This window comes from Pseudomonas leptonychotis, assembly GCF_004920405.1.
Classification (GTDB): Bacteria; Pseudomonadota; Gammaproteobacteria; order Pseudomonadales; family Pseudomonadaceae; genus Aquipseudomonas; species Aquipseudomonas leptonychotis.
In genome coordinates this window covers 1432997-1489907 of record NZ_RFLV01000001.1, presented here as the reverse complement: position 1 = coordinate 1489907, position 56911 = coordinate 1432997, and the positions used below count along the sequence as shown (strand labels likewise).

Sequence of the window (56911 nt, the reverse complement as noted above, 5' to 3'; positions counted from 1 at the left end):
CTGGCAAGCCGCGCAGCGCAGTGATCTGCTCGGCATTACGCTCTGGCAGGCTGTCGATGGGCAGCCACAGCAGGGTGCGGGCCAAGCGCAGGGCGCGCAGGTCGCTGGCCTTCTGTTTCAGCCAATAGGCACACAACGGGCGGGCCTGGTCTTGCAGGCTGCGCAGGCTCTTGTGCGCCTCCTTTTCACTTTCCACCGGTGCGCCAGGGGTCAGCATCTGGCTGGCGGCCTGCTTGACCTGGGCAATCGCGGCGCCCACAGAGCCGGGTTCGGGCTGACCCTGGCTGGCACGTTTTACCAGCTCATCCAGGCGCCGGCACAGCGGCAACAGCAGCGGCGCATCTTCACCCAGGTGCTCGGCTAAACAGGTTTCCAGGGCACGTAATTGTTCGGCCAGGCTGCGGAACAGAGCCAGTTGCTCGCCAATCGGGACGTGTTCAGCCAGCGCCTGTTCCAAACGAGGGATCAGCCAACTGATGGCGGCGGCACGGGTGCGTGCCTTACGCGGGTGTAGCTCGGCCCAGTGATTGAGGCACAGGTAGTGCAGCAGGCTGAAACCGGCCTGCAGGCCGGGGAAGGATTCGCGCTGATAAAGCCCCCAGATCAGCCAGGCGGCGACGCGTAAATCCTTGGAATGGGCGCTGAGCAGTATCTCGCTGTTTTCGCGGACTTTTTGCCAATCAATGGCGGCCGTTTCATGCAGCGCCGTGGCTTTGCCCAGTTCATTCTCAAGGACTTCATATTCCGTTGAGTAACGGACATCAGTGCCGGCAAAGTTACCCTCGTTAATAGGGTTTTTGGCCAGCTCTAAATAATGAGCAGTGAGCTTGTTTGAATAGGTCATCCATGACTCGATTATTGATGCGCGTAACTTTTAAGAAGCCATTACGACGTCTTTAATATCGCCTGCTTACGCTGGCGGTGCGCAACTTGTTGCGCACTTATATGTGCAACAAGTTGCGCATGTCCTTGTGAGGTGGGCATCCTAGACCTATGGCGACTGTCGGACAACCGTAAAAAGTGTGAAATATGTATCAGTGGGCGATATTGAGTGATTAATTAGTGGAACCATAGTTCCTAAAAAATATGCGGGGCGCATCACAATAAGGCGAGTTAGAAAAGTTATGTAGGGATATAGCTATCTATATGTAAGTAATGGCTTACTGGCAAAGTAGTGGCGCGTCACAGAAGTTATGCCTTTGCGATAACTTAGTGTGATGCAGTGCAGGGTTTTCTGGGTTGGAATGTGGCGTGGGGCGTGCAGCCGAGCGTGAGGCGGCTCGGCGAGGTGGGGCGACAAGCCGTCTGTCGGTTAATTGCTCAAGGGTTCAGACCAGAGGCTCAATGCGAGCTGATGGTGCTCGCCCGCCGCCAGTGTGCGGATGTCGTCGAGCACGTTGGCGTGTTCGATACACAGCATGCCGGGCCAGGCATCCGCTGCGAACTGTGAGAGGCGCTGGGCTTTGTCGGTCCAGGGGTTCCACAACACGGCCGAGTTCGAGCCGCTGCTGTGTAGCCGGATGCGCCGCTGCCAGGCAGGGTCGAGGATGCTTAGTTGCGCCGGGGTGTCGAGGTAGATGCGGTCGGTCTCGCCGCTGAACTGCAGCAGACCGTCTTGCTGGCGTTGCTGCCAGTCTTCCAAGGTTTCGATATAGCGGCAGCCGTGCAGGCCTTCGACGCTAACCTGGTGAATATCGCTGACGGCAAAATAGCTGTGCAGCGCCTGGCTGATCGGCAGTGGTGAAGCGCCTAGGTTATGGCTGTGCAGGGCGATGTGCAGGCGCCCGTCCAGGCGAATGGACAGGCGCAGTTCGGCGGCGTGCGGCCAGTGAGGCAGTGGCTGGGTCGCGGTGTTGTAAGCGAACTCTAGGTGCACACCCGCATCGCCGCTTTCAATGCCCAGCAGTTGCCAGTCGAGATTGCGCACCAAACCGTGGGCAGGCGCCGCAGCCGGGTCATCGTGCAGGGCTTGTACGGCTTGTGGGTTGCGCTGCAGGCTACCGAACCAAGGCCAGCATACGGGCACACCGCCACGTACACCCTGGCCGCGTGCGTAAGCCGCTTGTTCGCTGAGCCAGATCAACGGCGGCTGATCATCCTCTCGGTAGCTAAGAATCTGCGCGCCTTGCTGGCTGATCAAAAGCTCGCCGGTGCCATAGCGCACCCGCCAGCAGGTCAGCTCATCGCGCTCAATACGTTCTACATGGGACTTGGCCATTGGCATGTTCACCGTAGCGTTAAAAAGCTATTGGAGCGCACCTTAGCCGGAGAATGCAAAACGCCCGTCAGTGACGGGCGTTGTGTGCTTTGCGCAAGGCCTACTTGCCGTAGACCTGTTCCGGCAACCAGGTGATCAGTCCTGGGAATTGATAGGCAATCACTAACAGGAATATTTGGATCAAGATAAACGGCAGCACGCCCTTATAGATGGTGCTGGTGGGCACTGATGCCGGGGTGACGCCGCGCAGGTAAAACAGCGCGAAGCCAAATGGCGGGGTGAGGAAGGAGGTCTGCAGGTTCAGCGCGATCATCACGCCCAGCCACACCGGATCCAGACCCATGGCCAGCAATACCGGGCCGACAATCGGCACCACCACAAAGGTGATCTCGATAAAGTCGAGAATAAAACCGAGCAGGAAGATCACCACCATCACTAGGAAGAACGCACCGAGTACGCCGCCGGGTAATTGCGCGAACACGTCTTCGATCATCGCCTCGCCGCCGAAGCCGCGGAACACCAGGGAGAACAGCGACGCACCGATCAGGATCATAAAGACCATGGCGCTGATTTCGGTGGTGCCATAGGCCACTTCACGCAGTTGGCCGAAATTCAGCTTGCCCTTGCAGAAGGCCAGTAGCATCGCGCCCAGTGCGCCGAGCGCCGCGGCTTCGGTCGGTGTTGCATAACCCGCGAGGATCGAGCCGAGCACTGCGCCAATTAGCAGCAGCGGCGGGACCAGAGCGTTGATCAGTTTGCCCCATTCAATCGGCCCGAGTTCTTCCTGCGGCAGGGCAGGTAGCTTCTTCGGCTGGAAGATCGCCACGCCAATGATGTAAAGGATGTACATGCCGACCAGCAGCAACCCAGGGATCAGCGCACCAACGAACAGGTCGCCGACCGAGACGGTTTTCGGCGAGAAGATGCCCATCTTCAATTGCGCCTGGGAGTAGGCACTGGACATCACGTCACCCAGCAGTACCAGCACAATCGATGGCGGGATGATCTGCCCGAGGGTGCCTGTAGCGGCCAAGGTGCCGGTGGCAATCGCCGGGTCGTAACCTCTGCGCAGCATGGTTGGCAGGGCCAGTAGACCCATGGTCACCACGGTGGCGCCGACGATGCCGGTGCTGGCGGCGAGCAGCGCACCGACCACGCATACGGAAATCGCCAGACCGCCGCGCAAGGTGCCGAACAGCCGTGACATGGATTCCAGAAGGTCCTCGGCAACCCTAGACTTCTCCAGCATCACCCCCATAAACACGAAGAGCGGCACCGCCAGCATGGTCTGGTTGTTCATGATGCCGAACAGGCGGTTGGGCAGGGCGCTTAGGTAGCCGCCATCGAAGGTGCCGGTGAGAATGCCGATGCCGGCAAACAGCAGCGATACACCACCCAGGGTGAAGGCCACCGGGAAGCCGCCCATCAGGGCCGCACAGATGCTGATAAACAGCAGAATGGCCATCAACTCAGCCATGGGTCACCTCCACGGCGGGCAGGCGACCGCTGAGGATATTGGCGAATTTGATCAAGTCGGAGATTCCTTGTAAGACCAGGCTGATCACCAGCACCAAGATGATGCTCTTCTGCAGGTAGACGAATTTCAGACCGCCGGATTCGCTTGAACCCTCCAGCGTTGCCCAGGAGTTGCTGACGTAGTCCCAGCTGGCCCAGCCAAGGAACAGGCATACCGGCAGGAGGAAAAGCAGCGTGCCGAGGCTATCGACCAGCGCTTTACGTCGTGGGCTGAATGCCTGGTAGAAGATGTCGACCCGCACATGGCCGTTGCGCTGCAGCACCCAGGCCGCGGCGCCCATGAATACCAGCGCGTGGCCGTACAGCACGGCTTCTTGCAGGGCGGTTGCGCCGATGCCGAAACCGTAACGCAGAATCACTACGATGGCGGTGCCGAGGACCAGAAACAGTGTCAGCCAGGCGCAGGCTTTACCGAAGTTGGCGTTGAATGAGTCGATCAGATGAGCAAGACCGAGCAGAAACGGGGGCTTGTCGGACATCGTGAGTCCTTCTTATGGTTATGGGCTTTGTAGGCAGGCCGGCGATTCTAGGCAGGCCTTCTCGCGTGCGGCAATGGCACTACAACTTTAGTCGTATCCGCTAGGCTTGAGAGTCACTTACCCCTATGTTACTCAGGCGCGGTGGGTCCGCAGCGATCCTGTGGTCAGACCACTACAACAATAAAGGAGCATTGCATGAAACGTCGTCAAATTCTCGCAGCAGCAGGTGTGGGCCTTGCAGCCACGGCTTTGGCCGGTTGCAAACAAGAGGCTGAAACCGCTGGTAAGCCCCAAGAGGGCGCGAGCGGCCAAACCTTCAACTGGAAAATGGTCACCTCCTGGCCGAAGAACTTCCCCGGCGTAGGTGTGGGTGCCGAGCGGTTCGCCAAGCTGGTTGAAGAAATGAGCAATGGCCGTTTGAAGGTCAAGATTTATGCCGCTGGCGAGCTGGTGCCGGCGCTGGAAGTATTCGATGCCGTGAGCCGCGGTACGGCGGAAATGGGCCACGGAGCACCGTACTACTGGAAAGGTAAAGTACCGGCTGCGCAGTTCTTCTGTGCCCTGCCATTTGGCCCGAATGCCCAGGAAATGAACGCCTGGCTGCATAAAGGCGGCGGCATGCAGCTGTGGGAAGAAACCTACAAACCCTTTGGCGTGCTTCCGATCGCTTGCGGCGCGACGGGCGTGCAGACCGCAGGTTGGTTCAACAAGGAAATCAACAGCGTTGACGACTTCAAGGGCCTGAAAATGCGCACCCCAGGCCTGGGCGGCGAAGTGCTGACCAAAATGGGCGGCACCGTGGTCAACATGCCAGCGGGTGAGATTTTCACCGCGCTGCAAACCGGCGCCATCGATGCCACCGAGTGGATCGGCCCATATAACGACCAAGCGTTGGGACTGCATAAAGCGGCTAAGTACTACTACACACCCGGCTGGCAAGAGCCGAACGTGACCTTTGAGTTGGATATCAACATCAAGGCCTGGGATACCCTGCCGGCTGACCTGCAGGCCATCGTTCGCGCCGCCGCCCGCGATGTAAACGCCGATATGCTCGACGATTACAACGCCAAGAACATGGAAGCGCTGGAGCAGCTCAAATCCGAAGGCGTGGAAGTGCGTCGCCTGCCGGATGAAGTGCTGGCCAAGCTCAAGGGTGTGGCAGCCGAAGTGGTTGATGCCAGTGCGGCGGCTGATCCTGTCGCGAGCAAAGTGTGGGCCCAGCAGAAAGCTTATCTGCAGCGCCTGTATGACTACGCTGAGTTGAACGAGAAGGATATCTACAACATCCGCGGCTAACGTCTGGTACACAGCAAAATGCCGGCCCTAGGGCCGGCATTTTCGTTTCGGTAGCGGCGGTTAGCGGCGTGCCGGAACGGAGCGAGTACGGCCACTGCCATCAATGGCGACGAAGACGAATACGGCCTCGGTGACCTTGCGCCATTCGCTGGACAGCGGGTCATCGCTCCACACTTCGACCAGCATCTGGATTGAGCTGCGGCCTATTTCCACGGTTTGCGTGTAAAAGGACAACTGCGCGCCCACCGCCACCGGTACGAGGAAGGCCATGCGGTCGATGGCCACGGTGGCGACGCGCCCGCCCGCCACCTTGCTGGCCATGGCGGTGCCGGCCAGGTCCATTTGCGATACCAGCCAGCCGCCGTAAATATCGCCAAACCCGTTGGTTTCACGCGGCAGTGCGGTGATCTGCAAAGCCAGGTCGCCTTGCGGTATGGGGTCTTCCTGTTCGAAATCGTGCATCGGTCTAGGCTCGCGGCGCGGTTGTTTTTATTGGCGCGGTGTGGGGCGAGGCGGTGGCGGCGAGCCAGGCTCTACAGCTATCGCGGGTGCACCCAGCAGGCCCGCAGGAGTACGGGCGCTGCGAGTATAGCGACTCGGCAGTCGCAGGGCGACCATGGCACCTGGCCTGCAGCGATAAGCCGAGAGTTTGGCAATAAGTGTGGCGGTCATCTAACTGTCACATTGATTACATACAGTCGTCATGCGGCCTACAGATACTTGGCCCCGTTCAATCCAACACTAGTTTTCCAGGAGTAAGGCATGAAACTTAAGCGTTTGATGGCGGCCATGACTTTTGTCGCCGCTGGTGTGGCTACTGCCACTGCGGTTGCTGCTGTCGATCCGGCTTTGCCGAGCTACACCAAGACTTCCGGCGTGTCGGGCAACCTGTCCAGTGTGGGCTCCGACTCCCTGGCTAACCTGATGACTCTGTGGGCTGAAGAGTTCAAAAAGGAATACCCGAACGTCAATATCCAGATTCAAGCCGCCGGTTCCTCTACTGCTCCACCAGCGCTGACTGAAGGCACCGCCAGCATGGGCCCGATGAGCCGTGAAATGAAGGATGCGGAGATCCAGGCGTTTGAAGAAAAGTATGGCTACAAGCCAACTAAAGTGCCGGTGGCGATCGACGCCCTGGCGGTATTTGTGCACAAAGATAACCCGATCAAAAGCCTGGACATGGCTCAGGTTGACGCCATCTTCTCCAGCACTCGTCTGTGCGGCGGCGCGACCGACATCAAAACTTGGGGCGACCTGGGTATGACGGGCGAGTGGGCGGCCAAGCCGATCCAGTTGTTCGGTCGTAACTCGGTATCCGGTACTTACGGCTACTTCAAAGAAGCCGCCCTGTGCAAAGGCGACTTCAAGGCCAACGTCAACGAGCAGCCGGGTTCGGCTTCCGTGGTGCAGTCGATCTCCAGCACCATCAATGCCATCGGCTACTCGGGCATCGGTTACAAGACTTCAAGCGTGAAGACTGTGCCATTGTCGAAAAAAGGCGGCGAAGCCTATGACGCTAACGAAGAAAACGCCCTGGCTGGTAAGTTTCCAATGGCCCGTTTCTTCTACGTCTACGTCAACAAAGCGCCTAACAAGCCGCTGAGCCCGCTGGACGCTGAGTTCATCAAGCTGGTGCTGTCCAAGCAAGGCCAGGAAGTTGTAGTGAAAGACGGCTACATTCCGCTGCCAAGCAAAGTGGCGGCCAAAACCCTGAAGGATCTGGGGCTGTAATAACCCGGACACTGGCAAGGACGCCTCCGTAAGTCGCACGCCCGCCTTCGTTTACGACAGGTGGGCGTTGCTTTGTCAAAGCGCTGTAACTTTTCTGTCATAAAGTGTGGTTAGAGTTAGCCGCTCAGATAGCGACAGAACTCACTATGGCGCGCTCATGGCTGCGCAGAGACGCTCTTACCTATGAATGACTTGGCTAGTGAAACCATGACCGCCACATCCAAATCTCTCGGGCTGGACTTCAACACCCCCGCCCTGCAGCGCAAGCGTCGTCTGCGTGCACTGAAAGACAGGATTGCCCGCTGGGCGATTTCCTTCGGTGGCATGGCAGTGCTGGGCGCTATTACCCTGATCTTTTTCTATCTGGCCTATGTAGTCCTGCCGATGTTCCAAGGCGCAAGCCTGGACAGCCGCGAGCCGGTACAGGTCGCCTGGTTAAATGAAGCCGCTGCGCCGCTGCTGCTGACTCTAGAAGAACAGAACCAGGTGGCTATGCGCCTGGATCAGAGCGGCCAGGTGCAGTTCTTCGATGCGAAGAAAATGCAGCCGCTGAGCAGCGTTCAGCTGCCGATCCCGGCGGATGCGCGGATTACCTCGCTCGGCCAGGACCAGCCGGGCAGCAATCGCGTTGCCCTAGGCCTGTCCAATGGCCAGGTGCTGGTGTTCCAGCATGTCTACAAGCTCAGTTACCCGAATGATGTGCAAACCGTCACGCCGAAGATTGAGTTCCCGTTCGGCGACGCGCCAATCGAGCTCGACGTCCAGGGCCGTGAGCTTGATCACCTCGGTCTAAGCCTGAACGGCGGCACCCTGATGCTGGCGGGTTCCACCGGTGCGCAGCTGCACGTGCTCAGCCTGGGCCGTGAAGAAAACATGATGACCGGCGAGGTGGCCCTCACTGAGGAGCGTATCGTTCTGCCGCAGATCGCGGAGCCGATCAAGGAGCTGATCATCGACCCACGGCACATGTGGATGTACGTGATCAACGGTCGGGCCACGGCAGATGTCTTCGACATGCGCAGTAATACGCTGAATGGTCGCTACAAGCTGCTGGCGGATGCCAAGCTGGAAGTCAGCAATGCCACGCCGCTGCTCGGTGGCATCTCGCTGCTGATCGGTGATAGCGCTGGCGGTATTGGTCAGTGGTTTATGGTGCGCGAAGACGATGGCAAGGCATCGCTGACGTCGATTCGCAATTTCCAGTTGGCCGACAGCCCGATCATCCAGATTATTCCTGAGGAGCGTCGCAAGGGTTTCTTCGCCTTGGATGCCAAAGGCAACCTGGGCATTTTCCACAGCACCGCGCACCGCACCCTGCTGGTCGAGCCGGTCGCCGAGGGTCAGGCCCTGATAGCCCTGTCGCCGCGTGCCAACCGCGTACTGGTCGAGAGCGAAGGCCAGTTGCAACGCCTGATTATCGACAACCCACACCCGGAAATTTCCTGGAGTTCACTGTGGGGCAAGGTCTGGTATGAGAACTATGACGCACCCGGTTACGTCTGGCAGTCGACCTCTGCCAGCACCGATAACGAACCCAAGCTGAGCCTGGCACCGCTGGCCTTTGGTACCCTGAAAGCGGCCTTTTACGCCATGCTTCTGGCAACGCCACTGGCCATTGCTGCCGCGCTGTACACCGCCTACTTCATGGCCCCGGTGCTCCGTCGCAAGATCAAACCGGTGATTGAACTGATGGAGGCGCTGCCGACGGTGATTCTCGGTTTCTTCGCCGGCCTGTTCCTCGCACCCTATTTGGAAGGCCACCTGCCGGGCATCTTCAGCCTGCTGATTTTTACTCCAATTGGCATCTTGCTCGCCGGTTACCTGTGGAGTCGTTTGCCCGAATCAATCCGTTTGAATGTGCCAGATGGCTGGGAGTCGGTGCTGTTGATCCCGATAGTCCTGGCGGTTGGCTATGTCTCGCTGGCCATGAGTGGGCATCTGGAAAACTGGCTGTTCGACGGCAATATGCGCCTGTGGCTGAGCAATGACTTGGGCATCGCCTTCGATCAGCGCAATGCACTGGTGGTTGGCCTGGCCATGGGCTTTGCGGTGATTCCGACCATCTTCTCGATTGCTGAGGATGCGGTGTTCAGCGTGCCCAAGAGCCTGACCTTTGGCTCACTGGCACTCGGTGCCACGCCATGGCAGACCCTGACTCGGGTGGTGATTCTCACCGCCAGCCCGGGCATCTTCTCGGCCGTGATGATCGGCATGGGCCGCGCCGTCGGCGAAACCATGATCGTGCTGATGGCCACCGGCAACACCGCAATCATGGACATGAACATCTTTGAAGGCTTGCGCACTCTGGCGGCCAACGTGGCGGTGGAAATGCCTGAGTCGGAGGTCGGGGGTACTCACTACCGCGTACTTTTCCTCTCGGCACTGGTGCTGCTGGGCTTCACCTTTTTCATGAACACCCTGGCAGAAGTAGTGCGCCAGCGTCTGCGCGTCAAGTACGCCTCGCTCTAAGGTCTGGGAAGGTATATGTCCGTGAAACAGAACAACCTAAATACCTGGTTCAAGAGCGGTACGCCGTGGATCTGGATGAACGCCGGCGCGGTGACAATCGCGGTGATCATGACTCTTGGCCTGATGATGGTGATCGCCGTGCGCGGCCTCGGCCACTTCTGGCCGGCGGATATCGTCGAAGTTGACTACCAAGTCCCTGGTCAGGCAGCCAAGGTGATGGCCGGTGAAATTACGCGGGTCGAAGAGGTGCCTCGCGCCCGTTTGGCCGCTTCTGGTTTGCCGGTCGACGTCAAGGGTGGCGAGTTTATGACCCGCGAATTGCTCAAGGTGGGTAACCGCGATCTCTACGGCGCGGACTTCACCTGGGTGGTTGGCGAATGGCTGAGCAACCTGCGCACGCCAGAAAACCTCACGGCGCTGGAGCGCCGCGAGTGGGGCAACTTCTATGGCTATCTGGTCAGCGTCAAACAAGCCGGCGAGCTGGTGGCTGAAGGGGATGCCAGCTGGCCAGCGCTGCAGGAGCGCATTGAGCGCGTCGAGCAGCTGCATAAAAAGCTGGTGCGTTTGGAGAAGAAGGACATCGGTCGAATCAACGCCGGGCTTGAGCGCATCCGTTTGAAAACCCGCAAGCTGGAGCTGCAAGGCAAGCTGACCGAAGTGGCCCAAGCTGAGATGGCTGCCGAGCGCGCGCAGTGGGATGCCGAGTACAAGGTGCTGGAAACCGAGCTGATTGCCCTCCATGAGGCGTTTAACCGCGACAGCGTCACACTCAAGACAGTCGATGGTCGTGAGCTAACGTTGAGCCTGGGCAAAGTGGTGCGGGCCTTTCAGCCCAATGCGATGTCCAATCTGGACAAGCTGGGCTTCTACTTCGCCAAACTGTGGGAGTTTGTCAGCGACGACCCGCGTGAGGCCAATACCGAAGGCGGCATCTTCCCGGCCATCTTCGGCACCGTGATGATGACCCTGATCATGGCCGTGATCGTTACCCCGTTTGGTGTGGTCGCGGCGATTTACCTGCGCGAATATGCCAAGCAGGGGCCGTTGACGCGGGTGATCCGCATTGCCGTAAACAACCTTGCGGGCGTACCGGCGATTGTCTACGGCGTGTTTGGCTTAGGCTTTTTCGTCTATGTGCTGGGCGGTTCGCTCGATAGCATGTTCTTCCCCGAATCGGCACCGGCGCCGACCTTTGGTACGCCGGGCTTGATGTGGGCGTCGTTAACGCTGGCGATCCTGACCTTGCCAGTGGTGATTGTCGCTACTGAAGAAGGCCTCGCACGGATTCCGCGCGCCGTTCGCGAAGGCTCCCTGGCCCTCGGTGCCACCAAGATCGAAACGCTGTGGCGCGTGGTGCTACCGATGGCCAGCCCGGCGATGATGACCGGTCTGATTCTCGCCGTAGCGCGCGCTGCCGGTGAAGTGGCGCCGCTGATGCTGGTGGGCGTGGTTAAGCTGGCGCCTTCGCTGCCGCTGGACGGCAATTATCCTTACTTGCACCTGGATCAGAAGATCATGCACCTGGGCTTCCACATCTACGACGTCGGCTTCCAGAGCCCCAACGTCGAGGCCGCGCGGCCGCTGGTGTACGCCACCGCGTTGCTGCTGGTGCTGGTCATCGTGGTGCTGAACATGGCGGCGGTCTATATCCGCAACCACCTGCGTGAGAAGTACAAGGCGCTGGATCATTAATCATCACGCCGCGGCCTGTTCGCCGCGGCGGATCAACGAATTTGTTGGCGTAGGGAGCATCCCATGCAGCACGAAGCACATACACACGGTATCGACATGGCGGCCTTGGGCCGTGAGCGCCAGGGCCTGAGCATGGCCAGCGAGCGCGTAACCATCGACGTGCCCGGCTTGAACCTGTACTACGGCGAAAAGCAGGCTTTGTTCGACGTCAAAATGACCATCCCCAACCAGCGTGTGACGGCGTTTATTGGCCCGTCCGGTTGCGGTAAGTCGACCCTGCTGCGCACCTTCAACCGGATGAATGATCTGGTTGACGGTTGCCGCGTAGAAGGCGAAATCAACCTCGACGGCAAGAACATCTACCGCAAGGGCGAAGACGTAGCCGAACTGCGTCGTCGCGTCGGCATGGTGTTCCAGAAGCCTAACCCGTTCCCCAAAAGCATCTACGAGAACGTGGTGTATGGCCTGCGCATTCAAGGCATTAACCAGAAGCGCGTGCTCGACGAAGCGGTGGAATGGGCACTGAAAAGTGCGGCGCTGTGGGATGAGGTCAAGGACCGTCTGCACGAGTCAGCGCTCGGCCTGTCCGGTGGTCAGCAACAGCGTCTGGTGATCGCCCGTACCGTAGCGGTGCAGCCGGAAGTGTTGCTGCTCGATGAACCCTGCTCGGCGCTGGACCCGATCTCCACGCTGAAGGTCGAAGAACTGATTTACGAGCTGAAATCCAAGTACACCATCGTCATCGTGACCCACAACATGCAGCAGGCGGCGCGGGTGTCGGATTACACGGCGTTTATGTACATGGGCAAACTGATCGAGTTCGGTGATACCGATACGCTGTTCACCAACCCGGCGAAGAAGCAGACAGAAGACTACATCACCGGTCGTTACGGCTGATGGGCATGACAGAGTGCGCTGGGCTGCGTCGGCGGAACTTGCCGTACTACTTGTACTATCTGCATTCCGCCTCCTTGCCCAGCACCCTCTGCCAAAGCCCATCCTAAGCAGAGACGTTATTCGGTTAATTCAAGGGTTTGCACATGATCAACAAAGAAAACCTTACCCAGCATATCTCCCAGCAGTTCAACGTCGAGTTGGAAGAGGTGCGCAGCCACCTGTTGGCCATGGGCGGCCTGGTTGAGAAGCAGGTGAATGATGCGGTGATCGCGCTGATCGACGCCGACTCGGGCCTGGCTCAGCAGGTGCGTGAGATCGACGACCAGATCAACCAGATGGAGCGCAACATCGACGAAGAGTGCGTGCGCATTCTTGCCCGTCGTCAGCCGGCGGCTTCCGACCTGCGCTTGATCATCAGCATTTCTAAATCGGTGATCGACCTCGAGCGTATTGGCGACGAAGCCACCAAGATCGCCAAGCGCGCGATCCTGTTGTGTGAAGAAGGCGAAGCGCCGCGTGGTTATGTTGAGGTGCGGCACATCGGTGACCAGGTGCGCAAGATGGTGCAGGATGCTCTCGATGCGTTTGCGCGTTTTGACGCCGACTTGGCATTGTCCGTGGCGCAATACGACAAAGTGGTCGATCGCGAATACAAGACCGCTCTGCGCGAGCTGGTGACTTTTATGATGGAAGACCCACGCTCGATCTCGCGCGTGCTCAACATCATCTGGGCCTTGCGTTCGTTGGAGCGCATCGGTGACCACGCGCGCAATATCGCCGAGCTGGTGATCTATCTCGTTCGTGGTACCGACGTAAAACACCTCGGCCTGACCCGTATGCAGGAAGAAGTACAGGGCAGCAAAAAGAACAGCTGAATGTGGCTGTTCTCGACGGCACTACGCGCTGGCCGGAGCGGAAAATACGCGTGATCGCGACATCGCGTGTATTTCGGTTGGCCTTTGGCCAGCAGCCGTGACTATGCTTAAGGCCATCAGAACGGGAGTGGCCGATGAGCAAAGTCAGTGTGCTGGTAGTGGACGACGCAACCTTTATCCGCGATTTGGTGAAAAAGGGACTGCGCGATCACTTTCCAGGCATCCAAATCGAGGAAGCCGTCAACGGACGTAAAGCTCAGCAGATGCTGACGCGTCAGCCCGTCGATTTGATTCTGTGTGACTGGGAAATGCCGGAAATGTCCGGGCTTGAGCTGCTCAGTTGGTGCCGTGAGCAGGAAACCCTGAAGATCGTGCCGTTCATCATGGTCACCAGCCGGGGTGACAAAGAGAACGTGGTGCAGGCGATCCAGGCGGGCGTTTCCGACTTTATCGGTAAGCCGTTCTCCAATGAACAGTTGGTGACCAAGGTGAAGAAGGCCTTGAGTCGCGCCGGCAAACTCCAGGCGCTAGCCGCTAGCGCGCCACCGAAGATGCTCAGTACCGGCGGTTTCGCCAATGACTCACTGTCGGCCCTCACCGGCGGTAAAGCCGCCGTGGCCAAACCGGCTGCGCCAGCTGTAGCGGCGGCAGCGTTCGCTGGTAAACCCGCCGCGGCTAAAGCCTCGGCCGCCAGTGCGCCGAGTGGGCGTGGCCAGGGCCAATTACGCTTGCCTGGCGGTGCCATCCTGTCTTGCGTAATCAAAGCCCTGAGCCTCAAGGAAGCCCTGCTGGTGGTTAAGCGCACCGAGGTGTTGCCGCAGGTGCTGGAAAGCGCAGTGCTCGATCTGGAGCAGGGTGAGGCGGCAGAAACTGCACGGCTTAACGGCTACCTGCATGCGGTGGCCGCTTTCGAGCCCAAGCCAGACAGCGAATGGCTGCAGCTGACATTCAAGTTCGTTGATCGCGACCCGCAGAAACTCGATTACATTTCGCGCTTGATTGCCCGCGGCACCGTGCAGAAGCACTTCAGTCCCGGTGCTTAACAGCGCCAGCCGCGAATCAGGCGTGCGAGATCGTTCACAGGCTCGACGCGCCGGTTCGCATCGCACGGGGTCGCCTGCTAGTCTCATTACCCCGGACATACAAATCATAAGATCCGAGTCGTTATGCTAGGGCGTCTGATACTTCTCTGCAGTTTGTTGACCCTTGCCAGCCAGGCAATGGCGTTGACCATTTATAAGTACACCGATGCCAATGGTGTGGTCACTTATACCGACCAAGCTGCGCCCGGTGCGCAAGTGTTCGTGTTTCGCGACCGTATGGTCGAGCGCCTGGATAACCAAGTAAAACTGGAAACCAAGAAGCACGAAGCGGGTGAGACCCTGATGGTACGCAACGATTTGTACGCGCCAGTGCAGATTGAGCTGCGTTTTGAGCGGGTCGACAACGCCTCTGGCGTGCCGGACAAACCGATCAGCTGGGTGCTGCCACCGCGCAGCCACATTCGCCTGGCCACCCTGGCCCCGCGTGATGCCAGTAAACCCATGCGCTACACCCCCAAGCTGCGTTACGCCATGGGCGACCCCCGCCTGCTGCCAACCCAGAAGAACTATCCGTTGCCGTGGCGTGGCGGCCCGTTCCGCCTGACCCAGGGCGCTAACGGCCAATACAGCCACTTCACCCCGAAAGGCCGCTACGCCATGGACATCGCCATGCCCGAAGGCACGCCGATTGTCGCGGCGCGCAGTGGTGTGGTGGTCAAAACCGAGAATCAACAAAGCGGCCGGGGTAATAACCCTTCCGGCAACTATGTGCGCATCCTGCATGATGACGGCACCATGGGTGTTTACCTGCACCTGATGAAGGGCTCGGTGGCCGTCAGCGAAGGCAGTCGGATTCGCGCCGGCAGCCTACTTGCGCGCTCCGGCAATACCGGTAATAGCACCGGCCCGCACCTGCACTTCGTGGTGCAGCGCAACGTTGGCTTGGCGCTGGAGTCGATTCCGTTCAACTTTGCCCAGCCGGTCAACAGCCTGCCGAATTTTGCGGTCGGCGGCGATTAACGGCAGCGCTGCACAATCCCATCCCCCAAGTATTGATTGGCCCTTGTCGCACGCATGTCTAGGTGAGGGCTTTGTGCGCCGCGCTTTTTCCAGTTACTACCTGATCGCTGGTGCCCTGAGGCCCTACGCTTATTGGCTAGCGGAAGGCCAGGTCACGCAGGAACAGGGTTATCGGTGGAAACATGATCAGCAGCACCGACATCAGTAGCAGGATCAGAAAGAACGGAAAGCTGCCGCGGATCACATCAATGTAGGGCCTGCGGAACACTGCGATGGCAGTGAAAATGTCACAACCGAAGGGCGGCGTGGCTGAGCCAATGGCGGCTTGCAGGGTGACAATAGTGCCTACCAGCACAGGGTCGAGGCCCGACAGGCGCACGGCTGGAGCAAAGATCGGCACCAGAATCAGCATAACTACGATGGGGTCGACGAACATGCAGCCGATAAAGAAGGCGATCGAAATGATGATCAGCAGTTCGGTCGGCGAGGCCTGCAGCAGGCCGATACCGCTGAGAATCTGCTGTGGGATTTGAGCGAAGGAAATGACCCAGGAAAATGCTGAGCCGGCTGCCACGAGGATGAATACCACGGCGGTGATCATGCCGGTCGACAGCGCAATGCTGGACAGGTCGCTGAGTTTGACCCGGCGGAAGATCAGCACTTCCAGGATCAGGGCATAAAGCACTGACACGGCGGCGGCTTCGGTCGGGCTAAACACTCCGGTGTAGATGCCGCCTATGGTCATCACCGGCAGCAACAGCGGCAAAATGGCGCGACGACAGGTGCGCAGGCGCTGGCGCCAGCTGTATTTATCGCCCAGGGGAATGCCCTGTATTCGCGCATAGACGTAGCAGTAGCCGGCCAGTAGCAGCATCAGCAGCAGGCCGGGACCGATGCCAGCGATGAACAGTTCTGCCACCGAGGTTCCTGAGACCACGCCGTAGATGATCATGCCGATGCTCGGCGGGATTAGCAGGGCGATATCCGAGGCGTTGATGATCAGCGCCATGGTGAAGCTGTCCTTGTATCCCTGTTGCAGCATTTTCGGCCGCATGATGCTGCCCACGCCAACCACGGTCGCTTGGGTCGATCCCGATAACGCGCCAAACATCGCACAGCTCAATGCGGTGGTTACGGCCATGCCGCCGCGCACGTGACCGACAAAGGCCATGGCCACATCCAGCAGACGGTTTGCGGTGGCGCCGCGGGTGATGATGTCAGCGGCGAGAATGAACATCGGCACCGCCACCAGAGCAGAGGGGCGAATGCCGGCAATCATCTGCTGGATGATGAACTCAGGGCCCATCTGAAAGAAGAATAAGAAACCGGCAGCAGCAGCGGCCAGCAGCGTGGTCATCATTGGGAAACCTGCCAGCAGCAGAACCAGCATGATGAGCAGAAGGGCGGTGGTCATATCCATGTGGCGCGAACTCAGGCTTGTGGCGGGAGGGGAGCGTCGATATGCCGTGGTGGTGCCTCACGGTAGCCGAGCAATACCAGCAGTTGGATGAAGGCGTGACGCAGAAACTGCAGGCCGCTCATGCCCAGCCCGAGTGGAATTAGCAGGTAGATATAGTGCAGTGGCACCTGTAGCGCAGACGAGGCGCGGCCGATTTGTGCGGCCGACTGCACGTAGCCGATCGCCGCCCAGGTCAACCAGAGCAACAGCGTTGCGGTTAGCAAGTTGATCAGTGCCAGGCTGGCGGCGGCAGGCTTGCCAGTCAGTTGTTCGACGAAGGCGCTCATGCTGATGTGGCGGTTGTGCCGCGCCGCATAGCTGCAGCCGATGAAGGTGACGAAGATGATCAGGAACTGATTGAGCTCTTCGGAGAAATACAGGCTCTGGTTGAACAGGTAGCGACCGAAGACGTTGCTCACCGAGTTCAGTGCCATCAGTAGGATCGAGCTGGAGAGGATGAATGCCTCGAGCTTCTCCAGAAGCCAGTCCAGCTTACGCAACCAAGCCATTGCCGCCTCCAGTCTGCTGCCGTAGCAACAGGCATTTTTATTGTTGTGGAGGCTAGACCTTATCCCTGGCAAAAAATCATGTCAATTTATTATTTGGATCAGTACAAGTGTTCTATTTCTGTGCAAATGTACTGCTATACGCCCCCTTTTAGAACACGAAGTGCATGGGCGCCGGTGTTTCGCTCAGCAATCCATTGAGGGTGACCAGGCCGCTGTGTAGGCGTGAACGGCTCTGTTCTGCGCCTAGGCTGATGCGCACGTGTTGATTACTGCGATCGGCAGTCGCGAGGAAAGGTTCGGCCGGGAAGATCATCACCCCTTCTTGGCGGGCTCGGCGGGCAAACTTCTCTGGTTGCCAGTGGGCGGGCAGCTCGGCCCAGATGTGCATGCCGTTGGGGTGGGCCTTGTAACGGCAGTCGGTTAACAGTTCGCGGGCCATTAGCTGGCGCGCAGCGAATTCCTGCTGCTGGAAGGCGATCATGCGTTCCAGGGTGCCGTCTTGCATCCACCAACTGGCGATCTCGAACGGCATCAATGTAGCCATCCAGGTGGTACTGCGCAGCCTGCCGATAGCCTGCTGTACCAAGTGCGGCGGGGTGACCAGATACCCTGCGCGCATGCCGGGTAGGGTCACTTTGGTCAGGCTAGTGGCGTAGAAGCTGCGCTCCGGGATTAACGCCGACAGTGGCGGTGCGCGATCTGGCTGTAGCGCCCCGTAGACATCGTCTTCGACCACGGTCAGGTCATGGCGTCGGGCCAGTTCGGCGATGGCCTGGCGTCGCTCGAGGCTCATGGTGTCGCTGGTCGGGTTGTTCATCGTGGGGGTGCAGAACAGCACCTTGGCGCCACCCTGTAAGCAGGCCGCCTCCAGCGCCTCGGGCAGTAAGCCCTGTTCGTCGGTGGCCAGACCCTTGAGGTTGAAATGCAGCGTCTGCGCCAGGGCCAGCAAGAGCATGCAGGTTTCCTGTTCGCAGAGCACCGTATCGCCGGGCTTGACTACCGTGGCCATGGCAATGGTCAGGGCATGGGCGGTGCCGTTGCAGAACAGAATGTGGTCAGGGTTGGCCGGCATTTTCTGCTGTGCCAGCCAAGCGCAGACCACCTCGCGGTGTTGGGTCAACCCTTGGGTCGGGTGGAATGAGGTGATGAAGTCGTCACGGCCTTCTCGGGCCAGGCGCTCCAGGCCCTCGCGGTACAGCTTGACGTGTCGCGCCGTGCACACCGGGTGAGCGGTGGACAGGTCGATGCCGCGACTAGGGTCCTCATGCTCGTCGGTGGACAGGTAGTCCGACTCGTGGCTGACGTGGCGGCTACGGACGAAGGTGCCGCTGCCAACCTGGGCATAAATGGCACCCTGTTTCTCGGCGTGGGCATAGGCGCTGCTCACCGTTTGTACGCTGACGCCAAGAGTTTCAGCCAGTTCGCGATGGGTCGGCAGCTTACTGCCAGGCTGGAGCGCGCCGGCGTTGATCGCCTCGTTGAGAGCGTTGCCGATGGCCAGGTATTTGGGTTGGCCGGAGCGGATGAACGGTTTCAAGTCAATTGTCATGGGACAATAAATCTCTTGACGGTAATTGTAATGATAATAGTATGAGGCTGAAACGAGATTGACCTGCACTTGTTGCGGTCACGTTAGCATATTTCAGTACAATTATCTGCGTGCGGCACCACTGCCGTATGCACGGTTCCCGAGCTCTGGGAGGGCGCATGCAGCAACTGTCCTCGTGTCGGTGTTGCCTCAATAACTGGGCTGGAATCTCACTGCTTTCATTTTCGAGAGGCTGTCATGAGTGAAGTTGCGTTGAATTTCAGCCGTGCCGAGTACGCCCAGCGTTTGGCCAAGGTGCGTGACGCCATGGCCGAGCGTGGGGTCGCAACCCTGATCGTGCATGACCCGTCTAACATGGCCTGGCTCACTGGTTATGACGGCTGGTCATTTTATACACCGCAATGCGTCGTGGTCGGTCAGCACGGCGAGCCGCTGTGGTTCGGCCGTGGCATTGATGCCAATGGCGCGCGCCTGACTGTCTATTTGGCTGAGGAGAATATCGCCTCCTACAGCGACCGTTACGTGATGAACCCGCCGCACCATGCCCTCGATTACCTGTGCCAAGAAGTGCTGTCAGCACGTGGCTGGGATGGTGGGGTGATTGGCGTGGAGATGGATAACTATTACTACAGCGCGACCTCGCACCAGACTCTGTTGCGCGGTCTGCCCCAGGCGCAATTGGTAGATGCCACCGGCTTGGTCAACTGGTGCCGGGCGATCAAGTCGTCTCGGGAAATCGAGTACATGCGGGTTGCGGCCCGGATCGTCGAGAACATGCACCGGGCGATTATCGAGATGGTCGAGCCGGGTTTGCCGAAAAACGTATTGGTGGGTGAGATTTATCGCGTCGCCTGTGTTGGCCATGACGGCAAGTTCGGCGATTACCCAGCCATCGTGCCCATGCTGCCCTCGGGCAAGGATGCGTCTGCTCCGCACTTAACCTGGGACGACCGGCCGTTCAAGAAAGGTGAGGGTACCTTCTTTGAGATCGCCGGCTGCCACAAGCGCTACCACTGCCCATTGTCGCGCACGCTCTTTCTGGGCGAACCGTCGGCCGCTTTTCGCAAGGCCGAGGAGGCTATCAACGCCGGCCTTGAAGCGGGTCTGGCGCTGGCCAAACCCGGCAATACCTGTGGTGACATCGCCCGCGCGCTGAACAGCACCTTGCGCCGCTATGGCTATGACCGCGGCGACAACCGCTGCGGCTACCCGATCGGACTGAGTTATCCGCCTGACTGGGGCGAGCGCACCATGAGCTTGCGTGAGAGCGACACTACGGTGTTGCAACCCGGCATGACCTTCCATTTCATGCCGGGTCTGTGGTTGGACGATTGGGGGCTAGAGACAACCGAAAGCATCCTGATCACCGAGAGTGGAGTGGAAACCCTTTGCGATTTCCCTCGACAGTTGTTCGTCAAAGCCTGAGATGAGTAGCGCAGCCATGAATATTTCATCCGACGCGGAGCTGCAGGCAAGAACGCCTGCGAGCACTGCTGAGACTCGCGCCACTACCCTTAGCGTCACCGTCGACTTCGACCGTGACGGGGTGCAGCACGGCTTTCTAAAGCTGCCGTATTCCCACGACCAGTCGGCGTGGGGATGCATCATGATCCCCATCAGCGTGGTGAAGAACGGCGCAGGCCCTACCGCGCTGCTCACGGGTGGTAATCACGGCGACGAGTACGAAGGCATCACCAGCCTGCTCAAGCTGGCCAATGAGTTGTGTGCACAAGAGGTCAGTGGTCGGGTAATCATCGTGCCGGCGATGAACTACCCAGCGGTGCAGAACGGCAGCCGTACCTCGCCGATCGACAAGGGCAACATGAACCGCTCGTTCCCCGGCAGCCCCAATGGCAGCATGACCGAGCGTATTGCCGACTACTTTCAGCGCTACCTCATCCCGATGTGCGACTACGCCCTGGACATTCACTCCGGAGGCAAAACCCTAGATATCTTGCCGTTCGCCGCCGCTCACCGCTTACCCGACCCGCAGCAGGAAGCAAAATGCATCGAAGGCGCGCGTTTGTTCGGCACCGCCGCCAGCATGATTCTCTTCGAGCTGGACGCAGCCTCACTCTACGACACGGCGGTGGAGGCCCAGGGCAAGGTGTTCGTCACCACCGAGTTGCGTGGTGGCGGTACCAGCACCCCGCAGACCATGGCCATAGCCGACCGTGGCGTGCGCAACTTTCTCAAATTTGCCGGGATCCTCGACGGTCAACCGGAGTTGGCGCAAGAGCCGCTGCTGCAACTGGATATGCCGGATGCCAGTTGCTACGTGCAGAGCACCCATCGCGGCATTCTCGAACTTACACGTAGCCTGGGCGACCGGTTGCAGCGCGGCGATCTGGTGGCGCGGGTGCATGCATTTGAGCGCACCGGTAGGCCGGCCGTGGAGTATCGCGCGGAACGTGACGGGCTGCTGGTCGCCCGGCGTTTTCCTGCGCTGGTGGACATCGGCGACACCCTGGCGGTGATCGCCGACATCGTCGAAGGTTAAGGCCGGCAGACGCGGTCGCAATTTCATGACAATAACAGCAAGCGGAGACCTCACTATGAGCACACTAAGCAAACTGAAGAAAGCGGCCCTGGCTGCGGCGATAGGCTTGACCCTGAGCAGTCATGCCGGCCTGACGGTCGCTGCAGAAGAATGGAAATTCGCCCTGGAAGAAATCAGTGGCAGCGTCCAAGACGCTTATGCGCAAAAGTTCAAGCAGCTGGTGGAAGAGAAAAGCGCGGGTGATATCAACGTCACCGTTTATCCCTACGGTGCTCTAGGTGAGTCGGAAGATCTCACCGAACTGGTGGCTAACGGCGTCCTGCAGTTCACCCATGGTTCGACCGGCATTCTCGGTTCAACTGCACCGGGTATGCAGGTGTTCTCAGTGCCCTATCTGCTGTCCCAGGACAACCAGGTCAACCTCAAGCTGCTCACCGAGAGCCCGACCATTTATGGCCCCATCGCCGACAAGCTGAAGACCCGCAACCTGCGTCTGCTGAGCATGTATCCAGAAGGCGCTATGGTGTGGACCACCAACAAGGTGGTGCGCAAGCCGGCCGATTTCGACAACGTGAAGATGCGTGTGATGGCCTCGCCGATGCTCGTCGAAACCTACAAGTCGTTCGGCGCAGTGCCGACGCCGCTGCCTTATTCCGAGGTGTATGGCGCTCTGCAGCTGAAGATGATCGATGGCCAGGAGAACCCGGTTTTCGCCATCGAAGAAATGAAGTTCTATGAGGTCAATGACGTCATGACCTGGTCGGGTCATCAGCAGTTCACTGTCGCGGTGCTGTCCAGTGAGTCCTGGTACCAAGGCCTGCCGGCTGAGCAACGGAAGATCATCGACGAGACCGTTGACGAGTTAGCGCCTTATATCTTCGAGACCCAGGCCACGTACAACAACGAGCGCCTGGAAAAGATCAAGAAGGCCAAGCCAAGCATTCAGTTGGTGCACCTGAATGAGGCAGAGCAAGCTGCTTTCCGCAAGGCCAGCCAGCCGATGCGTGACAAGTTGGTGGATCTTGCAGGTCCAGAAGCGGGTGCCGTACTCAAGGCGCTGGAGCAGGAAATCAGCGTATTGGAACAGCAGTAAGCCCTGCTGCCGGCGGCTCATCCCGCCGGTGGTTTAGCTATATTTCTGTTATGCCGCGCGCCTCATTGCGCCTGCCGGGTGCAGTGCGCCCTCGCGGGTCGCTGGCGGCGGCATCGTCTTTTTCGCCGTGGAGCGGTTTATGCGTCTGGACAGTTACGACCTGAAGATTTTGCGCATCCTGCAGAGCAACGGGCGAATCACCAAATCCAGCCTGGCCGAAGCCATCAGTTTGTCGATCAGCCCCTGCTGGGAGCGGGTCAAACGCCTGGAAGAAGCCGGCATCATTTGCGGTTATGGCGCTCAGTTGAACACAGAAATCTTGTTCAAACGTGCCGCAGTAATGGTCGAAATCAGCCTCAAGCAGCACAGCCGCGAAGCCTTTCAGCGCTTCGAGAGGGCCATGCTGGACTGCCCCGAAGTCACCGAGTGCTACGCCACCGGCGGCGGTATCGACTACATCGTCAAAGTCATGGCGCGTGACATTGACCAGTATCAGCGCCTGATCGACCGCTGGCTGATGGCCGACCTCGGTATCGAGCGCTACTTCACCTACATCGTCACCAAAACCATCAAACGCAGCGAGCCGCCGTTGCTGCTCGACGGTGAAGAAGACTAACCGAGCGCCTCTAAACTCCCCGCGACAGCCCGTCCATTTCTCGCCGCGCCCCAGCACAGAAAAAACCTTCGGCAATCCACCGGCAAAGAAAAAAAACCCAGCTCAACCATGCCCTGAAGAGAAAAAGCCGCAGCCCGACAAGCCCTAAAGTGGAAGCCATACACACGCACCACGCTCTGGCCGCGAACACGTCGCGACCAGACCAGCAAAGGGGAGGCTGTCCATGCACATGCTTAAAGATCCGCGCCTGGTTCGCCAGTTGGCCTACGTCAACGGTAAATGGGTCGCCGGCAATGACGGCCAAGACGAAGCCGTTATCGATCCGGCGAGTGAAGACACCATCGGCCGTTGCGCGCAGCTCGACTCCCAGCAGATTGAGCAGGCCATCGATGCGGCGCACGCCGCGTTCCCGGCTTGGCGCGCGCTGTCGCTGGATGCCCGCAGCGTGATCCTCAACACGTGGCACGATCTGTTGCTGGAGAACAAGGAAGACCTGGCCCGGCTGATGACCCTGGAGCAGGGCAAGCCTCTGGATGAGTCGCGTGGCGAGATCGACTACGCCGCCTCCTTTATTCGCTGGTTTGCCGAGGAGGCGCGGCGCGCCTACGGCGATACCATCCCCAGTCATATCGCCAATGCCCAGCTGGGCAGCGTGCGCGAGCCGATCGGCGTCGCTGCGCTGATTACGCCGTGGAATTTCCCCTGCGCGATGATCACCCGCAAGGCGGCTGCCGCGTTGGCGGCCGGTTGCACCGTATTGGTCAAACCTGCAGGCGAGACGCCGTTTTCCGCCCTGGCCCTGGCCGAGTTGGCTGAGCGTGCCGGCTTCCCCTCCGGGGTGTTCAACGTCATTACGGGTGAGCCGCAGATGGTCTCCCAGGTGCTCTGCGCCAGTGACAAGGTCAAGGCACTGTCCTTCACCGGTTCGACCCGGGTCGGTCGCCTGCTGCTGCAACAGGCGGCCACCACGGTGAAGAAGTGTTCGATGGAACTGGGTGGTAATGCACCTTTTATCGTGCTGCCGGACATGGATGTAGAGCAGGCCGCCCAGGCCGCAATCGATGCCAAGTTCCAGACCACTGGCCAGGACTGCCTGGCGGCTAATCGGATCTTCGTTCATCGCTCATTGTATGAACCCTTCTTGGCGGCTTTCGCCCGGCGCATGGGCGAACTGACGGTTGGCAGCGGCTTGGTTCGCGGGGTCAATCAGGGCCCGCTGATCAACGCTAAAGCGGTGGCCAAGGCCCAGGAATTGGTGGACGACGCCGTGACCCAGGGCGCGCGCCTGTTGGTGGGTGATCAGGCGCAGGCACCGGGGCGCAACTTCTATATGCCGACCCTGCTGGCCGATGTGACCGCCGACATGCGCGTCTACCGCGAGGAAAACTTTGCTCCGGTAGCCGGCGTACTGGCTTGGGACGACCTGGAGCAGCTGATTAGCCAGGCCAACGATACCGAGTACGGCTTGGCGGCCTACGTCTATGGCTACGACATGCGCCAGGTATGGCGCCTGCTACGCGGCCTGGAGTTCGGCATGGTTAGCGTCAACTCGGTGAAGATGACCGGCCCGCCCGTGCCGTTTGGTGGGGTCAAGCAGTCCGGCCTCGGCCGCGAGGGCTCGCGCCACGGCCTCGATGAATACAGCCAGATCAAATACTACTGCCTGGGCAACCTGCCCAGTGCCAGCGGTAGCTGAACACTCATGAACGCGCGGTCTTCGCCTGAAGTCCGCAGCAACACCATTCGCGAATAACCTGAGGGCATTGCCATGACTATCGACACCCAGAAGATCATCGAGATCGATCGCCAGAACGTCTTTCACGCCTCCACTCATCTCAAGCAGCACGCCCACGGCGAGAGCCCGGCGCGGATTATCACTGGCGCCAAGGGCATCCGTATCCAGGATTCGCTGGGTAACGAATTCATCGATGGCTTCGCTGGCTTGTACTGCGTGAACATCGGCTACGGCCGCACCGAGATGGCCGAGGCGATCTACGAGCAGGCCAAGCAGCTGGCGTATTACCACACCTATGTCGGCCACACGACCGAGGGCATGGCCAGCCTGTCCGAGCGCATCGTCAAGCTCGCCGGCCAGGGCATGAGCAAGGTCTACTACGGCATGTCCGGCTCGGACGCCAACGAGACCCAGCTCAAGCTGGTCTGGTACTACAACAACATTCTTGGTCGTAAGGAGAAGAAGAAGGTTATCTCCCGCGACCGTGGCTACCACGGTTCGAGCATCGCGTCCGGTTCGATGACCGGCTTGGCGGTGTTCCACGCCCACTTCGATCTGCCACTGGAGCGCATCAAACACACCGTTGCTCCGGTCTACTATCGTCGCCCTGACGACGCCATGAGCGAGTTGGACTTCTCGCGCTACTGCGCGCAGAAGCTGGAGGAGATGATCCTCGCTGAAGGGCCAGACACCGTTGCCGCGATGATCGGCGAGCCGGTGCTCGGCACCGGCGGTATCGTGCCGCCACCGCAGGGTTATTGGGGAGAGATCCGCAAGGTGCTGGATAAGTACGACATCCTCTTGATTGCGGACGAAGTGGTCTGCGGCTTCGGACGTTTGGGTGTGGATTTCGGCTCGCAGTACTACGAGATGCAGCCGGACCTGATCACCGTAGCCAAAGGTCTGACCTCGGCCTACCAGCCGTTGTCCGGGGTGATTGTCGGCGAGCGTGTATGGCAGGTGCTGGAGCAAGGCACCGACACCTATGGCGCTATCGGCCATGGCTACACCTACTCTGGGCACCCAATGGGCATCGCCGCGGCCATTGCCAACCTGGACATCATCGAGCGCGAGAACCTTACCGGCAACGCTCGCGATACCGGCGCCTATCTGCAACAGCGCATGCAGGAAACCTTCGCTGAGCATCCGCTGGTTGGCGAAGCGCGTGGTATCGGCTTGCTGGCGGCTCTGGAGTTTTCCAGTGACCGTAGCAAGCGCCAGCACTTCGATCCTAGCCTCAAGGTTGGCCCGATGATCTCTGCTGCCTGTATGGAGGAAGGTCTGATTGCCCGCGCCATGCCGCACGGCGACATCCTCGGGTTTGCGCCGCCGCTGGTGGTCACCCGTGGCGAGATCGATGACATCGTCGCCCGTGCCGAGCGCGCGGTGAACAAGGTCACCGACAAGCTGATCACCAGCGGTGCCTGGCAGGCCAAGTAAGACGCCCAAGGCCATGTGGCCGGGGACTCGTTGGAGTCTCCGGTCGTTTTAGGTTTCACCGGTTTCCTGGGGATTAGCATGCAACGCGAACTGACCCTGCAAGACATTTACCGGGCGCGCCAACGCATTGCTGGCCTGACCCTGCGTACGCCATTGGTGCGCTCCGAATCACTGTCGCGGCGCTGGAAATGCGAGGCCTGGCTGAAACTCGACTGCCTGCAGCCCACCGGTGCCTTCAAACTGCGCGGCGCTGTCAACGCGCTGCTTGGCCTGGATGCCGCGCAGCGCCAGCGCGGCGTGGTGACCATGTCCACCGGTAACTTCGGCCGCGCCCTGGCCTATGCCGGCCAGCACCTGGGTATTCCGGTCAAGGTGTGCATCTCGCGGCTAGTGCCGGAGAACAAGGTCGAAGCCCTGCGCCAGAGCGGTGCCGAGTTGGTTATCCACGGTGAAGCCCAGGACGAGGCAGACGTCGAAGCCCGGCGTCTGCGTGATGAGCACGGTTTGGCTTACGTATCGCCGTTCGACGACCCGCTGGTAATCGCCGGCCAGGGCACCTGTGGCCTGGAGATCATGGAGGAGCAACCGGACACTGACGTGGTGTTCGCCGGATTGTCTGGCGGCGGCCTGATCGCCGGCATCGGCTTGGCGGTCAAGACCATCAATCCGAGCGCCGAGGTAATCGGCGTGAGCATGAATGAAGGCGCAGCGATGCTTGACAGCTTGGCCGCCGGCCATCCGCTGCAGGTGCCTGAGGTGGCGTCGCTGGCCGACAGTTTGGGCGGAGGCATTGGCCTGGATAACGCCTGGAGCTTCGCCATGACCCAGCGCTACATGGATCGCGGCTACAAGATCGATGAGGTGCAGATCGCCCGCGCCATGCTGCATTTTTTGCGTGAAGAAAAACTCCTGGTCGAGGGCGCTGCCGCCGTTGGTGTCGCCGCCGTCGAGCAGCACCAACTGGACCTGAGCGGGCGCCGCGTGGTGTTCGTGGTCAGCGGCCAGAACCTGTCCACCGCCACCTTTGCCGAAGCCTGTCGCTTGGCCGGAGAGCGCCCCTATGCACATCTATAAGCGTGAGCAGATCGCCGCCAAGGTCAAGCTCGACTCAGCCGCCCTGGAGGCGGTGGAGGCCGGCTTTGCCGCCCTCGGTCGTGATGAAGTGGCGATGCCGCCGATCCTCAGCATGAACATCGCCGAGAGCAACGGCGAGGTGGATGTGAAAACCGCGCATATTCGCGGCTGGCTGCGTTTCGCGGTGAAGATCAGCCCTGGTTTCTTCGACAACCCCGCGCTTGGCTTGCCCAGCCTCAACGGCTTGATGCTGCTGTTCTCGGCCAAGACTGGGGTGGTTGATGCGGTGTTGTTCGACGAGGGTTACCTGACCGATATCCGCACCGCGCTGGCTGGCGCCATTGCCGCCAAGCACCTGGCCCGCGAGGACGCCCAGCGCGTCGCGGTGATCGGTGCGGGTGTGCAGGCCGAGTTGCAAGTGGCAGCCCTGCGCCTGGTGCGCGATATCCGCGAGGTGCATGTACACAGCCGCGATGCCAGCAAGGCTGAGGCCTATGCCGTGCATATGCGTAACCAGTACGGTTTGACGGTGACGGTACACAACAGCGCGGCGGCGGCCTGTGCCGAGGCCGATATCGTGGTCACCACCACCCCTTCGCGTGAGCCGGTGCTGCGCTGGAGCGATCTGCCTAAGGGCGTGCACGTTACCGCCATGGGCTCGGACAACCCGCACAAGAACGAGCTGGAGCCAACCATTCTGGCCAGCGCCGATGTGCTGGTGGTCGATCGCCTCAGCCAGTCTCGCGCCCTCGGCGAGCTGCACCATGCCCCGGCGCTGCAGCGCGAGGTGTTTGAGCTGGGCAGCCTGATTGCCGAGGGCCGCAAGGCCCGTAGCAGCGCTGAGCAGATCACCGTGTGCGACCTGACCGGTACTGGCGTACAGGACACTGCCATCGCTAACTATGCCGCGCGCCTGCTTGAGGAGGTTTGAAATGATCGAGTCCTTTGCCGAGTTCCAAGCCCTGCAGCAGACCTTCGAGCACGTGCGCACCCGCGAGGATGGCCGTGTGCGCATCGGCCTGGTGCAATTGGCCAGCGATTTCACCCTGGAGAACGAGTGGCGTCAGCTGCTCGGCGAGCGGGTTGAACTGTACAGCACCCGCACGCCCTGCAGCCCGACGGTTACCCCGGACGGGCTGCGCGGCATGGCCCAGGGCTTGAGCCAGTCCAGCGCGCTGCTGGTGCCGGGTATGGCGCTGGATGTGTTGGCCTTTGGCTGCACCTCAGGGAGCATGCTGATCGGCGAGCAGGAGGTCACCCGGTTGATTAACCAGGCGCACCCTGGCGTGCCCGTGACCAACCCTTGGAGTGCGGTCAAGGCAGCCCTGCGCGGCTTGGATGCGCGACGTATCGCCGTGCTTACGCCTTACATCGGCGAGGTGAATTACCCGATCTACCAGGGTCTACAGCAAGCCGGTCACGAGGTGGTGGCCTTCGGCACCTTCGGCGTGCTGGCCGATGCCGAAATCCCGCGGATTCCCGAGCAGGCCATCGAGCAAGCAGCGCGTGAGCTGCTGCTGGGGCAGCAGGTCGATGCGCTGTTCCTCTCCTGCACCAACCTGCGCACCTTGGGCATGCTCGGCGAGCTGGAGCAAAGCCTCGGCTTGCCAGTGATCTCCAGTAACCAGGCGATGTTTTGGCATGCTCTGCAACTGGCCGGTTGTGTGCATCGACCGCGAGGTTTCGGTAGTCTGCTAACCGACAGCTACACCTTGGCGTGACGCGCCACCTTAGGGTTAGGTCTGGTTGGGTGCGTCAGTCCAGGCGCAATACCTTGGCCAGCACGATCTTCGGGCCTTTCATCTTCTTGACGATGATGCGCAGGCCGTCGACTTCCAGCACTTCCTCTTCCTCGGGCATGCGCTTGAGGGTTTCGTAGATCAGTCCGGCCAGGGTTTCTGCTTCGACGTGATCGAGGTCGACACCAAGCAGGCGTTCGACCTTGGCCAGTGGCGTGTCGCCGCGCACCAGCAGCTTGCCTGGCTGATAGGCGAGGATGCCGCGCTCGGCCTTGCGGTGCTCGTCCTGAATATCGCCGACCAGGGCTTCCAGTACGTCTTCCATGGTCAGATAGCCGATCACCTTGCCGTCAGCTTCTTCAACCAGCGCAAAGTGCGAGCCGCCCTGGCGGAATTGCTCCAGCAGGCTAGACAACGGCATATGCCGGTTAACCCGCTCGACCGGGTGCATCAGTTCGCTCACCTTCAATGCTGAGGGCAGCATCTCCAGCAGGGACAGGTGCAGCAGCAGGTCCTTGATGTGCAGCACGCCGACAAATTCGCCGCTGTTGTCATCAAGGATGGGGTAGCGGCTGTACTTGTGCCGGCGGAATACGCTGAACACTTCATCGAGGGCTGCATTGAGCGGCAGAGAGACCAGGTCCTCGCGAGAGTTGGCCCAGTCCACCACCTCCAATTCGCCCAGCTCCACGGCTGAGGCCAGCACGCGCATGTCTTGATCACTCGGGTCGCTGGCCCGGCTGGAGTGCAGGATCAGCTTGAGTTCGTCGCGGCTGTAATGGTGCTCATGGTGCGGCCCGGGCTCGCCCTGGCCGGCCACACGGAGAATGGCGTTGGCACTGGCGTTAAGCAGGAAAATCGCCGGGTACATGGCCCAATAGAACATATACAGCGGCGCGGCCGTCCACAGCGATAGCAGCTCGGGTTTGCGAATGGCCCACGACTTGGGCGCCAGCTCGCCGACCACGATATGCAGGTAGGAAATAATAAAGAACGCGGTGAAGAAGGCGATGCCATGCACCAGCTTCGGCGACTCGATGCCGATGGCGGACAGTAGCGGTTCGAGCAGATGAGCAAATGCCGGCTCACCGACCCAGCCCAGGCCTAGGGAGGCCAGGGTGATGCCCAGCTGACAGGCCGAGAGGTAAGCATCAAGCTGGTTGTGCACGGTACGCAGGATATGTCCGCGCCAGCCGTTTTTCTCGGCCAGGGCGTCGACTTTGGTGGCGCGCAATTTAACGATGGCAAACTCAGCGGCAACGAAAAAGCCGTTGAGCAGTACCAGAAACAGGGCGAAGAGAACGAGGCCGAAATCGGCGAAATAACTGCTGGCGATGTAACTCGTGGAGGGGTCCATACAGGGTTCAGGTAGTGAATGACCGCTAAAGGGTGGGGGCTGCCAGCAGGCTTTGCAAGTGGGGCGATTACTGGCCGCGTCGCACAACCTGTTGAGTTGGGAAGTTGCAGGTGAACGCGCTGCCTTGGCCAAGCGTGCTGGAGATGTCCAGGCGTGCGCGATGGCGCAGCAGTACGTGTTTGACGATGGCCAGACCTAAACCCGTACCGCCGGTGTTACTGGCACGGCTGGAGTCGACCCGGTAGAAGCGCTCGGTCAGACGCGGCAGGTGCTTGGCCTCGATGCCCAGGCCGCTGTCTTGCACACTCAGGTGCGCCCCCTGTTCGTCGCCCCACCAGCGCACATGAATGTCGCCTTCATTCGGGGTGTACTTCACCGCGTTAAACACCAGGTTGGAAAAAGCGCTGCGCAACTCTGTCTCGCTGCCCTTGAGCTTAAGGTGCGGATCGGCTTCCAGGCTGATGCGATGTCCGCGCTCGCCAGACAACGCCTGGGCATCGTTCTTGATGCTCAGCAGCAGCAGATCAACCGCTACGGGTTGATTGTCCGAGGGGTAGTCGGTGGCTTCCAGCTTGGCCAATAACAGCAAGTCATTGAGCAGGTTTTGCATGCGCCCACCTTGCTGCTGCATTTGTTGCAGGGCGCGTAGCCAGCGCGGATTCACGTCTTCGACGTTATCCAGCAGGGTTTCCAAGTAGCCGGAAATTACCGTCAGAGGGGTGCGCAGTTCGTGGGAGACGTTGGCGACGAAGTCTTTACGCATCTGCTCCAGCTGGTGCAGGCGGGTGATGTTGCGCACCAGCATCAGGTGTTCGCGGTTGCCGTATTGGGTGATGTGGAACTGCAGGCGCAAGCGGTCACTGACCGGTGAGGGCAGCTCCAGCGGTTCGTTGTAATTGTGGTTCTCGAAATACTCGATAAAGCGTGGGTCGCGCACCAAGTTGGTGATTTGCTGGCCGCTGTCTTGTGGGGTTTTCAGGCCCAGAAGTTTTTCGGCGGCAATGTTCCACCATTCCAGGTTGCCGTCGCGATCGAGCATGATCACCGCATCCTTGAGTGCGGCGGTGGATTCTTGCACGCGATCAATCACCGCTTGCAGGCGGCCACGGACTTTCTGGTCGCGGCGTTGCAGGTGGTAGATGCTGTCGAACACTTCGCCCCATAGGCCGTAGCCATCGGGCGGCGCTTCATCAGCCTGGCGGGTGCGCAGCCACTTGTGCAGACGCAGCAGCTGTTGCAGGTGCCAGCCGAGGTAGCCGGCCAGCCCGAGCACCAGGGCCCAGGCGTATTCGCCGCTGATCAGTCCGAGCAGTAGGCAGACACTGATCAGCAGCAGCAAGCGACGTATCAGGGGGCCGCGCCAGTTTTGATTCAATTCGACCTCATCTGCCAATCAATCCGTGTTTGCCGGGCATTATGCAGATGCGCGACCTAGCTCTTGGTGGAGAAACGGTAACCCGTACCGCGCACGGTCTGCACAAGATTCTCGTAAACCTCACCGAGGGCTTTGCGCAGGCGGCGGATATGCACGTCGACGGTGCGCTCTTCAACATACACGTTACCGCCCCAGACCTGATCGAGCAGTTGGCCGCGGGTGTAGGCGCGCTCCTGGTGGGTCATGAAAAATTGCAACAGACGGTATTCAGTGGGGCCCATCTCGGCCGGTTTGCCGTCAATGGTGACGCGGTGGCTGATCGGGTCGAGTAGCAGACCGCCGACCTCGATTGGCCCTTCGCTGTCGATTGGGCCGGCGCGGCGTAGCACGGCCTTCAGGCGCGCCACCAGTTCACGCGGGGAGAACGGCTTGGTGATGTAGTCGTCGGCGCCGACCTCCAGGCCCTGGATCTTGTTGTCCTCTTCGCCTTTGGCGGTGAGCATGATGATCGGGATGTCGCCGGTCAGCTCGTCGCGTTTGAGGCGGCGCGCCAGTTCGATGCCGCTGGTGCCGGGCAACATCCAGTCGAGCAGAATAAGATCGGGTTTGCGGTCGACGATGATGGCGTGCGCCTGTTGGGTGTTCTCCGCTTCCAGGCACTCGTAGCCAGCCATTTCCAGGGCCACGGCGATCATTTCACGGATCGGTGCTTCGTCATCGACGATCAGGATGTTCTTGCCAACCATGGGTCAAGCCTCGGGTCTTCTCGCTGTAATGGGCTGCATTAGATAACGGAATTATTGCAGCCATATGACAGGCGCGCGGCAACGCTTCTTTCTAGCCGCGTAAGGCGTAGTCAAACACCAGGCCGATAAAGATCGCCAAGCCTGCCCAGTGGTTATGCAGAAAGGCATTGAAGCACGCCATCGGCTTGCGGTTGCGGGTCTTGTGAAACTCCCAGGCAAAGCAGCCGGCGGCCACCAGCAGGCCGAGGTGGAAGTACAGGCCGAGCTCGAAGCGTGCCGCGGCCAGCAACAGGCATAGCAGCGCGAGGCCCTGGAGGATGACGATAATCAAGCGGTCGGCATCGCCAAACAGGATGGCGGTGGAGCGCACCCCAATCTTCAGGTCGTCTTCACGGTCGGCCATGGCGTAATAGGTGTCGTAGGCCACCGTCCACAGTAGGTTGGCGATATACAGCAGCCAGGCCTCGGGTGGCAGGCTGCCAGTTTCGGCGGTGAAGGCCATCGGCATGCCCCAGGAAAATGCTGCACCCAACACCACTTGTGGGTAGAAGGTGTAGCGCTTCATAAAGGGGTAGCAGGCGGCTAGAGCCAGGCCGCCGAACGACAGCCAGAGGGTGCTGGCGTTGGTGAACAGCACCAGTGCAAAACTGAGCGCCACTAATACGGCGAACAGGATCAACGCTTCGCGCGGCTGCACTTTACCGCTGGCCAGAGGGCGGGCCTTGGTGCGGCTGACGTGACCGTCGAAGTGGCGGTCTGCGTAATCGTTGATCACGCAGCCGGCTGCACGCATCAGAAACACACCCATCACGAAGATAAACAGATTTTTCGCGCTCGGTACGCCCTCAGCCGCTACCCACAGCGCCCACAGCGTCGGCCACAGCAACAGGTAAATGCCGATGGGTTTGTCCAGGCGCATCAGCTGGACAAAGTCCCAGGCGCGCGGGTGCAGGCGGTTGAGTGAATGCAGCAGGCGGGTATACATCGAGCGCGTCTCCATGCGAGTTGCGGCTGATTATACGGGCGATGGCGAGATAGGGTGGGTGGGCTGCAAGAGAAGAGTGGTGGGCGGGGCTTTAGCCGCGACCGTCGCCGCTAAAGCCGGGTAGGGGGGATGGCGCTTTTTCACCTGCCTAAGGGCGCAACGGTGGATGGGTGAAGCGTCATCCATCCTACGGCGTGTCGGTCTCGGCGGCTTGCCAGAATGCGGGCAAAAACACCTCGGCCACCAATACGCCCAAAGCGCCACGGCTAAAACACGAGCGTCGCGCCCACAGGCGCTCGCTGTAAGCCTCAGGCGGCAGCCATTGCGCCGGGTAGCGACATACCTGCAGTTCGCCGCGGTCGAAGGCGCGGTCGCTGAACAGCAGTTCGCCCAATGAGCGGCTGCCCAGTTGATCCAGCGCCAGACCGGAGCCTTCCAGGGCGCTACGCGCCGCCACGCTGCGAGCGAACACCCAAGGCTGGCCGTGGCCGCGCAAGTACACTTCACGTACCCAGCCCTGGCTGCCGCTGGCCACGCCCAGCGCGCTGCATTCATCGCTGCGTAGGTGCTGCCATCCTTCCTGCAATGGAGTGACGCTGAAGCCATCGGCTGACAAGGCGGTCAGCCGGCGCGTTAACGAATCTTCATTGAATAGCCAATCGCGCACCGCAGCTGTAGGTGCAGGGTGCAGTTGGCTGGCAGTCAGCCAGTGCGGCGGGTGGGCGAGGGTGGCGTGGGGCACGAGCAGGTTTCACCGTAGGCAGAGGCGCGCGAGTCTAGGGTCTGTTGCCGTTTCGTCGCAAGCCGCGTTGCCGCGAAAAATCTCGCCAGGCTAGGCGGAGGACGCAGGTAATGGTTGTTCCCTTGCCAAGACCTCCAACACTGCTTGGCGAAATTTTTCGCGCAACCCGAAGGGCCGAGCCTGTTTTAGCGCGATACTGCGTTTCTCGACACTCATTTGGAACAACCAAACTTCGTGTCTCGTGCCTTGCCTCGCGCTAAAACAGGCTTCGGCGCGGCCGCGAACGAAATGGCAACAGACCCTCGCATGGCCCTTGCGCCCGGGCAGACGGCGCCGGGCGCGGCGATTGGCCGCTACGCTGGGCAGAGCCCGACTTTGGTTGGCCTCACCGGCACGCTATTCATCGCCCGGCGGCTTGGCGCACCCGCACATATACGGTAGTTTCCCCGGCGCAATAGCCGTGTGATCCACCTGAGGTAGTTATGAAGAAGTGGCAATGTGTGGTCTGTGGACTGATTTACGACGAGAGCCAAGGCTGGCCTGATGAAGGCATCGCCGCCGGCACGCTCTGGCAGGACGTCCCGGAAGACTGGCTGTGCCCCGACTGTGGCGTGGGTAAGCTTGATTTCGAAATGATCGAAATCGGCTAAGAACCTGCCAAAGGCTGCTGCGCTTCGGCCCTGCGGCGTTAAAAACCGGCTCGGAAGGCTCATGTACAAAAGTACACTCCGCTTCCTCGCCTGTTTTTGCCTTGCAGGACTATAGCTCGCAAGCCTTTGAGCACATTCTGCAAGCTTTCTACGGCGATCATGAGGTCGCCGTTTTGTTTAGTGAGTGCCCATACTGAATAACCCGAACAAGCTGAATTAAGCGGTGAGGTGGTTATGCGTAAGTGGCAGTGTGTGGTGTGCGGTTTTATCTATGACGAAGCCCTCGGCCTGCCCGATGAAGGCATTGCCCCTGGCACGGCCTGGGAGGATGTTCCTGCCGATTGGTTGTGCCCCGATTGCGGCGTCGGCAAGCTTGATTTTGAGATGATCGAAATCGCCTGAGCGCCATCGTCAGCCCCGAATTTTTCAGCGCGTTGAACCGCGCTCTGTGTGAGGAATGCAGCATGAGTGCTCCTGTCGTCATCATCGGCACCGGCCTGGCCGGTTACAACCTGGCCCGTGAGTTTCGCAAGCTCGACAGCGAAACCCCGCTGTTGCTGATTACCGCTGACGATGGGCGCTCCTATTCCAAGCCGATGCTCTCCACCGGCTTTGCCAAGAACAAGGATGCCGACGGGTTGAGCATGGCGGAGCCAGGCGCCATGGCCGAGCAGCTCAAAGCGGAAATTCGTACCCACACGCGGATCAGCGGCATTGACCCCGGCCACCAGCAGCTATGGATCGGCGAAGAGGCTGTGCCGTACCGCGATCTGGTGCTGGCCTGTGGCGCCGAGGTGATTCGCGTGCCGGTCGAAGGCGATGCCGACGATGCAATCTTCTCGATCAATGACTTGGAAGACTACGCGCGCTTTCGTACGGCGGCGGCCGGCAAGCAGCGTGTTCTGTTGCTGGGCGTTGGGCTGATCGGCTGCGAGTTTGCCAATGACCTGACCCTGGGTGGCTATCAGGTCGAGCTGGTGGCGCCCTGTGAGCAGGTGATGCCCGGTTTGCTGCACCCAGCAGCGGCGGCGGCAGTACAAACCGGGCTGGAAGGGCTTGGCGCGCGTTTTCACTTGGGGCCGGTGTTGGCCAGCCTGAACCATCAGGGCAATGCACTGCAGGCGCATCTGTCCGACGGCACGTTGATTGAGTGCGATCTGGTGCTCTCCGCCGTGGGTCTGCGTCCGCGTATCGAGCTGGCGGCTGCGGCCGGGCTGGCGGTCAATCGTGGGGTGGTGGTTGACCGCCAGCTGCGTACGTCACACACCAATATCTACGCGCTGGGCGATTGCGCCGAGGTCGATGGGATCAATCTGCTCTACGTCATGCCGTTGATGACCTGCGCGCGCGCGCTGGCGCAAACGTTGGCCGGTAATCCAGTAGCGGTGAGCTATGGCCCTATGCCAGTGACGGTAAAAACCCCGGTTTGCCCGCTGGTGGTGTCGCCACCACCGCGCGGCCTGCAAGGCGAGTGGCAGGTCGAAGGCAGCGGCGCCGACATCAAAGCGCTGTGCCATGACAGCAGCGGTGCGCTGCTCGGTTATGCACTTACCGGCACGGCTGTGCAGGATAAATTGGCTTTGAATAAGCGCTTGCCTGCCCTTCTGGCGTGAATGGCAGCTGTTCTGTCTGATATGCCATAAAATTGCCCACTTTAACTGTAGGACAAGACTGGCGCAGGGCCCGATGGCATGCCATCCTCCCTCAGTCTGCCGCAGCCTAGAGCTGTTGCGGCGCCTTGGTACCTGCTCGCGCAGAGCAGCCCGGACACAACAACAAAAAACCGTAAAGAGGCATTTATGCGTAAACCGGAACTCGCCGCCGCCATCGCCGATAAGGCGGATCTGACTAAAGATCAGGCAAACCGTGTACTTAACGCGGTACTCGAAGAAATCACCAACGCACTGAACCGCAAGGACAGCGTCACCCTGGTGGGCTTCGGTACATTCGTGCAACGCCATCGCGGTGCTCGCACCGGGAAAAACCCGCAAACCGGCGAGCCGGTACAGATCAAGGCCAGCAACACCGTCGCTTTCAAACCGGGCAAGTCCCTGAAAGATGCGGTTAACTGAGTCCTCAGGCCCGGGGTCTTTGGCTCCGGGTTGCTCCGCTCCTGCTGGCGTGCTCACGCCGTTCTTTTAGCCGGATGTAGTGCCCGCCACAAACCGCTACAATGCGCCGCCTTTCCCTTACCTTTTGCGAGGCCTCGCGCATGAAATTTCGTTTTCTTCTGTGGATGCTGGGCCGCCTGATGACCAAGGCCAGCCGTGAAAACCCGGCGTTCCAACAGCAGCTTGTCGACCGTGATATGACGTTCCAGCTGCACACTTTAGACGGCAAAGTAGCCCGTCACTTCATCGTTAAAGACCAGCGCATCACCAGTAAGCGTGGCCCTGCCAGCGAGCCTGCGTTTGCCCTTGGTTTCAAAGATGCAGCCTATGGTTTTGCCACCATGAGCGCCAAAAACAAACAGCTGGCGTTTATGCAGGGCATTCAGAACAAAGACATCCAGATTCAGGGCAACCCGGCGCTGGTAATCTGGTTCCAGGGCCTGACTAAGTACCTGATGCCGAAGAAGAAAGACGCTGCAAAAAAAGCTGCCTGATCCGCAACCGGGCACGCCAGGGCTAGTCGGCGTGCCAGGCTTTCGCTAGGCTGGGCATCGCCATAACGAGAGCTTGCCCATGCGTTTGTTGATGATTGTCCTGTTGTTGTCCGCCTCTCTTGCCCATGCCGCGCCCCCCAAAGCCGAAGCCTTTGCGCCGTTATTCGAGCTGGCGGGCATCCGTTTGCTCTGCGAGCAGAGTGCGCCGTTGGTGCAGCGTGGTTTGACTGGCAAGCAACACGCGCAGTTGGCCAAGGTGTTTGCCGCCGATGCTTTATGCCTGGACTTGGCCAAGCGTCTGACGATTAAACTCGATCAAGCGCAGGTGCAACAGGCGCAAAGTCTGCTTGAAAGCCCCCTGGCGCAAAGCTTCACCGCTGCCGAACGATCCGTCGGTGACAGCGGCGCAGAAGGCTTGGCGGCGTATCGCAAGCAACTGAGCGAGCGCCCACCGCGTGAAGAGCGGCTAATGCTGGTGCGGCGCTTGGATGCGGCGGCGCATACCACGACACTGGCGACCCTGTTGCGTTATGAGGTGGGTAAGACTCAGGCGTTTCTGGCTTTGCAGGCTCGTGGTGAAACTATTGATGAGCAAGCGCTGAGCAGTCAGACCAAGGCCCAAGAAGACGCGCTGCGGGCGTCCAGTGCCGAAGCGGTAGAGTCCTTTATGCTCTACGCGTACCGGCAAATGCCCAGTGAGCAGCTGGCTGAATATGCCGCTTTATATGAGCAGCCAGCAGTCGCTCAGCTGCTCGACAGCAGTGTCCAGGCATTACCTGAGCTGTTCGCTGCACGGCGTGCGCAGCTGAATAAGTAACGCGCTATAACGAATAAAAAGGGGCCTGCAGGCCCCTTTATTGTTCGGCGTATTCAGTGCGCCGGGTGGAATTGCGCAGCCAATTCGCGCAGGGCGACTTCGGCAGCCAGCACTTTGCTCACGGCCTCCTCGGCCTTGTCACGGCTGATACCGAGGTTGTCGAACAGGCTTTGTGGGATCTCGCTTTGTGGCCCGGCCCCGATACCGCGATTACGCAGCAGGCTGACCGACAGGCACACCAGGTTCGGGTAGGTGGCGTGGGGGCCGTTGTATTCCGGGTCGTGCTGGAAGCGCAAGGCGCTGGCCAGCTCTTCTGGCATGTCCCAGTAGCGCATCAGCCAGGCGCCGATCTGTTCACGGCTGATGCCAAGCAAATGCTGCTCGATATAGCTGTGCGACAGGTGCGGGTTGACCTCTAGATGTCGGCAAATCAGCGAGAAGTGCGGCGGAAACACATGCGCGAGCACTAGGTAGCCGAAGTTATGCAGCAGGCCAGCGAGGTAGGTGAGACCGGCCTCCGGACGCTGTGCGCGCGGAATGGCGCGGGTCAGGCCTTCGATGACGGCGGCGCTGTAAATCGCCTGCTGCCAATACGGCGTGGCTTGTTGCGGATGATCCTTGGGCAGGCTCAGGGTCTTGCCGAGGGCCAAGCCGAGTGCCAGGTTGATCACCAGATCAAAGCCCAGTACGCGGACGATAGCGTCTTCCACCGAGCGGATCTTGCCGGGCGCGGCGTAGTAGGGCGAGGCGGCCCAGCTGACCACCTGAGCGGCCAACGCGGGGTCGGTTTCGACTACGCCGGTAATGTCATCCACGGTGGCGTCCGGGTCGACGCGCAGCTTGATGATTTTTTGCGCAGTTTCCGGCAGCGGCGGTATTTCGATGGTTTCTTCTAAGCGTTGCTGGATGCGTCGTGCGGTGAACGCTTGCACGGCCTGGGTGATCTCGGCGCGATCGTCGTCGGGGCGGTCCAGGTTTAGGTGGATATTGCTCAGCGGCTCGCCGAAGCGCGCGGCGCTGGCCTTGCTCAGCAGGCTCTTGAACGCCTCGCTGCCCAGCTCCAGGAGCACGCCGCGTTGGCCAGACTCGATGTACAGGCTAGGTACTTGCAGCAAACGCTCGTCATACAGGCACGGCGAGCTGGTCAGCGGGGGCAAGCCGGGTAGCACTTTTAGGCTGTGTTTACTCAGCATGCGCTCAAGACGTTCCGGCTTTACGGCCACCAGTTGGCGGCCGGTCAGTTCGGTCAGGCGATTGAGGTCGAGCAGCTGGCTTTGTGGGTAAAGGACTAACAGCGCGCCCACGGCGTCATCCAACAACACCGCTTGCAGGCGCTGTGCGGCCGGTAAACCGGGCAGGTCACGGCAAACTTGGTAGGGCAAGCCGAGCTTTTCCAGCAATTGCAGAATCACCGCTGGCGGGCGCGGGGCGGTGTCGGGAGCAAGGGCAAGTTCAGTCATGGCGGTATCCGGCAGGGGCAGCAATGCTTCGAGTATAAACAGCGGGCTGGTGAAAGTGCGGCGCAGCTGACAGTTGTGTTGTGCGCTGGGTCACACTTGCCCGTATTGTTGGCCATGGCGCAGCCAACGTTCAAGTAGTGGGCTTACATGCTGCGGCCAGTGTTCCAATAGCGCTTGCGCGGCGTCGCGCACGGCGGGCAGCAGGTCGGCATCGCGCATTAAATCGGCGACCTTAAATTGCAACAGGCCAGTTTGGCGGGTGCCGAGCATCTCGCCAGGGCCGCGCAGTTCCAAGTCTTTTTCGGCGATGACGAAACCATCGCAGGTCTCGCGCATGATAGCCAGGCGCTGTCGGCCCAGTTGCGACAGTGGCGCGTGGTAGAGCAGCAGGCAATGACTGGCCGCGCTGCCGCGGCCGACTCGCCCGCGCAGTTGATGCAGTTGGGCCAGGCCCAGGCGTTCCGGGTTTTCGATGATCATCAGGCTGGCGTTGGGCACGTCGACACCTACTTCGATCACTGTGGTGGCGACCAATAATTGCAGTTGACCCTGCTTGAACTGGTTCATCACCGCGGCTTTTTCTGCAGGCTTCATGCGCCCGTGGATCAAGCCGACATTCAGCCCTCCGAGCGCAGCGCTCAGGTCGACAAAGGTGGTTTCGGCGGCCTGGCAGGTCAGCTCTTCCGATTCCTCGATCAGAGTGCAGACCCAATAGGCCTGGCGGCCTTCATTACAGGCCAGGCGCACGCGCTCAACCACTTCCAGGCGGCGGCTGTCGGCGATCACCAGGGTGTTGACCGGGGTACGGCCAGGCGGCAGCTCGTCGAGGATCGAGGTGTCTAGGTCGGCGTAGGCGCTCATCGCCAGGGTTCGCGGGATCGGCGTGGCCGTCATGATCAACTGGTGTGGGCACATATGCCCGCCGATGCCTTTCTGCCGTAAGGCCAGGCGCTGCTGCACGCCGAAGCGATGCTGTTCATCGATGATCACCAAGGCGAGCTTGTGAAACTTCACTTCGTCCTGAAACAACGCGTGGGTGCCGACCACCATGGGTGTGCCGCCAGCAATCTGCTCTAGCGCGCTGGCGCGGGCTTTGCCTTTGAGTTTGCCGGCCAGCCAAGCGACCTCCAGGCCGAGCGGCGCGAGCCATTTACTGAAATTAATAAAGTGCTGTTCGGCGAGAATTTCGGTGGGCGCCATTAAGGCCACTTGATAGCCGGCTTCCAGCGCTTGCAGGGCGGCAAAGGCGGCGACTACGGTTTTACCGGCACCCACATCGCCTTGCACCAAGCGCAGCATCGGCTCGCTCTGGCTGAGGTCGTAAGCGATTTCCGCACCGACCCGCTGTTGCGCGCCGGTGGGGGTAAAGCCCAGATTGGCCAGGTATTGCTGCGGCAGGGTTTGTGCCGGGGGCAGCGCCGGCGCCTGCTGCGCGCGGACACTTTCGCGCAGGCGTTGCAGCGACAGTTGGTGGGTCAGCAATTCTTCGAAGGCCAGGCGGTGCTGGGCCCAGTGCCGGCCTTCGGCAAGCTCTTCCTGGTCGGCATCCGGTGGCGGCCGATGCAGGTAGCGGATTGCCTGGTCGAGCGGGCTGAGCTGGTAATCGTCAGCCAGTTCGCGCGGTAGCCAATCCGGCAGGCTGTGTGGGCCCAAGCGTGCCAGGGCTTGTTCGCTGAGTTGGCGCAGGCGTTGCTGGGTCAGGCCTTCAGTCGTTGGGTAGATCGGTGTCAGCGTTTGTTCGACTGCAATCGGCTCGCTGCCCGAGAGGGCGCGGTACTCCGGGTGATAGATTTCCAGGCCGGAAGAGCCGGGGCGTACTTCGCCGTAGCAGCGCACCTGCGTGCCGCGCTTGAGGCCTTCTTTCTGTGCCTGGCTGAAGTGATAGAAACGTAAGGAGAGAGTGCCGCTGCCGTCCTGCAGGCGTACCAGCAGACTGCGCCGGCGCCCCATGACTACATCCGCGCCAGCGACTATGCCTTCCACCACGGCGTCCTGGCCGGGGCGAAGGGCGCCAATTGGCACGATGCGGGTACGATCCTGATAGCGCAGCGGCAGGTGGAATAACACATCCTGCAGGGTTTCCAGGCCGACCTTGGCCAGCTTTTCAGCCAGGGCAGCGCCGACACCTTTCAGCGCTGTTACGGATACCGCCGCCAACTCGGTCATGGGCGAGCCTAGACGCTGGGCGCCGGCGGTCGGGCCACTGAGCAGAGGCGGATTGAGTCAGTCAGCACATCGATGGCATTCGGCCGTGGAAAGCTGGCGCGCCAGGCAATGGCCACGGTACGGAAGGGCACCGGTGCGCTGAGCGGGCGTACTTCGATTACGCCGGGGGCATAGTGGTGACTGTCCACCGCCGAGAACGGCAGGATCGACACGCCGAGGCCCGAGGCGACCATATGGCGGATGGTTTCCAGCGAGCTGGACTCCACCGTGGTGTGCTTGGCGTTGTCTTCGCCACCCTTGCGCAGCGTCGGACAGGCTTCCAGCACCTGATCACGGAAGCAGTGGCCTTCGCCCAGCAACAGCAAGCTCTTGTCATTCAGCAGTTTGCTGTCGATGGTTTCCATTGCCGCCCACGGATGACCAAACGGCAGCAAGGCGTAGAACGGCTCGTCATACAGCGGCTTGGTCAGCACATCGGCTTCATGGAACGGCAGGGCGATGATGATTGCGTCCAGCTCGCCGTTACGCAGTTTGTCGCGCAGCACGTGGGTGAAGTTTTCTTCGATATACAGCGGCATATCCGGCGCGACGCGGTGCAGCTGCGGAATTAGATGGGGGAACAGGTAAGGCCCGACGGTGTAGATTGCGCCGATTTTCAGCGGCGCGGCCATCTGGTTCTTACCGGCCTGGGCCAGCTCACGAATGCCCTGGGCCTGCTCCAGCACCTTCTGTGCTTGAGTTACGATGCCTTCACCGACGGGCGTCAGGCGCACTGCGCTCTTACTGCGTTCGAAAATCAGTACGCCGAGCTCATCTTCGAGCTTTTTCACCCCCACCGACAGCGTCGGCTGGCTGACATGGCAGCGCTCAGCGGCACGGCCGAAGTGCTGCTCTTGAGCGAGGGTGACTATGTAGCGCAGTTCGGTGAGGGTCATAGTCTTTATCCATTGAGATGCAGCCAAGCATAGCGGCTGTATTCAATGGAACCAACTGTTGATCCCCTGCTGCGGGGATGGCCGAAGCGCTGAAACGGTTTTGGCGATTGGTTACGCGTTAATGTCGCTTTGTGAACAGAAAATAATTAGTTACTAATCACGTGTGCGCATAGAATTGCGACCATACTTTGCGGGCGACCCAGGCCGGGCTTTCGCACTCGCCACAATAAAACTATACAAGCCGTTCCTTTTATCCGAGGAGTACCGGCATGCCTGATGCGGTAACGACCATGTCCCATAACTGGGCTTTTGCTGTGTTCCTGCTGGGAGTCTGCGGGCTCATCGCCTTTATGCTTGGGCTGTCCAGCTTACTGGGCAGCAAAGCCTGGGGCCGCAGCAAAAACGAACCTTTTGAGTCCGGTATGTTGCCCGTCGGCAGCGCGCGTTTGCGCCTGTCAGCCAAATTCTATCTGGTCGCGATGCTCTTCGTGATCTTCGACGTTGAAGCCCTCTTTCTCTTTGCTTGGGCCGTCTCGGTGCGCGAAAGCGGCTGGGCTGGGCTAATCGAAGCTACAGTCTTTATAGCAATTCTGTTGGCAGGTCTTGTCTACCTTTGGCGGATCGGGGCGCTCGATTGGGCTCCTCAGGGTCGTCGTGAGCGACAGGCGAAGCTAAAACAATGAGGCTTTGGCGATGCAATACAAACTTACTCGGATCGATCCGAATGCGCCTAATGAGCGCTATCCGGTCGGCGAGCGGGAGACGGTTTCCGACCCGCTGTTAGACGATGAAGTGCACAAGAACATCTACATGGGCAAGCTCTCGGATGTTCTCAATGGCGCCGTGAACTGGGGGCGCAAGAACTCCCTGTGGCCGTATAACTTCGGCTTGTCCTGCTGCTATGTGGAAATGACCACCGCCTTTACCGCACCGCACGACGTTGCGCGTTTTGGTGCGGAAGTGATCCGGGCCTCCCCGCGTCAGGCGGATTTCATGGTTATCGCCGGCACCTGCTTTATTAAGATGGCCCCGGTCATCCAGCGCCTGTACGAGCAGATGCTGGAACCCAAGTGGGTGATCTCCATGGGTGCCTGTGCCAACTCTGGCGGCATGTACGACATCTACTCTGTGGTTCAGGGGGTGGATAAGTTCTTGCCGGTCGATGTCTATATTCCCGGTTGCCCGCCCCGGCCCGAGGCCTTTCTGCAAGGCTTGATGTTGCTGCAGGAATCCATCGCTCAGGAGCGTCGTCCGTTGTCATGGGTGGTCGGCGATCAGGGGGTTTATCGCGCCGATATGCCGTCACAGAAAGAGCAGCGCCGTGAAGAGCGCATCGCCGTGACCAATCTGCGTAGCCCCGACGAAGTGTGAGCCTGGGCTCGCATGAGCCCCCTCTGACACTGTTGCCCGATAGCGCCCGATAGCGACCGAGACCATGACTGCACAGAGCATTCTGTCTATACCGACGTACAAAGCTGACGACCAAGACGTGGTTGTCGAGCTGAATTCCCGTTTTGGCGCTGAAGCCTTTACCGTGCAGAGCACCCGCACCGGCATGGCGGTGCTGTGGGTGGCCCGCGAGCGCCTGGTTGAGGTGTTGACCTTCCTGCGCAACCTGCCGCGCCCCTACGTCATGCTGTATGACCTGCATGGCGTCGATGAGCGTCTGCGCACCCAGCGTCGCGGCCTGCCCGGCGCCGACTTCACCGTGTTCTACCACCTGATGTCGCTGGAACGTAACAGCGACATCATGCTCAAGGTGGCGCTCAACGAGCGTGACTTGAATATGCCGAGCATTACCAGCATCTGGCCCAACGCCAATTGGTATGAGCGTGAAGTCTGGGACCTGTACGGCATCCACTTTAGCGGTCACCCGCACCTGACCCGCATCATGATGCCGCCGACCTGGGAAGGTCACCCGTTGCGCAAGGATTACCCGGCGCGCGCCACCGAGTTCGATCCCTTTAGCCTGACCCTGGCCAAGCAGCAGCTGGAAGAGGAGGCGGCGCGCTTCAAGCCGGAAGACTGGGGCATGAAGCGCGGCAGCGAGCATGAAGACTATATGTTCCTCAACCTCGGCCCCAACCACCCCTCGGCCCACGGTGCGTTCCGCATCATTCTGCAGCTCGATGGCGAAGAGATCGTCGATTGCGTGCCGGAAATCGGTTACCACCACCGGGGTGCCGAGAAGATGGCCGAACGCCAGAGCTGGCACAGCTTTATTCCTTACACCGACCGCATCGACTACCTCGGTGGGGTGATGAATAACCTGCCATATGTGCTGGCCGTAGAGAAGCTCGCGGGCATTACCGTGCCGCAGAAGGTCGATGTGATTCGCATCATGATGGCCGAGTTCTTCCGCATCACCAGCCACCTGCTGTTCCTCGGCACCTATATCCAGGATGTCGGCGCCATGACGCCGGTGTTCTTCACCTTCACCGACCGTCAGCGTGCCTACAAGGTGATTGAAGCCATCACCGGCTTCCGCTTGCACCCGGCCTGGTACCGCATTGGTGGTGTGGCCCACGATCTGCCGCGCGGTTGGGACAAGCTGGTTAAAGAGTTCGTTGACTGGTTGCCCAAACGCCTCGATGAGTACGAAAAAGCCGCGCTGAAAAACAGCATCCTCAAAGCGCGCACCATCGGTGTGGCCCAGTACAACACCCAAGAAGCACTGGAGTGGGGCGTTACCGGTGCGGGCCTGCGTTCCACGGGCTGCGATTTCGACCTGCGTAAAGCACGGCCGTATTCGGGCTATGAGAACTTCGAATTTGAAGTGCCATTGGCGGTCAATGGCGATGCCTACGACCGCTGCATGGTGCGAGTGGAGGAGATGCGCCAGAGCATCAAGATCATCGATCAATGCATGCGCAACATGCCAGAAGGTCCGTACAAGGCGGATCACCCGCTGACCACGCCGCCGCCGAAAGAGCGCACGTTGCAGCATATCGAAACCCTGATCACCCACTTCCTGCAGGTCTCCTGGGGTCCGGTGATGCCCGCCAATGAGAGCTTTCAGATGATCGAGGCGACCAAGGGCATCAACAGCTATTACCTGACCAGTGACGGCAGCACCATGAGCTACCGCACGCGCATCCGCACACCGAGCTTCCCGCACCTGCAGCAGATCCCCTCGGTGATTCGCGGCAGCATGGTCGCCGACCTGATTGCCTACCTGGGCAGTATCGACTTCGTGATGGCCGACGTGGACCGCTGACATGATCCAGACAACCAACAGCAGCACACTTATTCAGACTGACCGTTTTGCCCTGAGCGACGCCGAGCGCTCGGCCATCGAGCATGAAATACACCACTACGAAGACCCGCGCGCGGCGTCGATCGAAGCCTTGAAAATCGTGCAAAAGGCCCGTGGCTGGGTGCCTGACGGCGCCGCCGATGCGATTGGCGAAATCCTCGGTATTCCCGCCAGCGACATCGAAGGCGTGGCCACCTTTTACAGCCAGATATTCCGTCAGCCGGTGGGGCGGCACATCATCCGCGTGTGCGACAGCATGACCTGCTACGTCGGAGGCCATGAGTCGGTGGTCGACAGCATCCAGCAGCAGCTGGGCATCGGCCTCGGCCAAACCAGCACGGACGGTCGTTTTACCCTGTTGCCAGTTTGCTGCCTGGGTAACTGCGACAAAGCGCCGGCGTTGATGATCGACGACGATACCTTCGGTGATGTCAGCCCTGGTAGCGTCAGCCAACTGTTGGAGGCTTATTCATGACAGGTTTCAACGCCAAGCGACTGACCTCCATCGGCCCGGCCAACACAATTGCCCGCAGCGAAGAGACCCATCCGCTGACCTGGCGTTTGCGTGACGACGGTCAGCCGGTATGGCTGGAGGAATACCAGCAGAAGAATGGCTACGCCGCTGCGCGCAAGGCACTGAGCGAAATGGCTCAAGCCGATATCGTGCAAACGGTAAAAGACTCCGGCCTCAAGGGTCGTGGCGGCGCCGGCTTCCCCACGGGAGTGAAGTGGGGGCTGATGCCGGCGGATGAGTCGATGAACATCCGCTATTTGTTGTGCAATGCGGATGAGATGGAACCCAACACCTGGAAAGACCGCATGCTGATGGAGCAGCTGCCGCACCTGTTGGTGGAAGGCATGCTGATCTCGGCGCGGGCGCTTAAGGCGTATCGCGGTTACATCTTCCTGCGCGGCGAATACGTCGATGCGGCGACCAACCTCAATCGCGCCATCGCGGAAGCCAAGGCTGCTGGCCTGCTTGGCCAGAACATCCTCGGCAGCGGTTTCGATTTCGAACTGATCGTGCACACCGGCGCCGGTCGTTATATCTGCGGCGAAGAAACCGCGCTGATCAACTCGCTAGAAGGTCGCCGCGCCAACCCACGGGCCAAGCCGCCGTTTCCGGCCGCTGTCGGCGTGTGGGGCAAGCCGACCTGTGTGAACAACGTCGAAACCCTGTGCAACGTGCCGGCGATCATCGGCAATGGCGTGGACTGGTACAAGACCCTGGCCTGCCCCGGCAGTGAAGACCATGGCACCAAACTGATGGGCTTTTCCGGCAAGGTGAAGAACCCAGGCCTTTGGGAGCTGCCTTTCGGCATCTCGGCCCGCGAACTGTTCGAGGATTACGCCGGCGGCATGCGTGACGGTTTCACCCTGAAATGCTGGCAGCCCGGCGGTGCGGGGACAGGCTTCCTGCTGCCCGAGCATTTGGACGCGTCGATGTACGCGGCGGGTATCGCCAAGGTTGGTACGCGTATGGGCACCGGCTTGGCGCTGGCCGTCGATCACACCGTCAACATGGTCTCGCTGCTGCGCAATATGGAAGAGTTCTTCTCCCGCGAATCCTGCGGCTGGTGTACACCGTGTCGAGATGGCCTGCCATGGAGCGTGAAGATTCTCCGCGCCCTGGAACGTGGCCAAGGCACTCAGCAGGACATCGACACCCTGCTCGGGCTGGTCAATTTTCTCGGCCCCGGCAAAACCTTCTGCGCTCATGCACCCGGCGCGGTTGAGCCGCTGGGCAGTGCGATCAAGTATTTCCGTTCGGAGTTCGAGGCGGGTGTGGCCAGTTCGACGGCTGCGGCCGGGCGCGCTGAAACCGTGAACCTATAAGTAACGCCTGGGGTGAGGGAAGTTGGCCAGCAGTGTGCCATTGCCCCTCACCCCCGCCCCCTCTCCCTAAGGGCGAGGGGAGACAAAAGCATTCCATTAGCCAAACTCGCTTCGGCGGGAAGAAGAAACCTTAACCATGGCCACTATCCACGTAGACGGCAAAGATTTCGAAGTCGATGGGGCGGACAACCTGCTACAGGCCTGCCTGTCCCTGGGTCTCGATATCCCTTACTTCTGCTGGCATCCGGCGCTCGGTAGCGTCGGCGCCTGCCGCCAATGCGCGGTCAAGCAGTACAACGATGAACACGACACGCGCGGGCGTATCGTTATGTCGTGCATGACGCCCGCCACCGACAACAGCTGGATCTCCATCGATGATGAAGAAGCCAAGGCCTTCCGCGCCAGCGTCGTTGAGTGGCTGATGACCAATCACCCCCACGACTGTCCGGTGTGTGAGGAAGGCGGCCATTGCCACCTGCAAGACATGACGGTGATGACCGGTCACAACCAGCGTCGTTATCGCTTCACCAAGCGCACCCACCAGAACCAGCAGCTCGGCCCGTTTATCGCCCACGAGATGAACCGCTGCATCGCCTGTTACCGCTGCGTGCGTTATTACAAGGACTACGCCGGCGGTACCGACCTCGGCGTATTCGGCGCGCACGACAACGTCTATTTCGGCCGCGTTGAAGATGGCACGCTGGAAAGTGAATTTTCTGGCAACTTGGTCGAGGTCTGCCCAACCGGCGTGTTCACCGACAAGACCCATTCCGAGCGCTACAACCGCAAGTGGGACATGCAGTTCGCCCCCAGCATCTGCCACGAGTGTTCCAACGGCTGCAACACCAGCCCTGGCGAGCGTTATGGCGAGATCCGCCGTATCGAGAACCGCTTTAACGGCGATGTGAACCAGTATTTTCTCTGTGACCGTGGCCGTTTTGGCTACGGCTATGTCAACCGCGAAGACCGTCCGCGTCAGCCGTCGCTGGGCAATACCAAACTAGGCATCGATGCCGCGCTGGATAAAGCCGCCGAGTTGCTCAAGGGCAAGCGCCTGATCGGCATCGGCTCGCCGCGCGCCAGTTTGGAAAGCAACTTCGCCCTGCGCGAGCTGGTCGGCGAGGCCAACTTCTACAGCGGTATCGCCGCAGGCGAATTGGAGAATATCCGCCTGATTCGCGACATCCTGCAAAACGGGCCATTGCCGGTACCGACCCTGCGTGATGTGGAGTTGCACGATGCGGTCTTTATCCTCGGTGAAGACCTGACTCAGACTGCTGCACGCCTGGCCCTGGCCCTGCGTCAAACTGTGAAGGGCAAGGCCACTGAAATCGCGGCATCGATGAAGATTGCCGAATGGCACATGGCGGCGGTGCAAAACGTCGCTCAAGACGCGCTGCATCCCCTGTTTATCGCCAGTATCACCACGACGCGTCTGGATGATATTGCCGAGGCCTGCGTGCATGCCGCGCCGGTTGATCTGGCCCGTATTGGCTTTGCCGTGGCTCACGCCATCGACGCCAGCGCGCCAGCCGTTCTCGGCCTGGATGCCGATGTCGTCGAACTGGTTGAATTGATTGCCGAGGCGTTGCTGGAAGCCAAGCGACCGCTGATCGTTTCCGGAGCCTCAGCGGGCAGCCGGGACATCATCGAAGCCGCCGCCAACATCGCCAGTGCGCTGAAGAATCGTGAGAAAAACGCCTCCATCAGTTTGATCGTGCCTGAAGCCAACAGCATGGGCCTGGCCTTGCTGCTGGGTGAAAGTTCTGCCGACACCTCTGTCGATGCCGCGCTGCAGGCGCTCACGGCGGGCCAGGCCGATGCGCTGATCGTGCTGGAAAACGATCTGTATCGCCGCGCCGATGCTGGCAAAGTCGATGCCGCATTGGCTGCCGCGGAGGTGGTGATCGTCGCCGACCATCAGCACACCGCCACTAGCGAGAAAGCCCATCTGCTGCTGCCTGTGGCCAGTTTTGCCGAAGGCGACGGCACCCTGGTCAGCTTTGAAGGCAGGGCCCAGCGCTTCTTCCAGGTGTTCGAGCCAAGTTACTACGATGCCAGCATTCTTATCCGTGAAGGCTGGCGCTGGCTGCATGCCTTGCACAGCACCTTGCTGGGTAAGCCGCTCGACTGGACGCAGCTGGATGAAGTCACCGCCGCCTGTGCGGCCAGCAACAGCCTGCTGGCGCGGATTGGCGAGGCCGCACCGAACGCTACGTTCCGCATCAAGGGTCTGAAGCTGGCCCGTGAGCCGCACCGTTACAGCGGCCGTACGTCCATGCGCGCCAATATCAGCGTGCACGAGCCGCGTCAGCCGCAGGATCAGGACTCGGCCTTTGCCTTCTCCATGGAAGGTTATTCCGGCAGCGTTGAGGCCCGCCAGCAGATTCCATTCGCCTGGGCGCCAGGCTGGAACTCGCCGCAGGCCTGGAACAAGTTTCAGGATGAAGTCGGCGGCCACCTGCGTGCCGGCGACCCCGGTGTGCGCTTGCTGACCGCTGAAGGCGTGGCGCTGCCGTGGTTTAACGTGCCTGCCGCCTTCAACCCGGCACCTGGCACGCTGCACGTGGTCGCGCTGCATCATTTGTTTGGCAGTGAAGAAACCTCAGCCAAGGCGGCGCCGCTGCAAGAGCGCATCCCGGCGCCTTATGTGTTGCTGGCCAAAGCCGAAGCCGACCGTTTGGGCGTGAATGAGGGCGCACTGCTCAGTCTGGATGTGGCCGGGCAGACGTTGCGCTTGCCCGTGCGCGTTACCGAAGAGCTGGCCATTGGCGTGATCGGTTTGCCAGTAGGCTTACCGGGCATTCCGGCGCAGGTTGCCGGGGCCGTGGTCAGCCGTATTGAGGAGGCCGCGCAATGAGTTGGCTAACGCCTGAAGTGATGGACGTGCTGATCGCGGTGCTCAAGGCCATCGTGATTTTGCTGGTGGTGGTGGTCTGTGGTGCGCTGCTGAGCTTTGTCGAGCGCCGTTTGCTCGGTTGGTGGCAGGACCGCTACGGCCCGAATCGCGTCGGCCCGTTCGGCATGTTTCAGATCGCTGCCGACATGATCAAGATGTTCTTTAAGGAAGACTGGACGCCACCGTTTGCCGACAAGTTCATCTTTATCCTGGCGCCGATGATTGCCTTCGCCGCGATGCTGATGGCCTTCGCGATTATCCCGATTACGCCGAATTGGGGCGTGGCAGATCTAAACATCGGCATCCTGTTCTTCTTCGCCATGGCCGGTCTGTCGGTGTATGCGGTGCTGTTTGCCGGCTGGGCGAGTAACAACAAGTTTGCCCTGCTCGGCGCGCTGCGCGCTTCGGCACAAACCGTGTCTTACGAGGTGTTTCTGGCCCTGGCGCTGATGGGCATCGTCGCTCAGGTTGGCTCGTTCAACATGCGCGATATCGTCGATTACCAGGCCGAGAATCTGTGGTTCATCATTCCGCAGTTCTTCGGCTTCTGTACCTTCTTTATTGCCGGCGTGGCGGTGACGCACCGCCACCCGTTCGACCAACCGGAAGCCGAGCAGGAGCTGGCCGATGGTTACCACATTGAATATGCCGGGATGAAATGGGGCATGTTCTTCGTCGGTGAGTACATCGCCATCATCACCATTTCGGCGCTGTTGGTAACCCTGTTCTTCGGCGGCTGGCACGGCCCATTTGGCCTGTTGCCACAGATTCCGTTTATCTGGTTCGCCCTGAAAACCTGTTTCTTCATCATGATCTTCATTCTGCTGCGCGCCTCGATTCCGCGGCCACGGTATGACCAAGTCATGGCCTTCAGCTGGAAGTTCTGCCTGCCGCTGACCCTGATCAACCTGCTGGTGACCGGCGCAGTTGTGCTGGCTACGGCCCAGTAAGGAGAACCACAGAATGTTCAAATACATATGGGATGTGCTGGTCGGTACTGGCACCCAACTGCGCAGCATGGCCATGGTCTTCAGCCACGGCTTTCGCAAGCGCGACACCCTGCAATACCCGGAGGAGGCGGTGTACCTACCGCCGCGCTACCGTGGCCGCATCGTGCTGACCCGTGACCCCGATGGCGAAGAGCGTTGCGTGGCCTGCAACCTGTGCGCCGTGGCCTGCCCGGTAGGCTGCATCTCGCTGCAAAAGGCTGAAACCGAAGACGGTCGCTGGTACCCGGATTTCTTCCGCATCAACTTCTCGCGCTGCATCTTCTGCGGTCTGTGTGAGGAGGCCTGCCCAACCACGGCGATTCAGCTCACCCCGGATTTTGAGATGGGCGAGTACAAGCGCCAGGACCTGGTCTACGAGAAAGAAGATTTGCTGATTTCCGGCCCGGGCAAAAACCCGGATTACAACTTTTACCGCGTCGCCGGTATGGCCATCGCCGGCAAGCCGAAAGGCGCCGCACAAAACGAAGCCGAACCTATCAACGTCAAAGGCCTGCTTCCTTAAAGGGGGGGATATGGAATTCGCTTTCTACCTCGCCGCCGGCGTTGCCGTGGCGGCCACATTCAGGGTGATTACCGCGAGTAATCCGGTGCATGCCTTGTTGTATTTGATTCTGTCGCTGCTGGCCGTAGCCATGACCTTCTTTGCCCTCGGCGCACCCTTTGCTGGCGCACTTGAGATCATCGTCTACGCCGGCGCGATCATGGTGCTGTTCGTGTTTGTGGTGATGATGCTCAACCTCGGCCCGCCTGCGGTCGAGCAGGAGCGGCAGTGGCTGACACCGGGTATCTGGGTTGGCCCGGCGATTCTCTCGGCGCTGTTGCTGGGGCAGTTGCTCTATGTGTTGTTCCAGTCGCCGAGCGGTGCGGCCATTGGCTTGCAAACCATCGAGGCGAAAGCCGTTGGCATTGCCCTGTACGGGCCGTACCTGCTGGCGGTGGAGCTGGCCTCGATGCTGCTGCTGGCCGCGCTGGTCGCGGCCTATCACCTCGGTCGTCACGATGCCAAGGAGCCAACCGCATGAATGCGATTCCTATGGAGCACGGCCTGGCACTGGCCGGCGTGCTGTTCAGCCTCGGCCTGATCGGCCTGATGGTGCGGCGCAATATCCTCTTCGTGCTGATGAGCCTGGAAGTGATGATGAATGCCACCGCGCTGGCCTTTGTTGTGGCCGGCAGCCGTTGGGCCCAGCCTGACGGTCAGGTGATGTTTATTCTGGTGATCACCTTGGCGGCGGCGGAAGCCAGCATTGGCTTGGCGATCCTGTTGCAGTTGTATCGCCGCTTCAACACCCTCGATGTCGACGCTGCCAGCGAGATGCGCGGATGAACCTTCTATTTTTGACGTGCCTTTTTCCGCTGCTGGGCTGGTTCCTGCTGGCCTTCTCCCGTGGGCGTATTTCCGAGAGCCTGGCGGCGTTGATTGGCGTCGGTTCAGTGGGGCTGTCCGCCTTGACGGCAGCCTGGGTGATTGTGCAATTCAACCTCAACCCGCCGGCAGACGGCGTATTCACCCAGGTGTTGTGGCAGTGGATAAATGTCGGAGGTTTTGCGCCGAGCTTCACCCTGTATCTGGATGGCTTGTCCGTGACCATGCTCGGCGTGGTGACTGGCGTGGGTTTTCTGATCCACCTGTTCGCCAGTTGGTACATGCGCGGGGAGGAGGGCTACTCGCGCTTCTTTGCCTACACCAACCTGTTTATCTTCAGCATGCTGCTGCTGGTGCTTGGCGATAACTTGTTGATGCTGTATTTCGGCTGGGAAGGCGTGGGGCTGTGTTCCTACCTGCTGATCGGCTTCTACTTCAAGCACAGCGCTAACGGCAACGCGGCGCTTAAGGCGTTTATCGTCACCCGCATCGGCGACGTGTTTATGGCCATCGGCCTGTTTATTCTGTTCCTCCATCTGGGCACCCTGAATATTCAGGAGCTGATGGTGCTGGCGCCGCAGAAGTATGTGGAAGGTGACAGCTGGCTGTGGATCGCCACCCTGATGCTGCTCGGCGGCGCGGTCGGTAAATCCGCGCAGCTGCCGCTACAGACCTGGCTGGCCGACGCGATGGCCGGCCCGACCCCGGTGTCGGCACTGATCCACGCGGCGACCATGGTCACCGCGGGCGTTTACCTGATTGCGCGCACCCACGGCCTGTTCCTGCTGACCCCGGACATCCTCGAACTGGTCGGCATCGTCGGCGGCGTTACTCTGGTGCTGGCCGGTTTTGCCGCGCTGGTGCAGACCGATATCAAGCGCATCCTTGCGTACTCGACCATGAGCCAGATCGGCTACATGTTCCTCGCCCTCGGCGTAGGGGCCTGGGACGCGGCGATCTTCCATTTGATGACCCATGCCTTCTTTAAGGCGCTGCTGTTCCTGGCTTCCGGTGCGGTGATCAACGCCTGCCACCACGAGCAGAACATCTTCAAGATGGGCGGGCTGTGGAAAAAACTGCCACTGGCTTACGCCAGCTTTATTGTCGGCGGTGCGGCGCTGGCGGCATTGCCGCTGATCACCGCGGGCTTCTACTCCAAAGATGAAATTCTTTGGGAGGCCTTTGCCAGCGGCCACCAATGGCTGCTCTACGCTGGGTTGACGGGTGCTTTCCTGACCTCGCTCTACACCTTCCGCCTGATCTTTATCGCCTTCCACGGTGAGCAGAAGACCGAAGCCCATGCCGGCCATGGCGTCGCCCACTGGCTGCCGTTGGTAACGCTGATTGTGTTGTCGACCTTTATCGGCGCGCTGATCAGCCCACCGCTGGCTGGCGTGTTGCCGCAGAGCGTCGGCCATGCCGGCGGTGAGGCCAAGCACAGCCTGGAAATCGCCTCGGGTGCCATCGCCATCATCGGCATCGTCCTGGCCGCACTGCTGTTCCTCGGCAAGCGTCGGTTTGCCACGGCGGTGGCGCAGAGTGCGCCGGGGCGCTTTCTGTCGGCCTGGTGGTTCGCCGCCTGGGGCTTTGACTGGCTTTACGACAAGCTATTTGTGCAGCCTTACCTGTTGCTTTGCCGGTTGCTCGGGCGTGACCCGATTGACCGCAGCATTGGCCTGATTCCGCGTCTGGCGCGAGGCGGCAACGCCTTGCTGGCTAGCAGCGAGACCGGCCAAGTGCGCTGGTATGCCACGTCGATTGCCGGGGGTGCCGTGCTGGTGCTCGCCGTCCTCCTGTTTCTGAATTAAGGAAAAACAGCCTGATGATTCTGCCCTGGCTAATCCTGATCCCCTTTATCGGCGGCTTGCTGTGCTGGCAGTTCGAGCGCTTCGGCAACGTGCTGCCGCGCTGGATTGCCCTGTTAACCATGGGCCTGTTGTTTGCTCTGGGCCTGTGGCTGTGGGCCACCGGTGACTTCAGCTTGGCGCCTGCTCCTGGTAATGGGCCTGGCGCGGCTCCGCAGTGGGCGGCCGAGTTTCAGGTGCCGTGGATTGAGCGTTTCGGTATCAGCGTGCATCTGGCGCTGGATGGCCTCTCTGTATTGATGATCAGCCTTACCGGCTTGCTCGGTGTGCTCTCGGTGCTGTGCTCATGGAACGAAATCCAGAACCGCGTCGGTTTCTTTCATCTCAACCTGATGTGGATTCTCGGTGGCGTGGTCGGCGTGTTCCTTGCCGTCGATCTGTTTCTGTTCTTCTTCTTCTGGGAAATGATGCTGGTGCCGATGTTCTTCCTCATCGCGCTCTGGGGGCACAGCGGCAGTGACGGCAAGACGCGCATCACCGCCGCCACCAAGTTCTTTATCTTTACCCAGGCCAGCGGCCTGATCATGCTGCTGGCGATTCTCGGCCTGGTGTTTGTGCACTTCAATCAGACCGGCGTACTGACGTTTAACTACGCCGACCTGCTGCAAACCAAGATGAGTGCCGGCACCGAATACATCCTCATGCTCGGTTTCTTTATCGCTTTCGCGGTTAAGTTCCCGGTGGTGCCGTTCCACTCCTGGCTGCCGGATGCCCACGCCCAGGCGCCTACTGCTGGTTCGGTGGACTTGGCCGGTATTTTGCTGAAAACCGCGGCCTACGGTCTGTTGCGCTTTGCTTTGCCGCTGTTCCCCAACGCCTCGGCCGAGTTTGCCCCGATTGCCCAGTGGCTCGGCGTATTCGCCATCATCTACGGCGCGCTGCTGTCGTTCGCGCAAACCGACATCAAGCGGCTGGTGGCCTACTCCAGCGTGTCGCACATGGGCTTTGTGCTGATCGCGATTTATTCCGCCAGCGAGATCGCCCTGCAGGGCGCAGTGGTGCAGATGCTCGCTCACGGCTTATCGGCGGCGGCGCTGTTTATCCTCTGCGGTCAGCTCTATGAGCGCCTGCATACCCGCGACATGCGCGAGATGGGCGGTATCTGGGCGCGTATGCCCTGGCTGCCGGCGCTGAGCCTGTTCTTCGCCGCTGCGGCGCTGGGTCTGCCGGGTACCGGTAACTTTGTCGGTGAGTTCCTGATTCTGCTCGGCAGTTTCCAGAGCGCGCCGTGGGTCACCATCGTGGCCGCCACCGGCCTGGTATTCGGTTCGGTCTACGCGCTGATCATGATTCACCGCGCCTTTTTCGGCCCGGCCAAGGCAGATACTGCGTTACCAGGCTTGCAGGTGCGCGAGTTGAGCATGGTGCTCGGCCTCGCCGTGCTGCTTATTCTGCTGGGGGTCTACCCGCAGCCGGTGCTCGATACCTCCGCCGCCAGCATGCAAGGCGTGCAGCAGTGGCTGGGTAATGCCCTCAATCAACCTGTTCTGGCCCGGTGAGCGGCTTAATGGAAAGCCATGCTATGCAACTGACGACTCAACACTTCATCGCGCTGCTGCCGTTGCTGATCACCAGCGCCACCGTGGTGCTGGTGATGCTCGCCATCGCCTGGAAGCGCCACCACACCCTGACCTTTGGCTTGTCGGTGCTGGGCCTCAACCTGGCTCTGCTGTCGCTGCTGCCGGCGCTTGAAGTCACGCCTATTCAGGTCACGCCGCTGTTGCTGGTGGATAAGTTCGCCTGCTATTACATGGCGCTGGTGCTGGCCGCGACCCTGGCCTGCGTGACGCTGACTCACGCCTACTTGGGCGGTGAGTCCGGTAAGGGCTATCCGGGCAACCGTGAAGAGCTGTACCTGCTGATGCTGCTGT

The 56911-nt window shown here is 60.3% G+C and carries 52 protein-coding genes (2 of these 52 cut by a window edge); 36 read left to right on the top strand and 16 right to left on the bottom strand.

The features are described 5' to 3' along the window. The 4 genes from tssA to D8779_RS06695 form a co-directional block, all read right to left on the bottom strand. Positions 1-844, bottom strand: the 5' portion of a protein-coding gene (gene tssA, locus D8779_RS06710) for a type VI secretion system protein TssA (protein ID WP_136663659.1). Its footprint begins 719 nt before the window's first position; only the first 844 of its 1563 coding nucleotides appear in the window; its start codon is at positions 842-844; the stop codon falls past the left edge of the window. A 468-nt stretch (positions 845-1312) separates the two neighbouring features. Then, entirely contained in the window at positions 1313-2218 is a 906-nt protein-coding gene (locus D8779_RS06705; protein ID WP_136663658.1) for a D-hexose-6-phosphate mutarotase, read from the bottom strand. Between the two features lie 100 nt (positions 2219-2318). After that, positions 2319-3695 (bottom strand): TRAP transporter large permease, encoded by a 1377-nt coding sequence (locus D8779_RS06700; protein ID WP_136663657.1) that lies wholly within the window; start codon positions 3693-3695, stop codon positions 2319-2321. Next, entirely contained in the window at positions 3688-4233 is a 546-nt protein-coding gene (locus D8779_RS06695) for a TRAP transporter small permease subunit (RefSeq protein WP_136663656.1), read from the bottom strand. Before D8779_RS06695 ends, D8779_RS06700 begins: the two co-directional genes overlap by 8 nt. 195 nt (positions 4234-4428) lie before the next feature. On the opposite strand from D8779_RS06695, the gene D8779_RS06690 reads away from it, so the two are divergent. Beyond that, positions 4429-5529 carry a TRAP transporter substrate-binding protein gene (locus tag D8779_RS06690; RefSeq protein WP_136663655.1) on the top strand — a complete coding sequence of 367 codons (1101 nt, stop codon included), beginning with the start codon at positions 4429-4431 and terminating at the stop codon, positions 5527-5529. Positions 5530-5589: 60 nt separating this feature from the next. Here the strand turns inward: D8779_RS06690 and D8779_RS06685 are convergent, their stop codons facing one another. Further along, on the bottom strand, positions 5590-5991 hold the full coding sequence (locus D8779_RS06685) for an acyl-CoA thioesterase (RefSeq protein WP_136663654.1): 402 nt from the start codon (positions 5989-5991) through the stop codon (positions 5590-5592). A gap of 300 nt (positions 5992-6291) precedes the next feature. Between D8779_RS06685 and D8779_RS06680 the strand changes: the two genes are divergently transcribed. From D8779_RS06680 to D8779_RS06650, 7 genes are all read left to right on the top strand, one after another. Then, the gene (locus tag D8779_RS06680) at positions 6292-7260 is read left to right on the top strand and encodes a PstS family phosphate ABC transporter substrate-binding protein (protein ID WP_136663653.1); all 969 of its coding nucleotides are present in this window, start codon (positions 6292-6294) and stop codon (positions 7258-7260) included. Between the two features lie 183 nt (positions 7261-7443). Then, complete coding sequence (locus D8779_RS06675; protein WP_136663652.1) at positions 7444-9729, top strand: ABC transporter permease subunit; 2286 nt, start codon at positions 7444-7446, stop codon at positions 9727-9729. A 15-nt stretch (positions 9730-9744) separates the two neighbouring features. Then, the gene (gene pstA, locus D8779_RS06670) at positions 9745-11421 is read left to right on the top strand and encodes a phosphate ABC transporter permease PstA (RefSeq protein ID WP_167492533.1); all 1677 of its coding nucleotides are present in this window, start codon (positions 9745-9747) and stop codon (positions 11419-11421) included. 63 nt (positions 11422-11484) lie between these two features. Next, positions 11485-12318, top strand: a complete 834-nt coding sequence (gene pstB / locus D8779_RS06665; RefSeq protein WP_136663651.1) for a phosphate ABC transporter ATP-binding protein PstB — start codon at positions 11485-11487, stop codon at positions 12316-12318. Positions 12319-12461: 143 nt separating this feature from the next. Then, positions 12462-13193 carry a phosphate signaling complex protein PhoU gene (gene phoU, locus D8779_RS06660; protein WP_136663650.1) on the top strand — a complete coding sequence of 244 codons (732 nt, stop codon included), beginning with the start codon at positions 12462-12464 and terminating at the stop codon, positions 13191-13193. A 134-nt stretch (positions 13194-13327) separates the two neighbouring features. Next, the gene (locus D8779_RS06655; RefSeq protein ID WP_136663649.1) at positions 13328-14236 is read left to right on the top strand and encodes a response regulator; all 909 of its coding nucleotides are present in this window, start codon (positions 13328-13330) and stop codon (positions 14234-14236) included. Positions 14237-14359: 123 nt separating this feature from the next. After that, the gene (locus tag D8779_RS06650; protein ID WP_136663648.1) at positions 14360-15256 is read left to right on the top strand and encodes a peptidoglycan DD-metalloendopeptidase family protein; all 897 of its coding nucleotides are present in this window, start codon (positions 14360-14362) and stop codon (positions 15254-15256) included. A 136-nt stretch (positions 15257-15392) separates the two neighbouring features. On the opposite strand, the gene D8779_RS06645 is transcribed toward D8779_RS06650, so the two are convergent. The 3 genes from D8779_RS06645 to ehuR form a co-directional block, all read right to left on the bottom strand. Then, positions 15393-16670: a TRAP transporter large permease gene (locus tag D8779_RS06645; RefSeq protein WP_136664443.1), complete on the bottom strand. Its 1278-nt coding sequence runs from the start codon at positions 16668-16670 to the stop codon at positions 15393-15395. 17 nt (positions 16671-16687) lie between these two features. Then, the gene (locus tag D8779_RS06640; RefSeq protein WP_136663647.1) at positions 16688-17224 is read right to left on the bottom strand and encodes a TRAP transporter small permease; all 537 of its coding nucleotides are present in this window, start codon (positions 17222-17224) and stop codon (positions 16688-16690) included. 148 nt (positions 17225-17372) lie between these two features. Next, positions 17373-18773 carry a MocR-like ectoine utilization transcription factor EhuR gene (gene ehuR, locus D8779_RS06635; RefSeq protein ID WP_136663646.1) on the bottom strand — a complete coding sequence of 467 codons (1401 nt, stop codon included), beginning with the start codon at positions 18771-18773 and terminating at the stop codon, positions 17373-17375. Between the two features lie 237 nt (positions 18774-19010). Between ehuR and doeA the strand changes: the two genes are divergently transcribed. The 9 genes from doeA to D8779_RS06590 all read left to right on the top strand — a co-directional run bounded on the left by doeA (position 19011) and on the right by D8779_RS06590 (position 28952). Beyond that, entirely contained in the window at positions 19011-20198 is a 1188-nt protein-coding gene (doeA, locus tag D8779_RS06630) for an ectoine hydrolase DoeA (RefSeq protein WP_136663645.1), read from the top strand. A gap of 16 nt (positions 20199-20214) precedes the next feature. Then, entirely contained in the window at positions 20215-21273 is a 1059-nt protein-coding gene (gene doeB, locus D8779_RS06625) for a N(2)-acetyl-L-2,4-diaminobutanoate deacetylase DoeB (protein ID WP_240789689.1), read from the top strand. Positions 21274-21328: 55 nt separating this feature from the next. Then, positions 21329-22366 carry a TRAP transporter substrate-binding protein gene (locus D8779_RS06620; RefSeq protein ID WP_240789688.1) on the top strand — a complete coding sequence of 346 codons (1038 nt, stop codon included), beginning with the start codon at positions 21329-21331 and terminating at the stop codon, positions 22364-22366. 139 nt (positions 22367-22505) lie between these two features. After that, on the top strand, positions 22506-22982 hold the full coding sequence (locus D8779_RS06615) for an Lrp/AsnC family transcriptional regulator (protein ID WP_136663643.1): 477 nt from the start codon (positions 22506-22508) through the stop codon (positions 22980-22982). Positions 22983-23205: 223 nt separating this feature from the next. Beyond that, positions 23206-24678 carry an NAD-dependent succinate-semialdehyde dehydrogenase gene (locus D8779_RS06610; RefSeq protein WP_136663642.1) on the top strand — a complete coding sequence of 491 codons (1473 nt, stop codon included), beginning with the start codon at positions 23206-23208 and terminating at the stop codon, positions 24676-24678. A 72-nt stretch (positions 24679-24750) separates the two neighbouring features. After that, on the top strand, positions 24751-26157 hold the full coding sequence (locus tag D8779_RS06605) for an aspartate aminotransferase family protein (protein WP_136663641.1): 1407 nt from the start codon (positions 24751-24753) through the stop codon (positions 26155-26157). 78 nt (positions 26158-26235) lie between these two features. Continuing rightward, on the top strand, positions 26236-27231 hold the full coding sequence (gene eutB, locus D8779_RS06600) for a hydroxyectoine utilization dehydratase EutB (protein ID WP_136663640.1): 996 nt from the start codon (positions 26236-26238) through the stop codon (positions 27229-27231). Further along, positions 27218-28162 (top strand): cyclodeaminase, encoded by a 945-nt coding sequence (locus D8779_RS06595; protein ID WP_136663639.1) that lies wholly within the window; start codon positions 27218-27220, stop codon positions 28160-28162. The genes eutB and D8779_RS06595 overlap by 14 nt, the downstream gene beginning before the upstream one ends. Position 28163: 1 nt before the next feature. Then, entirely contained in the window at positions 28164-28952 is a 789-nt protein-coding gene (locus D8779_RS06590) for a maleate cis-trans isomerase family protein (RefSeq protein ID WP_136663638.1), read from the top strand. A gap of 34 nt (positions 28953-28986) precedes the next feature. On the opposite strand, the gene D8779_RS06585 is transcribed toward D8779_RS06590, so the two are convergent. From D8779_RS06585 to D8779_RS06565, 5 genes are all read right to left on the bottom strand, one after another. Then, on the bottom strand, positions 28987-30327 hold the full coding sequence (locus tag D8779_RS06585; RefSeq protein ID WP_136663637.1) for a hemolysin family protein: 1341 nt from the start codon (positions 30325-30327) through the stop codon (positions 28987-28989). 67 nt (positions 30328-30394) lie between these two features. After that, complete coding sequence (phoR, locus tag D8779_RS06580) at positions 30395-31702, bottom strand: phosphate regulon sensor histidine kinase PhoR (protein ID WP_136663636.1); 1308 nt, start codon at positions 31700-31702, stop codon at positions 30395-30397. Positions 31703-31758: 56 nt separating this feature from the next. Next, positions 31759-32448: a phosphate regulon transcriptional regulator PhoB gene (gene phoB / locus D8779_RS06575; protein ID WP_136663635.1), complete on the bottom strand. Its 690-nt coding sequence runs from the start codon at positions 32446-32448 to the stop codon at positions 31759-31761. 91 nt (positions 32449-32539) lie between these two features. Beyond that, complete coding sequence (ubiA, locus tag D8779_RS06570) at positions 32540-33433, bottom strand: 4-hydroxybenzoate octaprenyltransferase (RefSeq protein ID WP_136663634.1); 894 nt, start codon at positions 33431-33433, stop codon at positions 32540-32542. Between the two features lie 187 nt (positions 33434-33620). Continuing rightward, on the bottom strand, positions 33621-34175 hold the full coding sequence (locus D8779_RS06565; RefSeq protein WP_136663633.1) for a chorismate--pyruvate lyase family protein: 555 nt from the start codon (positions 34173-34175) through the stop codon (positions 33621-33623). A 482-nt stretch (positions 34176-34657) separates the two neighbouring features. Between D8779_RS06565 and D8779_RS06560 the strand changes: the two genes are divergently transcribed. From D8779_RS06560 to D8779_RS06535, 6 genes are all read left to right on the top strand, one after another. Then, on the top strand, positions 34658-34825 hold the full coding sequence (locus tag D8779_RS06560; RefSeq protein ID WP_090240746.1) for a rubredoxin: 168 nt from the start codon (positions 34658-34660) through the stop codon (positions 34823-34825). Between the two features lie 234 nt (positions 34826-35059). Further along, positions 35060-35227, top strand: a complete 168-nt coding sequence (locus D8779_RS06555) for a rubredoxin (RefSeq protein WP_136663632.1) — start codon at positions 35060-35062, stop codon at positions 35225-35227. 62 nt (positions 35228-35289) lie between these two features. Then, on the top strand, positions 35290-36438 hold the full coding sequence (locus D8779_RS06550) for an NAD(P)/FAD-dependent oxidoreductase (RefSeq protein ID WP_136663631.1): 1149 nt from the start codon (positions 35290-35292) through the stop codon (positions 36436-36438). A 186-nt stretch (positions 36439-36624) separates the two neighbouring features. Then, positions 36625-36897, top strand: coding sequence for an HU family DNA-binding protein (locus tag D8779_RS06545; protein WP_136663630.1), 273 nt, complete (start codon positions 36625-36627; stop codon positions 36895-36897). Between the two features lie 140 nt (positions 36898-37037). Beyond that, on the top strand, positions 37038-37430 hold the full coding sequence (locus tag D8779_RS06540; protein ID WP_136663629.1) for a helicase: 393 nt from the start codon (positions 37038-37040) through the stop codon (positions 37428-37430). Between the two features lie 79 nt (positions 37431-37509). Then, on the top strand, positions 37510-38247 hold the full coding sequence (locus D8779_RS06535; RefSeq protein ID WP_136663628.1) for a hypothetical protein: 738 nt from the start codon (positions 37510-37512) through the stop codon (positions 38245-38247). 53 nt (positions 38248-38300) lie between these two features. Here the strand turns inward: D8779_RS06535 and D8779_RS06530 are convergent, their stop codons facing one another. The 3 genes from D8779_RS06530 to D8779_RS06520 all read right to left on the bottom strand — a co-directional run bounded on the left by D8779_RS06530 (position 38301) and on the right by D8779_RS06520 (position 42808). After that, positions 38301-39707, bottom strand: a complete 1407-nt coding sequence (locus tag D8779_RS06530) for an aminoacyl-tRNA deacylase and HDOD domain-containing protein (protein WP_136663627.1) — start codon at positions 39705-39707, stop codon at positions 38301-38303. A 90-nt stretch (positions 39708-39797) separates the two neighbouring features. Beyond that, entirely contained in the window at positions 39798-41873 is a 2076-nt protein-coding gene (gene recG, locus D8779_RS06525) for an ATP-dependent DNA helicase RecG (RefSeq protein ID WP_136663626.1), read from the bottom strand. Between the two features lie 8 nt (positions 41874-41881). After that, positions 41882-42808, bottom strand: coding sequence for a hydrogen peroxide-inducible genes activator (locus D8779_RS06520; RefSeq protein ID WP_136663625.1), 927 nt, complete (start codon positions 42806-42808; stop codon positions 41882-41884). A 269-nt stretch (positions 42809-43077) separates the two neighbouring features. Here D8779_RS06520 and D8779_RS06515 point away from each other — a divergent pair, with 269 nt between their 5' ends. The 13 genes from D8779_RS06515 to nuoN all read left to right on the top strand — a co-directional run. Further along, positions 43078-43491: an NADH-quinone oxidoreductase subunit A gene (locus D8779_RS06515; RefSeq protein ID WP_090240735.1), complete on the top strand. Its 414-nt coding sequence runs from the start codon at positions 43078-43080 to the stop codon at positions 43489-43491. Positions 43492-43501: 10 nt separating this feature from the next. Further along, positions 43502-44179, top strand: a complete 678-nt coding sequence (locus D8779_RS06510) for an NADH-quinone oxidoreductase subunit B (RefSeq protein WP_136663624.1) — start codon at positions 43502-43504, stop codon at positions 44177-44179. A gap of 64 nt (positions 44180-44243) precedes the next feature. After that, positions 44244-46025 (top strand): NADH-quinone oxidoreductase subunit C/D, encoded by a 1782-nt coding sequence (gene nuoC, locus D8779_RS06505; protein ID WP_136663623.1) that lies wholly within the window; start codon positions 44244-44246, stop codon positions 46023-46025. 1 nt (position 46026) lies between these two features. Beyond that, positions 46027-46539 (top strand): NADH-quinone oxidoreductase subunit NuoE, encoded by a 513-nt coding sequence (nuoE, locus tag D8779_RS06500; RefSeq protein ID WP_136663622.1) that lies wholly within the window; start codon positions 46027-46029, stop codon positions 46537-46539. Further along, complete coding sequence (gene nuoF / locus D8779_RS06495; protein WP_136663621.1) at positions 46536-47900, top strand: NADH-quinone oxidoreductase subunit NuoF; 1365 nt, start codon at positions 46536-46538, stop codon at positions 47898-47900. Before nuoE ends, nuoF begins: the two co-directional genes overlap by 4 nt. Positions 47901-48036: 136 nt before the next feature. Then, the gene (nuoG, locus tag D8779_RS06490) at positions 48037-50760 is read left to right on the top strand and encodes an NADH-quinone oxidoreductase subunit NuoG (RefSeq protein ID WP_136663620.1); all 2724 of its coding nucleotides are present in this window, start codon (positions 48037-48039) and stop codon (positions 50758-50760) included. Further along, entirely contained in the window at positions 50757-51749 is a 993-nt protein-coding gene (gene nuoH / locus D8779_RS06485; protein ID WP_136663619.1) for an NADH-quinone oxidoreductase subunit NuoH, read from the top strand. Before nuoG ends, nuoH begins: the two co-directional genes overlap by 4 nt. A gap of 13 nt (positions 51750-51762) precedes the next feature. Continuing rightward, positions 51763-52311: an NADH-quinone oxidoreductase subunit NuoI gene (gene nuoI / locus D8779_RS06480; protein WP_136663618.1), complete on the top strand. Its 549-nt coding sequence runs from the start codon at positions 51763-51765 to the stop codon at positions 52309-52311. 10 nt (positions 52312-52321) lie between these two features. Next, positions 52322-52831 carry an NADH-quinone oxidoreductase subunit J gene (nuoJ, locus tag D8779_RS06475; protein ID WP_090240726.1) on the top strand — a complete coding sequence of 170 codons (510 nt, stop codon included), beginning with the start codon at positions 52322-52324 and terminating at the stop codon, positions 52829-52831. Further along, positions 52828-53136 (top strand): NADH-quinone oxidoreductase subunit NuoK, encoded by a 309-nt coding sequence (gene nuoK / locus D8779_RS06470; protein WP_090240724.1) that lies wholly within the window; start codon positions 52828-52830, stop codon positions 53134-53136. Before nuoJ ends, nuoK begins: the two co-directional genes overlap by 4 nt. Then, positions 53133-54983, top strand: coding sequence for an NADH-quinone oxidoreductase subunit L (gene nuoL / locus D8779_RS06465; RefSeq protein WP_136663617.1), 1851 nt, complete (start codon positions 53133-53135; stop codon positions 54981-54983). Before nuoK ends, nuoL begins: the two co-directional genes overlap by 4 nt. A gap of 14 nt (positions 54984-54997) precedes the next feature. Further along, positions 54998-56539, top strand: a complete 1542-nt coding sequence (nuoM, locus tag D8779_RS06460; protein ID WP_136663616.1) for an NADH-quinone oxidoreductase subunit M — start codon at positions 54998-55000, stop codon at positions 56537-56539. A 23-nt stretch (positions 56540-56562) separates the two neighbouring features. Next, on the top strand, positions 56563-56911 hold the beginning of the coding sequence (nuoN, locus tag D8779_RS06455) for an NADH-quinone oxidoreductase subunit NuoN (RefSeq protein WP_136663615.1). Its footprint extends 1127 nt past the window's final position; only the first 349 of its 1476 coding nucleotides appear in the window; it begins with the start codon at positions 56563-56565; its stop codon lies beyond the right edge, outside the window.

What these genes read in the sequence shown, in the direction of transcription:
- D8779_RS06705 (WP_136663658.1), bottom strand. Translation starts at nt 2,218, where the DNA reads ATGGCCAAGTCCCATGTAGAACGTATTGAGCGCGATGAGCTGACCTGC.
- D8779_RS06700 (WP_136663657.1), bottom strand. Translation starts at nt 3,695, where the DNA reads ATGGCTGAGTTGATGGCCATTCTGCTGTTTATCAGCATCTGTGCGGCC.
- D8779_RS06695 (WP_136663656.1), bottom strand. Translation starts at nt 4,233, where the DNA reads ATGTCCGACAAGCCCCCGTTTCTGCTCGGTCTTGCTCATCTGATCGAC.
- D8779_RS06690 (WP_136663655.1), top strand. Translation starts at nt 4,429, where the DNA reads ATGAAACGTCGTCAAATTCTCGCAGCAGCAGGTGTGGGCCTTGCAGCC.
- D8779_RS06685 (WP_136663654.1), bottom strand. Translation starts at nt 5,991, where the DNA reads ATGCACGATTTCGAACAGGAAGACCCCATACCGCAAGGCGACCTGGCT.
- D8779_RS06680 (WP_136663653.1), top strand. Translation starts at nt 6,292, where the DNA reads ATGAAACTTAAGCGTTTGATGGCGGCCATGACTTTTGTCGCCGCTGGT.
- D8779_RS06675 (WP_136663652.1), top strand. Translation starts at nt 7,444, where the DNA reads ATGAATGACTTGGCTAGTGAAACCATGACCGCCACATCCAAATCTCTC.
- pstA (WP_167492533.1), top strand. Translation starts at nt 9,745, where the DNA reads ATGTCCGTGAAACAGAACAACCTAAATACCTGGTTCAAGAGCGGTACG.
- pstB (WP_136663651.1), top strand. Translation starts at nt 11,485, where the DNA reads ATGCAGCACGAAGCACATACACACGGTATCGACATGGCGGCCTTGGGC.
- phoU (WP_136663650.1), top strand. Translation starts at nt 12,462, where the DNA reads ATGATCAACAAAGAAAACCTTACCCAGCATATCTCCCAGCAGTTCAAC.
- D8779_RS06655 (WP_136663649.1), top strand. Translation starts at nt 13,328, where the DNA reads ATGAGCAAAGTCAGTGTGCTGGTAGTGGACGACGCAACCTTTATCCGC.
- D8779_RS06650 (WP_136663648.1), top strand. Translation starts at nt 14,360, where the DNA reads ATGCTAGGGCGTCTGATACTTCTCTGCAGTTTGTTGACCCTTGCCAGC.
- D8779_RS06645 (WP_136664443.1), bottom strand. Translation starts at nt 16,670, where the DNA reads ATGACCACCGCCCTTCTGCTCATCATGCTGGTTCTGCTGCTGGCAGGT.
- D8779_RS06640 (WP_136663647.1), bottom strand. Translation starts at nt 17,224, where the DNA reads ATGGCTTGGTTGCGTAAGCTGGACTGGCTTCTGGAGAAGCTCGAGGCA.
- ehuR (WP_136663646.1), bottom strand. Translation starts at nt 18,773, where the DNA reads ATGACAATTGACTTGAAACCGTTCATCCGCTCCGGCCAACCCAAATAC.
- doeA (WP_136663645.1), top strand. Translation starts at nt 19,011, where the DNA reads ATGAGTGAAGTTGCGTTGAATTTCAGCCGTGCCGAGTACGCCCAGCGT.
- doeB (WP_240789689.1), top strand. Translation starts at nt 20,215, where the DNA reads ATGAATATTTCATCCGACGCGGAGCTGCAGGCAAGAACGCCTGCGAGC.
- D8779_RS06620 (WP_240789688.1), top strand. Translation starts at nt 21,329, where the DNA reads ATGAGCACACTAAGCAAACTGAAGAAAGCGGCCCTGGCTGCGGCGATA.
- D8779_RS06615 (WP_136663643.1), top strand. Translation starts at nt 22,506, where the DNA reads ATGCGTCTGGACAGTTACGACCTGAAGATTTTGCGCATCCTGCAGAGC.
- D8779_RS06610 (WP_136663642.1), top strand. Translation starts at nt 23,206, where the DNA reads ATGCACATGCTTAAAGATCCGCGCCTGGTTCGCCAGTTGGCCTACGTC.
- D8779_RS06605 (WP_136663641.1), top strand. Translation starts at nt 24,751, where the DNA reads ATGACTATCGACACCCAGAAGATCATCGAGATCGATCGCCAGAACGTC.
- eutB (WP_136663640.1), top strand. Translation starts at nt 26,236, where the DNA reads ATGCAACGCGAACTGACCCTGCAAGACATTTACCGGGCGCGCCAACGC.
- D8779_RS06595 (WP_136663639.1), top strand. Translation starts at nt 27,218, where the DNA reads ATGCACATCTATAAGCGTGAGCAGATCGCCGCCAAGGTCAAGCTCGAC.
- D8779_RS06590 (WP_136663638.1), top strand. Translation starts at nt 28,164, where the DNA reads ATGATCGAGTCCTTTGCCGAGTTCCAAGCCCTGCAGCAGACCTTCGAG.
- D8779_RS06585 (WP_136663637.1), bottom strand. Translation starts at nt 30,327, where the DNA reads ATGGACCCCTCCACGAGTTACATCGCCAGCAGTTATTTCGCCGATTTC.
- phoB (WP_136663635.1), bottom strand. Translation starts at nt 32,448, where the DNA reads ATGGTTGGCAAGAACATCCTGATCGTCGATGACGAAGCACCGATCCGT.
- ubiA (WP_136663634.1), bottom strand. Translation starts at nt 33,433, where the DNA reads ATGTATACCCGCCTGCTGCATTCACTCAACCGCCTGCACCCGCGCGCC.
- D8779_RS06560 (WP_090240746.1), top strand. Translation starts at nt 34,658, where the DNA reads ATGAAGAAGTGGCAATGTGTGGTCTGTGGACTGATTTACGACGAGAGC.
- D8779_RS06555 (WP_136663632.1), top strand. Translation starts at nt 35,060, where the DNA reads ATGCGTAAGTGGCAGTGTGTGGTGTGCGGTTTTATCTATGACGAAGCC.
- D8779_RS06550 (WP_136663631.1), top strand. Translation starts at nt 35,290, where the DNA reads ATGAGTGCTCCTGTCGTCATCATCGGCACCGGCCTGGCCGGTTACAAC.
- D8779_RS06545 (WP_136663630.1), top strand. Translation starts at nt 36,625, where the DNA reads ATGCGTAAACCGGAACTCGCCGCCGCCATCGCCGATAAGGCGGATCTG.
- D8779_RS06540 (WP_136663629.1), top strand. Translation starts at nt 37,038, where the DNA reads ATGAAATTTCGTTTTCTTCTGTGGATGCTGGGCCGCCTGATGACCAAG.
- D8779_RS06535 (WP_136663628.1), top strand. Translation starts at nt 37,510, where the DNA reads ATGCGTTTGTTGATGATTGTCCTGTTGTTGTCCGCCTCTCTTGCCCAT.
- D8779_RS06530 (WP_136663627.1), bottom strand. Translation starts at nt 39,707, where the DNA reads ATGACTGAACTTGCCCTTGCTCCCGACACCGCCCCGCGCCCGCCAGCG.
- recG (WP_136663626.1), bottom strand. Translation starts at nt 41,873, where the DNA reads ATGACCGAGTTGGCGGCGGTATCCGTAACAGCGCTGAAAGGTGTCGGC.
- D8779_RS06520 (WP_136663625.1), bottom strand. Translation starts at nt 42,808, where the DNA reads ATGACCCTCACCGAACTGCGCTACATAGTCACCCTCGCTCAAGAGCAG.
- D8779_RS06515 (WP_090240735.1), top strand. Translation starts at nt 43,078, where the DNA reads ATGCCTGATGCGGTAACGACCATGTCCCATAACTGGGCTTTTGCTGTG.
- D8779_RS06510 (WP_136663624.1), top strand. Translation starts at nt 43,502, where the DNA reads ATGCAATACAAACTTACTCGGATCGATCCGAATGCGCCTAATGAGCGC.
- nuoC (WP_136663623.1), top strand. Translation starts at nt 44,244, where the DNA reads ATGACTGCACAGAGCATTCTGTCTATACCGACGTACAAAGCTGACGAC.
- nuoE (WP_136663622.1), top strand. Translation starts at nt 46,027, where the DNA reads ATGATCCAGACAACCAACAGCAGCACACTTATTCAGACTGACCGTTTT.
- nuoF (WP_136663621.1), top strand. Translation starts at nt 46,536, where the DNA reads ATGACAGGTTTCAACGCCAAGCGACTGACCTCCATCGGCCCGGCCAAC.
- nuoG (WP_136663620.1), top strand. Translation starts at nt 48,037, where the DNA reads ATGGCCACTATCCACGTAGACGGCAAAGATTTCGAAGTCGATGGGGCG.
- nuoH (WP_136663619.1), top strand. Translation starts at nt 50,757, where the DNA reads ATGAGTTGGCTAACGCCTGAAGTGATGGACGTGCTGATCGCGGTGCTC.
- nuoI (WP_136663618.1), top strand. Translation starts at nt 51,763, where the DNA reads ATGTTCAAATACATATGGGATGTGCTGGTCGGTACTGGCACCCAACTG.
- nuoJ (WP_090240726.1), top strand. Translation starts at nt 52,322, where the DNA reads ATGGAATTCGCTTTCTACCTCGCCGCCGGCGTTGCCGTGGCGGCCACA.
- nuoK (WP_090240724.1), top strand. Translation starts at nt 52,828, where the DNA reads ATGAATGCGATTCCTATGGAGCACGGCCTGGCACTGGCCGGCGTGCTG.
- nuoL (WP_136663617.1), top strand. Translation starts at nt 53,133, where the DNA reads ATGAACCTTCTATTTTTGACGTGCCTTTTTCCGCTGCTGGGCTGGTTC.
- nuoM (WP_136663616.1), top strand. Translation starts at nt 54,998, where the DNA reads ATGATTCTGCCCTGGCTAATCCTGATCCCCTTTATCGGCGGCTTGCTG.